The 57,671-nt window shown below is 69.6% G+C and carries 48 protein-coding genes and 4 pseudogenes; 23 read left to right on the top strand and 29 right to left on the bottom strand.

Annotated elements, in window-relative coordinates; translation table 11 throughout:
- Window positions 1-150: 150 nt before the first annotated feature.
- A complete protein-coding gene (locus EST92_RS07630) occupies window positions 151-1,119 on the bottom strand; it encodes a cyclase family protein (protein WP_129280167.1) in 969 nt (322 codons plus the stop codon).
- Window positions 1,120-1,157: 38 nt separating this feature from the next.
- Window positions 1,158-3,245: a SpoIIE family protein phosphatase gene (locus EST92_RS07625; RefSeq protein ID WP_129280166.1), complete on the bottom strand. Its 2,088-nt coding sequence runs from the start codon at window positions 3,243-3,245 to the stop codon at window positions 1,158-1,160.
- A gap of 566 nt (window positions 3,246-3,811) precedes the next feature.
- On the opposite strand from EST92_RS07625, the gene EST92_RS07620 reads away from it, so the two are divergent.
- From EST92_RS07620 to EST92_RS07595, 6 genes are all read left to right on the top strand, one after another.
- On the top strand, window positions 3,812-5,023 hold the full coding sequence (locus EST92_RS07620; RefSeq protein WP_129280165.1) for a WXG100 family type VII secretion target: 1,212 nt from the start codon (window positions 3,812-3,814) through the stop codon (window positions 5,021-5,023).
- A gap of 66 nt (window positions 5,024-5,089) precedes the next feature.
- Window positions 5,090-5,374 carry a hypothetical protein gene (locus EST92_RS07615; RefSeq protein ID WP_129280164.1) on the top strand — a complete coding sequence of 95 codons (285 nt, stop codon included), beginning with the start codon at window positions 5,090-5,092 and terminating at the stop codon, window positions 5,372-5,374.
- Complete coding sequence (locus EST92_RS07610) at window positions 5,371-5,970, top strand: hypothetical protein (RefSeq protein WP_129280163.1); 600 nt, start codon at window positions 5,371-5,373, stop codon at window positions 5,968-5,970. The genes EST92_RS07615 and EST92_RS07610 overlap by 4 nt, the downstream gene beginning before the upstream one ends.
- Window positions 5,971-6,092: 122 nt before the next feature.
- Window positions 6,093-6,809 (top strand): alpha/beta fold hydrolase, encoded by a 717-nt coding sequence (locus EST92_RS07605; RefSeq protein WP_129280162.1) that lies wholly within the window; start codon window positions 6,093-6,095, stop codon window positions 6,807-6,809.
- A gap of 623 nt (window positions 6,810-7,432) precedes the next feature.
- On the top strand, window positions 7,433-7,858 hold the full coding sequence (locus tag EST92_RS07600) for a universal stress protein (protein WP_254068609.1): 426 nt from the start codon (window positions 7,433-7,435) through the stop codon (window positions 7,856-7,858).
- A 64-nt stretch (window positions 7,859-7,922) separates the two neighbouring features.
- The gene (locus tag EST92_RS07595; RefSeq protein ID WP_129280160.1) at window positions 7,923-8,687 is read left to right on the top strand and encodes an MgtC/SapB family protein; all 765 of its coding nucleotides are present in this window, start codon (window positions 7,923-7,925) and stop codon (window positions 8,685-8,687) included.
- Between the two features lie 81 nt (window positions 8,688-8,768).
- Here EST92_RS07595 and EST92_RS07590 read toward each other — a convergent pair whose 3' ends face one another.
- Window positions 8,769-9,389 (bottom strand): DNA polymerase ligase N-terminal domain-containing protein, encoded by a 621-nt coding sequence (locus tag EST92_RS07590; protein ID WP_129280159.1) that lies wholly within the window; start codon window positions 9,387-9,389, stop codon window positions 8,769-8,771.
- 372 nt (window positions 9,390-9,761) lie between these two features.
- On the opposite strand from EST92_RS07590, the gene EST92_RS07585 reads away from it, so the two are divergent.
- A complete protein-coding gene (locus tag EST92_RS07585; RefSeq protein WP_129280184.1) occupies window positions 9,762-10,583 on the top strand; it encodes a Rieske 2Fe-2S domain-containing protein in 822 nt (273 codons plus the stop codon).
- Window positions 10,584-10,635: 52 nt separating this feature from the next.
- On the opposite strand, the gene EST92_RS07580 is transcribed toward EST92_RS07585, so the two are convergent.
- The 3 genes from EST92_RS07580 to EST92_RS07570 all read right to left on the bottom strand — a co-directional run bounded on the left by EST92_RS07580 (window position 10,636) and on the right by EST92_RS07570 (window position 13,550).
- Window positions 10,636-11,424 (bottom strand): DNA-formamidopyrimidine glycosylase family protein, encoded by a 789-nt coding sequence (locus tag EST92_RS07580; protein ID WP_129280158.1) that lies wholly within the window; start codon window positions 11,422-11,424, stop codon window positions 10,636-10,638.
- A 273-nt stretch (window positions 11,425-11,697) separates the two neighbouring features.
- Window positions 11,698-12,594, bottom strand: coding sequence for a serine hydrolase (locus EST92_RS07575; RefSeq protein WP_129280157.1), 897 nt, complete (start codon window positions 12,592-12,594; stop codon window positions 11,698-11,700).
- The gene (locus tag EST92_RS07570; protein WP_129280156.1) at window positions 12,591-13,550 is read right to left on the bottom strand and encodes a LysR family transcriptional regulator; all 960 of its coding nucleotides are present in this window, start codon (window positions 13,548-13,550) and stop codon (window positions 12,591-12,593) included. Before EST92_RS07570 ends, EST92_RS07575 begins: the two co-directional genes overlap by 4 nt.
- A 238-nt stretch (window positions 13,551-13,788) precedes the next feature.
- Here EST92_RS07570 and EST92_RS07565 point away from each other — a divergent pair, with 238 nt between their 5' ends.
- The 4 genes from EST92_RS07565 (at window position 13,789) to EST92_RS07545 (ending at window position 18,379) form a co-directional block, all read left to right on the top strand.
- Complete coding sequence (locus tag EST92_RS07565; RefSeq protein WP_129280155.1) at window positions 13,789-15,243, top strand: penicillin-binding protein 2; 1,455 nt, start codon at window positions 13,789-13,791, stop codon at window positions 15,241-15,243.
- A 173-nt stretch (window positions 15,244-15,416) separates the two neighbouring features.
- Window positions 15,417-16,334 (top strand): class A beta-lactamase, encoded by a 918-nt coding sequence (gene bla / locus EST92_RS07560; protein ID WP_174243952.1) that lies wholly within the window; start codon window positions 15,417-15,419, stop codon window positions 16,332-16,334.
- 305 nt (window positions 16,335-16,639) lie between these two features.
- Window positions 16,640-17,494: a dienelactone hydrolase family protein gene (locus EST92_RS07555; protein ID WP_129280153.1), complete on the top strand. Its 855-nt coding sequence runs from the start codon at window positions 16,640-16,642 to the stop codon at window positions 17,492-17,494.
- Between the two features lie 471 nt (window positions 17,495-17,965).
- A complete protein-coding gene (locus EST92_RS07545; RefSeq protein ID WP_129280152.1) occupies window positions 17,966-18,379 on the top strand; it encodes a cytidine deaminase in 414 nt (137 codons plus the stop codon).
- 158 nt (window positions 18,380-18,537) lie between these two features.
- Here the strand turns inward: EST92_RS07545 and EST92_RS07540 are convergent, their stop codons facing one another.
- The 5 genes from EST92_RS07540 to EST92_RS07515 form a co-directional block, all read right to left on the bottom strand.
- Window positions 18,538-19,179: an NUDIX domain-containing protein gene (locus EST92_RS07540; protein WP_129280151.1), complete on the bottom strand. Its 642-nt coding sequence runs from the start codon at window positions 19,177-19,179 to the stop codon at window positions 18,538-18,540.
- Between the two features lie 29 nt (window positions 19,180-19,208).
- Entirely contained in the window at window positions 19,209-20,558 is a 1,350-nt protein-coding gene (locus EST92_RS07535; RefSeq protein ID WP_254068607.1) for an MFS transporter, read from the bottom strand.
- A gap of 123 nt (window positions 20,559-20,681) precedes the next feature.
- Window positions 20,682-21,215 (bottom strand): GTP cyclohydrolase I, encoded by a 534-nt coding sequence (locus EST92_RS07530; RefSeq protein ID WP_129247534.1) that lies wholly within the window; start codon window positions 21,213-21,215, stop codon window positions 20,682-20,684.
- Window positions 21,216-22,501: 1,286 nt separating this feature from the next.
- Entirely contained in the window at window positions 22,502-23,224 is a 723-nt protein-coding gene (locus EST92_RS07520; protein ID WP_254068605.1) for a creatininase family protein, read from the bottom strand.
- A 58-nt stretch (window positions 23,225-23,282) separates the two neighbouring features.
- On the bottom strand, window positions 23,283-24,728 hold the full coding sequence (locus EST92_RS07515) for an MFS transporter (protein WP_161981713.1): 1,446 nt from the start codon (window positions 24,726-24,728) through the stop codon (window positions 23,283-23,285).
- Between the two features lie 248 nt (window positions 24,729-24,976).
- On the opposite strand from EST92_RS07515, the gene EST92_RS07510 reads away from it, so the two are divergent.
- Window positions 24,977-25,657, top strand: coding sequence for a TetR/AcrR family transcriptional regulator (locus EST92_RS07510; RefSeq protein WP_129280180.1), 681 nt, complete (start codon window positions 24,977-24,979; stop codon window positions 25,655-25,657).
- A gap of 144 nt (window positions 25,658-25,801) precedes the next feature.
- Here EST92_RS07510 and EST92_RS07505 read toward each other — a convergent pair whose 3' ends face one another.
- From EST92_RS07505 to EST92_RS32030, 5 genes and pseudogenes are all read right to left on the bottom strand, one after another.
- Window positions 25,802-25,945, bottom strand: coding sequence for a M4 family metallopeptidase (locus EST92_RS07505; RefSeq protein WP_254068603.1), 144 nt, complete (start codon window positions 25,943-25,945; stop codon window positions 25,802-25,804).
- Between the two features lie 135 nt (window positions 25,946-26,080).
- Complete coding sequence (locus EST92_RS07500; protein WP_254068601.1) at window positions 26,081-26,632, bottom strand: GNAT family N-acetyltransferase; 552 nt, start codon at window positions 26,630-26,632, stop codon at window positions 26,081-26,083.
- A 101-nt stretch (window positions 26,633-26,733) separates the two neighbouring features.
- Entirely contained in the window at window positions 26,734-28,332 is a 1,599-nt protein-coding gene (locus EST92_RS07495) for an ISL3 family transposase (protein WP_216849081.1), read from the bottom strand.
- 469 nt (window positions 28,333-28,801) lie between these two features.
- The gene (locus tag EST92_RS07490) at window positions 28,802-29,635 is read right to left on the bottom strand and encodes a PIG-L family deacetylase (RefSeq protein ID WP_129280148.1); all 834 of its coding nucleotides are present in this window, start codon (window positions 29,633-29,635) and stop codon (window positions 28,802-28,804) included.
- 530 nt (window positions 29,636-30,165) lie between these two features.
- Window positions 30,166-30,342 (bottom strand): annotated as a pseudogene (locus EST92_RS32030) (IS630 family transposase); the annotation flags it as partial.
- A gap of 186 nt (window positions 30,343-30,528) precedes the next feature.
- Here EST92_RS32030 and EST92_RS07480 point away from each other — a divergent pair.
- The 4 genes and pseudogenes from EST92_RS07480 to EST92_RS07465 form a co-directional block, all read left to right on the top strand.
- A complete protein-coding gene (locus EST92_RS07480; RefSeq protein ID WP_129280147.1) occupies window positions 30,529-31,038 on the top strand; it encodes a hypothetical protein in 510 nt (169 codons plus the stop codon).
- Between the two features lie 317 nt (window positions 31,039-31,355).
- Window positions 31,356-33,110 carry a histidine kinase gene (locus tag EST92_RS07475; RefSeq protein WP_129280146.1) on the top strand — a complete coding sequence of 585 codons (1,755 nt, stop codon included), beginning with the start codon at window positions 31,356-31,358 and terminating at the stop codon, window positions 33,108-33,110.
- A pseudogene (locus EST92_RS32025) lies at window positions 33,068-33,271 on the top strand (DNA-binding response regulator); the annotation flags it as partial. The gene EST92_RS07475 and the pseudogene EST92_RS32025, both read left to right, overlap by 43 nt.
- 14 nt (window positions 33,272-33,285) lie before the next feature.
- Window positions 33,286-33,438: pseudogene (locus EST92_RS07465) on the top strand (leucine zipper domain-containing protein); the annotation flags it as partial.
- Between the two features lie 75 nt (window positions 33,439-33,513).
- Here the strand turns inward: EST92_RS07465 and EST92_RS07460 are convergent.
- Window positions 33,514-34,779 carry a PLP-dependent transferase gene (locus EST92_RS07460; protein ID WP_254068599.1) on the bottom strand — a complete coding sequence of 422 codons (1,266 nt, stop codon included), beginning with the start codon at window positions 34,777-34,779 and terminating at the stop codon, window positions 33,514-33,516.
- A gap of 60 nt (window positions 34,780-34,839) precedes the next feature.
- Here EST92_RS07460 and EST92_RS07455 point away from each other — a divergent pair, with 60 nt between their 5' ends.
- Window positions 34,840-35,373, top strand: coding sequence for an Lrp/AsnC family transcriptional regulator (locus tag EST92_RS07455; RefSeq protein WP_129280145.1), 534 nt, complete (start codon window positions 34,840-34,842; stop codon window positions 35,371-35,373).
- A 283-nt stretch (window positions 35,374-35,656) separates the two neighbouring features.
- Here the strand turns inward: EST92_RS07455 and EST92_RS07445 are convergent.
- The 3 genes and pseudogenes from EST92_RS07445 to EST92_RS07435 form a co-directional block, all read right to left on the bottom strand.
- Window positions 35,657-35,842 (bottom strand): annotated as a pseudogene (locus tag EST92_RS07445) (transposase); the annotation flags it as partial.
- A gap of 3 nt (window positions 35,843-35,845) precedes the next feature.
- Entirely contained in the window at window positions 35,846-36,598 is a 753-nt protein-coding gene (locus EST92_RS07440) for a WecB/TagA/CpsF family glycosyltransferase (protein WP_129280144.1), read from the bottom strand.
- On the bottom strand, window positions 36,591-37,691 hold the full coding sequence (locus EST92_RS07435; RefSeq protein WP_161981712.1) for a glycosyltransferase: 1,101 nt from the start codon (window positions 37,689-37,691) through the stop codon (window positions 36,591-36,593). Before EST92_RS07435 ends, EST92_RS07440 begins: the two co-directional genes overlap by 8 nt.
- A 189-nt stretch (window positions 37,692-37,880) precedes the next feature.
- On the opposite strand from EST92_RS07435, the gene EST92_RS07430 reads away from it, so the two are divergent.
- Window positions 37,881-39,362: an O-antigen ligase family protein gene (locus EST92_RS07430; RefSeq protein ID WP_129280142.1), complete on the top strand. Its 1,482-nt coding sequence runs from the start codon at window positions 37,881-37,883 to the stop codon at window positions 39,360-39,362.
- A gap of 66 nt (window positions 39,363-39,428) precedes the next feature.
- On the opposite strand, the gene EST92_RS07425 is transcribed toward EST92_RS07430, so the two are convergent.
- The 4 genes from EST92_RS07425 to EST92_RS07410 all read right to left on the bottom strand — a co-directional run bounded on the left by EST92_RS07425 (window position 39,429) and on the right by EST92_RS07410 (window position 43,376).
- Entirely contained in the window at window positions 39,429-40,220 is a 792-nt protein-coding gene (locus EST92_RS07425) for a methyltransferase domain-containing protein (RefSeq protein WP_129280141.1), read from the bottom strand.
- Window positions 40,217-41,260: a GDP-mannose 4,6-dehydratase gene (gene gmd / locus EST92_RS07420; protein WP_129280140.1), complete on the bottom strand. Its 1,044-nt coding sequence runs from the start codon at window positions 41,258-41,260 to the stop codon at window positions 40,217-40,219. Before gmd (EST92_RS07420) ends, EST92_RS07425 begins: the two co-directional genes overlap by 4 nt.
- A 165-nt stretch (window positions 41,261-41,425) precedes the next feature.
- Complete coding sequence (locus tag EST92_RS07415; RefSeq protein WP_254068597.1) at window positions 41,426-42,238, bottom strand: class I SAM-dependent methyltransferase; 813 nt, start codon at window positions 42,236-42,238, stop codon at window positions 41,426-41,428.
- A gap of 97 nt (window positions 42,239-42,335) precedes the next feature.
- Window positions 42,336-43,376 carry a glycosyltransferase family 1 protein gene (locus tag EST92_RS07410; RefSeq protein ID WP_161981711.1) on the bottom strand — a complete coding sequence of 347 codons (1,041 nt, stop codon included), beginning with the start codon at window positions 43,374-43,376 and terminating at the stop codon, window positions 42,336-42,338.
- A gap of 214 nt (window positions 43,377-43,590) precedes the next feature.
- Between EST92_RS07410 and EST92_RS07405 the strand changes: the two genes are divergently transcribed.
- Window positions 43,591-44,880, top strand: coding sequence for an oligosaccharide flippase family protein (locus EST92_RS07405; protein ID WP_161981710.1), 1,290 nt, complete (start codon window positions 43,591-43,593; stop codon window positions 44,878-44,880).
- 23 nt (window positions 44,881-44,903) lie between these two features.
- On the opposite strand, the gene gmd (EST92_RS07400) is transcribed toward EST92_RS07405, so the two are convergent.
- Window positions 44,904-45,917: a GDP-mannose 4,6-dehydratase gene (gene gmd, locus EST92_RS07400; RefSeq protein ID WP_129280137.1), complete on the bottom strand. Its 1,014-nt coding sequence runs from the start codon at window positions 45,915-45,917 to the stop codon at window positions 44,904-44,906.
- Window positions 45,918-46,506: 589 nt separating this feature from the next.
- On the opposite strand from gmd (EST92_RS07400), the gene EST92_RS07395 reads away from it, so the two are divergent.
- Entirely contained in the window at window positions 46,507-47,433 is a 927-nt protein-coding gene (locus tag EST92_RS07395) for a hypothetical protein (RefSeq protein ID WP_129280136.1), read from the top strand.
- 67 nt (window positions 47,434-47,500) lie between these two features.
- Here EST92_RS07395 and EST92_RS07390 read toward each other — a convergent pair whose 3' ends face one another.
- Window positions 47,501-48,508: an FkbM family methyltransferase gene (locus EST92_RS07390; protein WP_129280135.1), complete on the bottom strand. Its 1,008-nt coding sequence runs from the start codon at window positions 48,506-48,508 to the stop codon at window positions 47,501-47,503.
- A 36-nt stretch (window positions 48,509-48,544) separates the two neighbouring features.
- A complete protein-coding gene (locus EST92_RS07385; protein WP_254068596.1) occupies window positions 48,545-49,345 on the bottom strand; it encodes a glycosyltransferase in 801 nt (266 codons plus the stop codon).
- 260 nt (window positions 49,346-49,605) lie between these two features.
- On the opposite strand from EST92_RS07385, the gene wecC reads away from it, so the two are divergent.
- Window positions 49,606-50,847 carry a UDP-N-acetyl-D-mannosamine dehydrogenase gene (gene wecC / locus EST92_RS07380; RefSeq protein ID WP_161981709.1) on the top strand — a complete coding sequence of 414 codons (1,242 nt, stop codon included), beginning with the start codon at window positions 49,606-49,608 and terminating at the stop codon, window positions 50,845-50,847.
- Here the strand turns inward: wecC and wecB are convergent.
- On the bottom strand, window positions 50,758-51,993 hold the full coding sequence (gene wecB, locus EST92_RS07375) for a UDP-N-acetylglucosamine 2-epimerase (non-hydrolyzing) (protein ID WP_275540847.1): 1,236 nt from the start codon (window positions 51,991-51,993) through the stop codon (window positions 50,758-50,760). The two genes, wecC and wecB, sit on opposite strands and share 90 nt — an antisense overlap.
- A gap of 200 nt (window positions 51,994-52,193) precedes the next feature.
- Between wecB and EST92_RS07370 the strand changes: the two genes are divergently transcribed.
- Together EST92_RS07370 and EST92_RS07365 are read left to right on the top strand one after the other, a co-directional pair.
- Entirely contained in the window at window positions 52,194-54,476 is a 2,283-nt protein-coding gene (locus EST92_RS07370; protein WP_129280133.1) for a bi-domain-containing oxidoreductase, read from the top strand.
- Window positions 54,476-56,383 (top strand): asparagine synthase-related protein, encoded by a 1,908-nt coding sequence (locus tag EST92_RS07365; RefSeq protein WP_129280132.1) that lies wholly within the window; start codon window positions 54,476-54,478, stop codon window positions 56,381-56,383. The genes EST92_RS07370 and EST92_RS07365 overlap by 1 nt, the downstream gene beginning before the upstream one ends.
- 119 nt (window positions 56,384-56,502) lie before the next feature.
- On the opposite strand, the gene EST92_RS07360 is transcribed toward EST92_RS07365, so the two are convergent.
- Window positions 56,503-57,671, bottom strand: a 1,169-nt coding sequence (locus tag EST92_RS07360; protein ID WP_216849080.1) for a hypothetical protein, incomplete at its 5' end; no start/stop codon positions are given.

Raw genomic sequence — 57,671 nt, 5'->3', positions numbered from 1 at the left:
CTTTGTACATATATCGGTAGCTAGTACGGACGGGGTGGACGGTGGGGGTGCAGGGGCCTGGGCCGGTCGGCTCACGGGTCGCGGCCCCGCTCCCGCCGACGGGGAGACCGGGCCGGCCCGCCGCCGCGATAACGACGACGACCTCGGCCGTCACAGGACCGCGACCGGCGTGACCGGCGAGCCCGTGCCGCCCGGGATGTGCAGCGGAGCCACCACGAGGAGGAACGTGTAACGGCCCTCCTCGGCGCCGGCGGCGGAGAGCGCTTCGAGGTCGAGGTTGTCCAGGAGCGGCACGCCCATCGCGGCGAGGGCGAGCGCGTGGACCGGCGAGTGCAGGCCCTCGACCGGCGAGGGCCGGACATCGCTGTCGCCGTCGCCGCCGAGCAGGGCGATACCCCGCCCGGCCAGCAGGGGCATGGCGTCCACGTGCAGCCCCGCGCTCGCCTCGCCGGGGTCCCAGGCGCCCTCCTCCTGGCGGCGACGGAGGCTGCCGGTCCGCAGCAGCACCGCGTCGCCCGCGCCGATGGTCACGCCGAGCGCCTGCTCCGCGGACACGATGTCGTCGGCGTGCACCGCCCGTCCGGGCGTCAGCCACCGGCAGCCCAGAACGGCCGGCAGGTCGAGGAGTACGCCCCTGGTCACGAGGGAGCCCAGCGCCGAGACGGCGCCGAAGCGGGCCCCTCCGGCGTCGACGCAGTCCCGCGCCGTGCGGCCGTCGTAGAGCTGCCCGCGGTAGGCCACGTGGGACAGCGCGTCCAGATGGCTGACGGCCTTGCCGTGGTAGTCGACGGCGATGAAGTCCTTGTGGGTGGACGGCTCGGCGGCTTCGAGGTCGCCGAGGTCGGACATGTAGTGCAGGGCGGGCCGGCTGTTGTCCGGTCCGGGGGAGGTGTCCCAGGGGCGGGCCATCGCGATGACCGTGCCGGAACGGACGAGGGCGGTGGCCCGCCGTACCAGGTCCGGGGTCACCCGGTTCCAGGCGCCGCGGTCGGCGGGGGTCCAGCGGCCCCATGCGCGGACCGTCGCGAACAGCGCGTCGAACTCCTGGCGGGAGACGGCGGGCCCGTTGTCCGTACCGGCCGGCGGCGGCGTCGGTGTATCGCTGGGGTGGTCGGTCATCTGCTCAGCGCTCCAAGGGGGACGGGCCGGGTGCCGCGCTACGAGCCGGGGCCGAAGGGTTGGGTGCGGGCGATGAGCAGCGCCACATCATCGGGATCGTCGGGACGCCGGAGCTCGGCCAGGAGCCGGTCGCAGGTCTCCTCCAGGGAGCGGTCGGGCGCGTCCAGCAGGCGGCGAAGGGTTTTGAGCCGCTCGTCGATGGGGTGGTGGCGGGTTTCGACCAGTCCGTCGGTGTACAGGACAAGTTGGTCGCCGGGGGCGAGGCCGAAGGTGACGGTTTCGAAGGGGACGCCGCCGACGCCGAGCGGGGTGCCGGTGGGCAGGTCGAGGAGTTCGGGGCGCTTGCCGCGACGTACCAGGACGGGGGGCAGATGACCGGCGGTGGCGAGGTGGCAGGTGGCGTCGTGGGGGTCGTAGGTCGCATAGACGCAGGTGGCGATGTAGTGCTCCAGCCCTGAGGTGATCTTGTCGAGGTGCTGGAGGACCTGGGCCGGATCGAGGTCGAGGTCGGCGAAGGCACTGGTGGCGGTGCGCAGCCGGCCCATGGTCGCGGCGGCGTCGATACCGCTGCCCATCACGTCGCCCACGACGAGCGCCGTCTTGTCGTCGTCGAGCGGGAGGACGTCGTACCAGTCGCCGCCGATCTCGTAGGTGGCCTGCGCGGGCCGGTACCGGGAGGCGATCTGCAGACCGGGGAGGTGCGGCGGATGGTCGGGGAGCAGGCTGCGTTGCAGCGTCTCGGCGGCGTTGCGCACGCTCTGGTGGGAGCGGGCGTTGTCGATGCACACGGCCGCGCGGGAGGCCAGCTCGACGGCGAGGGCGAGGTCGTCCTCGCCGAACGACTGCGGGTTGCGGGCCCGGGTGAGCCCCAGGCAGCCGAGGATGTGGCCGCGGGCGATGAGCGGGGCCAGCAGGTAGGAGTGCACTCCGGCGCGGGCCAGCAACGTGGCCGCGTGGTCGCTGCGGGCGATGCGTGCCAGGTCGTCGCGGTCCGCGTGGGAGACCAGGATCGGGCGCCCGGTACGCACGCACTGCGTGGCCAGGCGGTCGGCCTCGTAGGCGGCGGTCTGGCCGGGAGGGTCGGCGGCCTGGAGCGCCACGGTGGGGTAGGCGGCCTTCACGGCGAGCGCGCGGAAGACCGCGGGGCCCTCACCGCGGGCCCGGCGGTGCTCGTCCAGGACCGAGTCGAGCACATCGACCGTGACCAGGTCGGCGAGTTCGGGCACGGCGACCTCGGCCAGCTCCCGGGCGGTCTGCTCGACCTCCAGGGTGGTGCCGATGCGCGCCGAGCCGTCCGCGATCAGGGCCAGGCGCCGCCGGGCTTCGGTGGCCTCGATGGCCGCCTGATAACGGTCGGTGACGTCCACCACCAGGTCGGCCACTCCGAGCACGCGCCCCTGGGGGTCCTCCAGCCGGTACAGCGAGATCGACCAGGCGTGCTTGTGCTCGGGGTCGGAGGGCGTCCGGCCGACGACCGTGGCCTGGTCGACCATGGGGGCCCCGGTCTCCAGGACCTGCCGCATCGCGGCCTCGGGCACCTCGAACTTCGCGGCGGTCATGATCTCGCGGTAGTGCCGGCCGAGATGGTCCTTCGCGGGGATGCCGTGCATCCGTTCCAGAGCGGGGTTGACGGCCACGTAGCGCAGCTCGGTGTCGAGGATCGCCAGCCCGATGGGGGACTGCGAGATCAGCCGGGTGGACAGCGCGACATCGCGCTCCACCTCGCGCAGCGTCGGTGAGTCGGTGGCGAGCCCGAGCGCGTAGAACTCGCCGTGGTCGTCCGTCAGCCGCATGGTGCGCAGTTCCACCAGCCGTGCGGCACCGTCCTTGTGCCGGACGGGAAAGGTGCCGGCCCAGCTCGTGCCGGTCTCCATGACGTCGGCGAACTTCTTGATCACCAGGCTCCAGTGCTCCTGGTGGATGAGCAGCGGCGCCGCGTACTGCCCGAGGGCTTCCTCGGCGGAGTAGCCGTACAGCTCCTCGGCCTGCGGGCTCCAGAGCACGATCCGCCCTTCTTCGTCCACCAGCACCGCGGCGACCGCGAGCAGGTCCAGCAACCCGCTCGGCTGCGACGACCTTCCGTCCGGTTCACCGGCGTCAGCGGGACGCAGGTCGGCTGCGCTCACCCCGGCACTCCTTCCGTCTGCCGGACCGGGGCCCCTTCCCCTCGCTCCGCTCCGTGGCCTGCCCACCTGTCCGTCCGGTGGCCTGCCCTGCCCGGCGACTGCTCCGGCTTCCATGGTCCTCCTGGAGCGCCCGACCGCACCTCCGTCCGGGCGTGTACCGGCCGGCCCCGCCGCCGGGTGCCCAGCCGCTGCGCCCCCGCGGCGCGCGCGCTCGGAATGGACGCGACGCGCGGATTTCCCGGGACAACTGCCGTGTGAGTTCTGAAATGTTCCCCGTTCCCCTTGCCCGGAAATTCGAGTTTCTGGCGCAGGGCGGGCGGCGTGCGCAAAGCCCTCGGCGAGTCCGCCGTCCGTAAGGCAAATGAACGGCAAATTGTTAATTAAGCAACCTTTGGGGCCGCGGAAACTCCGACAAAAGAAACCCATGGTCAGACCGCAACTCGCGATACCTAACCTCCCTATGGGCCTCGCTCACGGGGCACACGAGTACGTCGCGTCACCGGGTGTGTGCGGATACCGCCGCACCCGATGCCTTTTCATGCAACGCCCAACGGGGAGGGTCCTTCATGTCGGGATTTCAGGCGCCATCGCAGGATGAATTTCATGAGTATGCCGGTCTTACGTCCAAGCAGGCCGGTCATCTCGCCGCCATCCAGAGCTACAGCGGTCACCATTGCCGCAAGGACGACGATCTGGACGGCCTGCTGCTGCCCCTGCGCCTGCTCGTGCCGGCGACCGCGGACTACTTCTCCGGCAAGCTCGCCCAGTGCCACCGTGGCATGGGTGTCATCGAGGACAAGATCCACCGGACCGGCAGCGACTACGCCACGGCCGATCACCAGGCAATGACGGACCTGCACTCCATATACCCGGGGGCGATCTCCCACTTTCCGAACATCGGCAGCCTTCCGGGCGCCTCCCGGGCCGCCAACTTCACCGATGAGGCGGTCTCCCTCAAGGAGCCGGCCAACGCGGCGGAGACCACCGCGAAGAACATCCACCACCAGCTCATGATGCTGGGTCTGAAGAGTGAACTGAAGACCGCTGACAAGGTGTTCAAGTTCTTCACCGGCCAGAGCCTGATCGAACTCCTCCTCAAGCCGCTGACCGGCGACTACGGTCGGCTGATGGCGCTGCACGACGCGTACGACAGCGTCGGCGAGGCCGTCTACACCGTCGCCGGAACCCTGCGCAAGGGCTCCTGGGCCCTCGGAAGCGAGTGGAAGGGGCAGACCGGTACGGCCTTCGACTCCTATCTGTTCCGCTGGACGATGGGCATCGGGGGCGTCGGGGACGCCGCCAAGACCGTGGCCACGGCGTACAAGGACGCCTACGACGTCGTCATCGTCCTCGTCCACCAGGCCCTGCGGAAGCTTGAGGACCTGATCCAGCAGGAGATCGAGCAACTGGCCAAGCAGGGCGCGGAGATGCTGGCCGGGGATGCCGCCATCGAGGCCGTCGGACTCGGCCCCGAGGACCCGCTGGCGGACGTCGGCGCCGGTCTGTACTCGGCCTACAAGCTCTACGAGATGTACAAGACCATCAGCAAGATCATCACCATCATCAATGTCATCGAGGGCATCTACAAGGCGATCGAGGCGGCGATCAAGGGGATCGAGTCCACGGTCAAGAAGGTCACCGAGGCGCTGAACTCCCCGATGCCGACCGTCGACAGCCTGATCGACGACGTGGAACGGCGGGGCTTCGAGTTCGAGAAGAGCGGTGGCTGGAGCGCCACCGCGGGCGCCGCCCGCATCGGCATGCTCCCCGCGGCCTGAATACCGGGCCGAAGGACCGGGATCACCGCCCGCCCCCTCTCACCCTCCCACTCCCAGGAGCGCACCATGTCCGCGTACCACTCCCTCAACTCCCCGTATCCCGGGACGCCCGAGCCGCCCCGGGACCCCGCCGCCGAAGAGCGGATCGCGGCCACGGACCGGCTCGGTGATGAGCTGCTGGAGCGAAAGACCGCCCGCCAGGACGAGGTCACCAGGGAAATCTACGATCAGCTCCGGGCCGGTTCCCAAGTGGACGACATCAAGCACCTCATCGCCAGGCTGAGCCGGGCGGGCACCGAGGACGCCGCCAACCGGCCGGACGCCGGGCGAGCCAGGGGCGGCCGGCCGTGATCGAGTCACTCAACTCCTTCACCGTCAGCGTCGAGTACGCCCGCGCCCACACCACCTTCCTGGTGCGGGCGGACGGGCAGCGGGAGCCGGCGGCCCGGGTACACAGGGAGGTGCACTACGAGGGCCTGCGCCCCTACACCGTCACCGCGGGACCTGGCCTGACCGAGTGCGTCGGCCACCTCAACGAGTGGAAGGCATGGCTGCCCGACCGCACCCTCGTGGGAACCGTGGAGCACAGCCGCCGCACGAACAGTGCGGACCGCTGGACGTTCGCCCAGCACGACCTCGGGGAACTGACCGGCGCACCGGTGGGCGCCGGCAGCCGGCTGCGCCATGCCTCCCCCTTGCGGATGGCCTTCGACGCCGTGCAGGTCAACAACGTCCTATCGCACCGCCTCCGGTTCCGCTCGCACGAGTCCGAGGGCTTCGAGCTCTCCCGGCCCGCCGGAGTCCGTTCCGGGTACGAGGTGACGGTGCACGATCCCCGCGTCAGCCGTCTCCTGGTGCTCGCCTGCCTCGTGCAGTTCAACCGGTATGTCGCGTCCGACCCGCGCAAGAACCTGGTCGACCTGGTCTCCAACCCCCTCAAGGAGTGAGCGCGGCCCGGCTCCCCTGCCGGTCCGTGAGCCAGCCGGTCATCGGTGCCACAATCGCCGAGGCCGCCCCGCGGGGTGCGCCCGGTGGTGTGGTCCGGCCGGTGAGGGAGAGGCTCTGAGCCATGGCGACGTTCGTCCTCGTCCACGGAGCGATGCACGGGGGATGGGCCTGGCGCGAGGTACGGGCGCGACTCCAGCGAGCCGGGCATCTGGTGTTCACCCCGACCCTCACCGGGCAGGGCGAACGCCGTCAGTCGCTCACGCCTGCCGTCGGCGTCGAGACGCACCTCGCCGATCTCACCGAGCTGCTCTGGTTCGAGGATCTGCGCGAGGTGCACCTGGTGCTGCACAGCTACGCGGGAATCCTCGCCGGGCCGTTGGCGCAGCGGGCCGGCGACCGACTGGCCGGCCTGGTCTTCCTCGGCGCCTTCCTCGCCGGTCCCGGGCAGTCCCTGCTGGACGTCGAACCGGCTGAGACCGCTGCCCGCTACCGCCGTACGGTGGCCGCCGGGGACGGGTGGCGGCTCCCGGCGAGCCCGGACTTCCTCGACCTGTGGGGTGTCACCGACCCCGACCTGCGCGCATGGGTCGCACCGCGGCTGACCGACTTCCCGCTCCGCTGCCAGACGGACCGGGTCGACCACGACCCCTCCGCCCTCGACCGGATCCGCAAGGTCTACGTGCGGCACACCGCCCCGCCCCTGCCGAGCCTGACGGGCTTTTACGAACAGGCCCTGGCCGCCGGCTGGGAGACGTACGACCTGCCGTGCGGACACGACATGATGCTCGCCGCGCCGGAGGCGACAGCGGATCTGCTCTCTCGCATCGCCGGGGACTGACCGGCCGGGCCCCGCTGTGCCGGCCCCGCCGTGTCCGCTGTGCCCGGGCCCCGGCCGCGCGGGACGTAGGGCCCGAGGGAGGTGCCGAAGGGCCCGACGGGGCGGGCACTTGGCCCCGCCCCGCAACCGGGACCGGTCGCCCCCCTGATCAGGCCGATCGGACGTGGTCCTGGGCGGCTGGGTGGGCTCTACTGAAAGTGACGAGGAACACAGGGCGAGGAGCACGAGCAACACAGGGAGTGCGGCGCAACGGAGACTCCGTGCACCGCACAGTCAGGGCCCGCGGGAAGCGGGCAGCCCTCCTCGCCACGTTTCAGGCCGTCGTTTCTCCATGTGAGGGTGGCGCGCCGTCCGTGCCTTCGGTACGGGCGGCGCGCGGGGCCGTACACACCCACTGGCCCGCCCACCCGCGGCACGTCCGAGGAGGGGAGAGGGACGACACGGCCGACCGAACCGGCGATGCCAGGAAAACCGTCCGGGCACGCCCAGTTGCGGAGGTGACCATGAACAGCCGGCCGAACGGACATGACATCCAGCCGAGCGGAAGCGGCACCCAGCCGAGTGGAAGCGACAATCAACCGAGCGGAAGTGACAGTCAGCCGGACGGACATGAGTGCATCGTCGTGGGGGTCGACGGCTCGGAGTCGTCCAAGAATGCCCTGCACTGGGCGGTACGCCAGGCGGAGTTGGACCACTGCACCGTCCACGCGGTGCTGGCCTGGGAGTACCCGCCGCAGTACGGCTCGATCGGCTGGATCAACGCACCACAGGAACTCGCGACCGACCTGGAGGTACAGGCGGATCAGACTCTGGACGGCGCCATCAGCGAGGTCGTCCGCGCGCATGACGCCCCGCGGGTCTCTGCCACCGTGGCGTACGGGAGACCCTCCGGTGTGCTCCACCACGCGGCGCGGGACGCTTCGTTGCTGGTCGTGGGCCGCCGCAGGCGCAGGGTCCTGGGCGCGCTCGGCGGATCCCTGAGCCGGCACGTCACCCGGCGCGCGCCGTGCCCGGTGGTCGTCGTCGGCGAACGGAGCCGGCGGGCCTAGGGGGTGCGAGTGGCCCACGCGCTGCGAGCGGCAAGGGATTGCACGCAGAGAGAGAATCGCCGATATGTCTTTCTCGTACCTCTCCGCCGCATTGTTCGACATCCACAATGGTCAGGGGCTGCGCCAGTTCACCGAGTTGGCGCTGGCCCTGCTGCTGTCCTCGCTGATCGGTCTGGAGCGTCAGGCGAGACAGCAGAGCGCCGGACTGCGCACCCATACGCTCGTCGGGGTGGGCAGCGCGCTGTTCATGGAGGTGTCGATACATGGCTTCAGTTCGGTACTGGGCACCACGGGCGTGACGCTCGACCCGTCCCGGGTCGCCGCACAGGTCGTCTCCGGCATCGGCTTCATCGGCGGCGGCCTGATCTTCGTCAGGAAGGACGCGGTCCGGGGGCTGACGACAGCCGCCACCGTCTGGCTGACCTGCGCCATCGGCATGGCCTGTGGAGGTGGCCTGCCGCTGCTGGCGATCGGCGCGACGGCCGTGCACTTCCTGGTCATCCGTGGCTTCCCGAAGCTGTCGGACCGGGTCTCCGCGTCCTCGCCCCCGTCCCTGGCCCGCATCGAGCTACGCGTCAGCTACCGCTCACGCCACGGGGTGCTCGGACACCTGCTGGAGACCTGTACCGGCAGCGGCTTCCGGGTCACCAACGTCCGGACGGAGACGGGTGCGGCGGAGGAAGGCGCACCGGTTGACGAAGGCACCCCGGCCGAGGTGGTGCTCCGCATGGAGGGGACGGCGTCCCCTTACGCGCTGGTCGAGAAGCTGTCCGAACTGACGGGGGTGTACGGGGTCACGCTGGGACGGCAGGGCGACAGTCCGGAATGAGCCCGTCCGTCGCCGGTTGCGGACGTGCGGGAGTCATGCGGGGTCATCCGGGGGCATCCGGGGGCATCCGGGGGCGCTCCGTCAGTCGGCGTCCTCGGCGTCCTCGGCGGCCACCTGCCGGAGGGTGCGGCCGCTGTGTACCGACCGGGCCCGCCAGGGGCCGGGGGTGCCGCCACGACCGGCCCGGTCGTCCTTCTCCTTCACCAGCAGCCAGGCCTCGCGTGCCCCGGAGTCCTTGCCGCCACGGAACCGGGTGAGGGCGTAGCCGCCGCGGAGCTTGCGGCCGTCCAACCAGAAGGAGGCGTGGCCGTCCTCCAGCGACTGGCCGAACGAGAGCGTGCGGCCCTTCTTCTTCCGGGCCAGCGGCCGGTAGGTGCCCTCGTCCCAGACGATCACGGTGCCCCCGCCGTATTCGCCCCGCGGGATGACGCCCTCGAACGTGCGGTACTCCAGCGGATGGTCCTCCGTCGGCATCGCGAGCCGTTTGTCCTGGGGGTCGGTGGAGGGGCCCTTGGGGACGGACCAGGATTTCAGCACGCCGTCGACCTCCAGCCGGAAGTCGAAGTGCAGCGTGCTCGCGTCATGGATCTGCACGACGAAGCAGGGGGCCTCGCCGGCGTCCGCCTGCTCGCCCCGCGGCTCGCGGGTGCGGTCGAAGTGCCGTTTGCCGCGGTACGCCGTCAGTCCGTCGTCGCCGCCCACGTGACCGCCTTCCCTTCCGTCCGAGGGCACGTCTCTCACTGTGGCGCGCGACGGGCGGGGCCGCATGCGCACACCCGGCGGCGATCATCCGGGCAGCCCCTTCGACGGGCGAGTGCGGCCCGGCTTGTGCATGCTTTTCTGGAGCCCTGGGGACACCGGCTCGCATGCGCCGAGACGTCCCAGGACGTCCCCCTCTCGGGCTTCCACGTGTTCCGCGTGTGCCGTGTTGTCTGTTCCGTGCTTTCTGTGTGTTCCGTGTTTTCCAGGTTTTCGTGCCCAAGCAGGTTTTCGTGCCCGTGAAGGAGGCAGCACGTGGAACGTGACAGGTCCGGCGAAGCCGCGTTCCTGAAGCCGCTCGACGCCCTGGGCGACATGCAGGTACTGGATCCGGTGATCAGCGTCCTCCAGCGGGCGGTACGGGCCGTGCCGTGGGGGCGGTACCGCGATGTGCTCCACGGCCGCCAGCTGGGACATCCGCTCCACCCGGCCCTCGTGCAGCTCCCGATGGGGGCCTGGCTGTCCGCCGCGCTGCTGGATGCCGTTCCCGGTACGCGCAGGAGCGCACGGCTTCTGGTGGGCGCGGGCCTGGTGGCAGCCGTGCCCGCCGCCGTGTCCGGCTCCGTCGACTGGGCGGAGCAGCAGCCGCGGCAGATGCGCACCGGGCTGGTGCACGCTGCCTCGAACGTGATGGCTGTCGGGCTCTACGCCGGCTCGTGGGTGGCGCGCGGCCGTCGTCGGTACGGCTGGGGCAGGGCCCTGGGGTACGCGGGGCTGGGCATGGCGAGCGCCGGCGCGATGCTGGGCGGCCACCTGGCATTTCGGCAGGCGGCCGGGCCCAACAAGACGGAGCCGGTGCCGTACCTCCTGGAGCCCGGGTGGCAGGCCGTGGGCGCGGTGGAGGACTTCCCCGTCGGTGAGGCGGTGCGCAGGGAGCTGGGGGAGGTGCCCGTGCTGGTGGTCCGGGAGAGCGGCGAGGACTTCTCGGTCCTTGCGGACAGGTGCAGCCATCTCTCGGGGCCGTTGTCCGAAGGCAGGATCGTGGACGGCTGTGTGGAGTGCCCCTGGCACGGCAGCGTTTTCCGGCTGAAGGACGGCTGGAACGTGCGCGGCCCGGCCACCGCCCCGCAGCCTTCCTTCGAAACCCGGGTGAGTGCGGGCGGCGTGGTCGAGGTGCGGCTGCCGGGCGCCGGCTGACCCCACGGCCCGGCCCGAAACGCCGGCTCGGACGGTCGGCGGCCCGGGCAGCTCAGACCGCGGTCGGCTGACACCGCGGGCACCACACCGTGCGTCGGCCGGCCGTACGCCCGCTGCGGAGCCGTTCGCCGCAGCGCGGGCAGACCGGATCGGCATCGTCACGGCGGCCGGTGAGCCACGCTCTGCGCGGCGGTACCCGGCCGGCCGCCACCGCCGACCGCAGCGTCCGGCGCATGCTCGCGTACAACCGGGCCAGCTCCTGGCCGCCGAGGGTGCCGACAGGCCGAGCGGGGTGCAGTCGCGCACGCCACAGGATCTCGTCGGCCAGCAGGTTGCCGAGGCCGGCCAGGACCGACTGGTCGAGGAGCGCCGACTTGATGCCGCCGCGTCGGCCGGCCAGCGCGTCCTCGAAGCCGGGGCGGTCGACCGACAGTGCGTCCGGTCCCTGACCCTTCATCATGTGGGCCACCGCGGATTCGTCCGCCAGCCAGAGACCCTTGAGCTTGCGCTGATCGCGGTAGCGGAGCTGCCGGTCGGGCCCGACCGTGAAGGTCACGCGGTCATGAGGGTGCAGCGCCTCGGTCGGGGTACAGCAGAGGAGCTGCCCGGTCATGCCGAAGTGCAGCATCAGGGTCGGGCCCTGCTCGGTGGGCGCCAGCAGCCACTTTCCCCGCCGCTGGGGCTCGGCGAACCGCCGCCCCTCCAGCGAGCGCCGCAGTCGGCGGGCGCTCACACCGTGGAGCACACCCTCGTCGTACACATCGATCCGCCGCAGCGGGGCGCCCCGCGCGCAGGAATCGAGAACCCTGCGGAAGGCCTCCACATCGGGCAGCTCAGGCATCCAGCCCTCCGTCGATGGTGCGCGGGAATCCTTCGGGCGAAGCATGCGGGCCCCAGTCGCGCTGCCCGGCGGCTCCCGCCGGCCACGTACCGGGAAAGCACCGCACGGATGTCACGAGTTCCCGGCCCTCCCCGGGGCTAACGAACCACCACGGGAATTGCTCCGGATGCACCCGCCGGCACCCGGGTGCGCAGTGCGGAGCGTTCTACAGGTGCCTGGCTTGCTCGGCCCGTCATCGCCGGACAGCGCGCGTCCTACCGCGGATCCCCGGGACTACGTGGCCGACCGGCGCCGTGTGCGGGGCGCCCGGAGGGCGTCGACGGCGATACGGGCGGCGGTGCCGATGACCGCGTCGGCCGCGGGGAGGGTGGCGGCGGTGTTGGCGGCCCGGGTGAAGACGGCGACGGCGTAGCGGCCGCCGTCGGGGTATTCGACGACGCCGACCTCGTTGCGCAGCGTGGGGAGGCTGCCGGTCTTGCCGGCGACGTGCACGTCGTCGAACGGGAAACCCGAGGCCAGGCGGTGCGGCCACACCTGGAGCCCGAGGAGCCGGCGGATGGCGGCGCCGTGGTCGGGGGTGCCGGCCTCGTCACGCCAGATGCAGGACAGCAGGCGGGTCATGTCCCGCGGGGTGCTGCGGTTGGTGCGGGCGGGGTCGAGAGCGGTGAGCCGGGTGATGGTGTGCGGATCGCTCAGCGCCTGTGTGCCGCTCGGTCCGGCGTCCTTCTTGATGGTGTCGAGGAGTTGACGGAAGGTGTGGACGGCGAGGGTGTGGGCGAGGCCGAGCTGCGTGGTGGTGCGATTGACGGCGTCGAGGCCGACCCGTTCCAGGAGGAGATCGGCGGCGATGTTGTCGCTGACGCTCATCATCAGGTAGGCGGCGTCGCGCAGTGACATCCGCGCGGGATCGAGCATGGCGCCCAGGCCCGTGCGCCCGAAGGTGCGGCCGGTGGGCGGCACCTCGATCTGGTCGGTGAGGTCGAAGTCGCCTTGTGCGGCGCGCTGGTGGAGGGCGACGAGCAGGCAGAGCTTGTGGACGCTGGCCGTGACGACCGGATGGTCGGGGTGGAGACCGACCTCCGCGCCGGTATCGATGTCGCAGGCGTGCAGCCAGCCCGTGACAGCCGCGTCCGCGAAGGCGGTTCGGATGTGGTCCTGGGTGCGGGTCATAGCCAGTACTCCGCTGTGGGGCGTAGGTGGAGAGGGGACAGGGGCTGGTCCATGCTCACTGTGTCAGTGCCCCACAGCGCCTCGGTGACCGCTTCGGCGAAGGCGTCGACCGCGGCGTCCCGGTGCCCCTGGCGCCAGGCGACCGAGTGACGCCAGGCCAGGGGAGTGCCGGCCAGGTGGCGCCAGATGATCTGCGGGTGTGGTGGCGCGGGCTGGGTGTCCCTGGGACTGAAGGCGACGGCCTGCGAGGAGAGGATCAGGCCGCGGATGAAGCTCGGGCTCTGGCCGTGGCGGACCGCGGTGGGCGTGTAGCCGTTGCGGGCGCAGGTGGTCAGCAGCTCGTCATGCAGCGCGGGGGCATCGGCCCGCGGGAAGAGGACAAGGTCATGGCCGGTCAGGGCGGCCAGTGGCACGTCGGTCAGCTGGGCGGCGGGATGGTCGTGCCGCAGGAGGACGCCGAGCTCGCGCCGCAGCAGGGGGCCGATCTCCAGCCCGGACACGTCGCAGGGATGGTGCACGAGCCCGACATCGAGGGCTCCCGCGCCGAACCGGTCGAGTTGCTGGGCGGTCGTCAGCTCGTGCAGCTCCAGCTCCGTGCCGGCCTGGCGGTCCGCGAAGTCCGCCAGGAGCGCGGCGATGGTCTCGCCGGAGACGTCGGGAGGGAGCGCGGCGCGCAGCAGTCCGCTCTCACCGTCGCGGATCCGGCGCGCGGTGGCCAGCAGCGCTTCGGACCGGGTGAGGATCTCGCGCGCCTCCGCCAGCAGCAGGGTGCCGCCGTGGGTGATCGTCACGTGTCGGCTGGAGCGCTCGAAGAGCCGGATGCCCAGTTCGCGCTCCAGGCGCTGGATGCGCTGCGACAGCGGCGGCTGGCCCATGCCCAGGCGCGCTGCCGCCCGGCCGAAATGTGACTCTTCAGCAACAGCCACAAAGCACCGGAGATGCCCCAATAGGTCCATGAGCAGCAAGAATATCAAAAGCATATGGATACGTGCACGATATGCATCTTGGACACGAACGGCTCCCTGATGCTCTTCTCGGGGCATGTCCGCATCTTCCGATTCGCATCGGCGCGGGGATCCCGTCACGGCGCGGTCCTCGCCGCCTCGACGGCCATGGCCCCGGCGTCGACGTGGCGCAGCCCGGCAGCGGTCCGCAGCCGGGCGCCCGCCCGCGGCAGGAAAGCCGCGCCACGGCATGAACAGACCACTGCGCCGGCTTGCGGTCTGCTTCCTGGTCATGGTTCTCGCCCTGATGGGGAGGGCCACCTGGATCCAGTTCTTCAAGGCGGACACGTACCGGTCCGACCCGCACAACCCGCGCCTGGCCATCGACCGGTACAGCCACCCGCTGGGCAACATCCTCGTCGACGGCGCCCCGGTGACCGGATCCGCGAAGACCGGCGGGACGCTGGCGTACAAGCGCACCTACACCGACGGGCCGCTCTACGCACCGATCACCGGCTTCTCCTCCCAGATCTACGGGAGCACTCAGCTGGAGGGCGTCTACCGCAAGGTCCTGGACGGCAGCGACTCCCGCCTTGCCCGGCCCTCGGACACCCTCCTGCGCAAGCAGCCCAAGGCGGGGGACGTCAGTACCACCGTCGACGCCCGCGTGCAGAAAGCCGGTTATGCGGCGCTGAAGGGGAAGAAGGGCGCCGCGGTGGCCCTCGACCCCGCCACCGGCAAGGTGCTCGGCATGGTGTCGACCCCTTCCTACGACCCCGGAGCCTTCGCCGGCTCGTCCGCTGCCGACCAAGCCGCCTGGGACAAGCTGGAGAAGGACAAGAACAAGCCCAACATCAACCGCGCCATGCGGCAGTCCCTGGCTCCCGGCTCACCGTTCAAGGTCGTCGTCGGTGCCGCCGCGCTGACCTACGCGCCCGGCACCTACCCCGACGTCGACAGCCGCACGGACGCCGACAGCCCCTACCCGCTACCCGGAACGAAGCGCTCGCTGCCGAACGAGGACCCCACGGCCCCGTGCAAGGACGCCACCCTCCGCGTGGCATTCCAGTACTCCTGCAACAACGTCTTCGCCAAGGTCGCCAACACCCTCGGCCAGGACAAGATCCAGCAGATGGCGGAGAAGTTCGGCTTCAACGACCCCAAGCTGGACATCCCCGTGCGCGCCGCGAAGAGCGTCTATCCGACCGGCATGGACAAGCCCTCCGAGGCCATGTCGGGCATCGGACAGTACAACGACATGGCCACCCCGCTGCAGATGGCCATGGTCGCCTCCGCCGTGGCCAATGACGGGACGCTGATGAAACCGATGATGGTCGACAAGCTGACCGACGGCAGCGGCACCAGCATCCAGAACTTCCAGCCCACGCAGTACAGCAAGCCCGTCACGCCCACCGTCGCCCGCTCGCTCCAGTCCGCCATGCAGACCGTCGCCACATCCGGAACGGGAACCGGTGCGCAGATTCCGGGACTTACGGTCGGTGCGAAGACGGGCACCGCACAAAACGGCGTGAACAACAGCGGCACCCCATACGCCTGGTTCCTCTCCTGGGCAAAGAACCCCGACGGTAAGAAGGTTGCCGTCGCCTCCATCGTCCAGCAGTCCGACGCCGCGCGCGCGGAAGTGTCCGGCGGCAGCCTGGCCGGCCCCGTGGCCAAAGCGATGATGAAGGCCGCACTCCAGTGAGTGGCCGCCGGTGACAGGCCACCGCGGCAGTCCCCCCGCCACTCGCACAGTGCGACTGAAGTCTTTTCCTTGACCGAAGTCTTTTCGCTGACCGAGGTCTTCCCCGACCGAGGCCCCTTCCCTGTCCTAACTCCCCAAGTCCCTAAGTTCCTTGATTTCAGAAGGAGATGACTGTGCACGCCACAGGAACGAACACCTCTCGGCGTACCGTGCTCGCGCTGGGTACCGGGGCCTTACTGGCCGTTGCCACGCCCCTGAGGGGCAGCGCGTACGCCGAAACGCCGCGTGCCGACGAGCTCTCGCGCCGGCTGACGGACCTTGAGCAGCAGCACTCCGCCCGCCTGGGGGTGTTCGCCCACAACACCGCCACCGGCCGGAGCGTGCTCCACCGCGCGGACGAGCGCTTCCCCATGTGCTCGCTCTTCAAGACACTCGCCGCCGCGGCCGTCCTGCGGGATCTCGATCACCACGGCGAGTTCCTGGCCAAGCGCATCCGGTACACCCAGAAGGACGTCAGGGACGCGGGCTACGCACCGGTCACCGGTACGCCCGAGAACCTCGCCCGCGGCATGACGGTCGCCGACCTGTGCGCCGCCGCGATCTCCGCCAGCGACAATGCTGCCGGCAACCTCCTGCTCCGTGAGCTGGGCGGACCGGCCGCGATCACCCGGTTCTGCCGCTCGATCGGGGACCGGACCACCCGGCTCGACCGATGCGAGCCCGACCTGAACTCGGCCGAACCGTGGCGTATCACCGACACCACCAGCCCCCGCGCCATCGGACAGACCTACACGCGCCTCACCCTCGGTACCGCGCTGACCCCCGAGGACCGCAAGCGGCTCACCGGATGGATGCGGGCCACCACCACCGGCGGCGAGAAGTTCCGGGCCGGCCTGCCGTCCGACTGGACCGTCGCGGACAAGACGGCGGGCGGCAAGTACGGGACCAATCACGACGCGGGCCTCACCTGGCCGCCCGGTCGCTCACCGATCGTCATGGCCGTCCTGACGACGAAACGCGAGCCCGATGCGGCGGCCGACAACCCCCTGATCGCCGAAACGGCCGCGTTGCTGGCCAAGGCCCTCACCTGACGCCCGGCGATCGCACCCTTACCAACTGCCGTTTAAGTCATGGCTGTTGGCGGAAGCCCCGACCTCTTCGGCTCCACCAAGACGGCCGATGGGCCCCCGGTCGGTGCGGCGAGTTGTCGGTGTGAACCCGGCGCGCCCGCGCAGCAAAAGCGCGGGCGCGCCGGGAGGCTCGCTGGGTAGTCTCACGTCGCACCCCATCGATGCACCCCATCGATGCACCCCATCGATGCACCCCATCGATGCACCCCATCGACGCACCACAGCGACTCGCCCCATCGCCCCCCCCGACCAGGACGGTGGCCTCCATGGCAGATCACGATCTCACCGGGTTCGACCGCGGCACCTTCACCCATGACGGGAGGACCCGCCGGATCCTGCGGCGCGGCACGGGACCCGCGGTGATCGTGATGGCGGAGATTCCGGGGATCACGCCCAAGGTGCTGGAGTTCGCGGAACGCGTGGCCGCCCTCGGCTGCACCGCCGTGCTCCCGGTGCTCTTCGGCAAGCCCGGCCGCGATGCCAACCCCGCGGCCCACGGCCGGCTGAACTCCGCGCTCTACACGGCCTCGTCGATGTGGCAGGTGTGCGTGAGCCGGGAATTCACGGTGCTGGCCACCGGGAAGACCTCCCCTGTGGTGACCTGGCTGCGAGCCCTGGCCGCGCACGAGCATCTGCGTTGCGGCGGCCCCGGCGTCGGAGCCGTCGGAATGTGTCTCACCGGCGGCTTCGCCCTCGCGATGGCGGCCGACGAGCGTCTGCTCGCCCCCGTCGTGTCCCAGCCGTCCCTGCCGCTGGCCGTCACCAGGAGCCGGGCCGGCACCATCGATGTCTCCCCCGAGGACCTCGCCGCCGTCCGGGGCCGCTGTGAGCGTGCGGGCCTGCGGGTCATGGGGCTGCGCTTCCGCGGCGACCGGTTGGTGCCGGGCGACCGGTTCGCCCATCTGCGCCGCGAACTCGGTGCGGCGTTCACCGCCGTCGAACTGGACGCTTCCGCCGCGAATCCCGACGCCGTGCTGCCGCCGCACTCCGTACTGACCGAGCACCTCATCGACGCACCCGGCCAGCCGACCCGCGCGGCGCTGGACGAGGTGCTCGACCTCCTCCGCACCCGCCTGCTCGATGAGCAGCGCCGCGACACGGCCGCGGTGCAGGGCACCTGACGCAGAACACCGGGTCGGGGCCGGTCAGGACGCCGTCGGACCGTCACCAGAACAGCGCGCACGGCAACCAGCACGGCGGCGGCAGGCGTCGCCGACCGGACCTCCGCCGTCAGCTGACGATCGCCAAAGGCCGGACTTCCAGGACTGCGTCCGTGGGCCGCCACCTTCGGACCTTTCCCAGACCTCTACTCGGCCTGGACAATCACGAGATCGCCGTCACCCTGGGCATCTCCCACCCCACCGTCTCCCTCCACGCCAGAAGAGCGCGGCAGAGGCTTCGCGACTCTCTGGGACTCTGAGTACGCGGAAGGCGACCCCGAAGCCGTCCTCTGCCTGGACGAGTTCGGCCCACTCACCATCGATCCCTGCCCCGCCGCTACCTCATCCGGCGGAATCACCCCTCCGATATTCGCTTGCGCTCCCGCGTCACTCGGGTTCAACGTCGCCTGACACCTGACGAAGGCAGAGAAGATGACCACGCAGACCCACCACGTCGACCACGAACTCATCCGGACCGCAGCACACGTCGCCCGCACTCGTTGCCGGGGCGACAACCACACCATGGCTGCCGCAGCCCGCGCCCAGGACGGCCGGATCGTCACCGCGGTGAACGCCTACCACTTCACCGGAGGACCCTGCGCCGAGCTGGTCCTCATCGGCGCGGCAGCCGCCCAGGGCGCCTACGAACTGGACACGATCGTCGCCGTCGGGGATCGCGACCGGGGGGTTGTCCCCCCGTGCGGCCGGTGCCGACAGGTCCTCCTCGACTACTTCCCCGCCCTCAAGGTCATCGTCGGCAAGGACGATCGCCTCCGAACCGTCCCCATTGCCGACTTGCTGCCCGAAAGCTACGTCTGGGCCGACCATCAGCTCGACACCGAGTAGACCGCGTCACTCAGCGCGAGTTGCCGCCGTCAGCCGACAACCGGGGAACGTTGTCTGATGCGCCACCGGTTCGCGGTACGGCCAGGTGGACCCCGGCCGGCGCGGCATCACCGGTCGGATTCCCGACGACGGGCTCCCGCTGCGTTGCGCTGCCCCACTCACCCACTACGCGGGACGGCTGAGAGGAGGCGTTCGGAGTGCTGCCCGATGATGCGTTCCACCGCGAACGTCGTCCGGGAGGAGCGTGCTTGGTCAAGAGTGAGCCAGACGGGGCATTCGCCTTCCTCGTTCACGGTCACCTCCCCATGGGCTCCCGCCTCCCCCTGCTCATCGACCTCCAGCAGATAGGCGTGCCAACGATGCGCGTCGGAGCCCCTTCTGCACTCGTCTCCCTTCAAGTACTCGTCCGCAACGGGCCGGAGGTCCCGGTTCGAGACGCGGATGCCCACCTCTTCCCATAGCTCCCGCGCGGCCGCGCCCTTGGGTTCCTCCCCGCGTTCGACGTGGCCTGCGGGGACGGTCAATGAGTAGGGAAAGGCAGTTCGCTGGAAGAAGAGAAACCTCGTTCGGCGGTCGCGTACGAATACACCGGCGCTCTCGTGCCAGTACTCGCCGTCCGCATCGGTCCACCAACAGATGCGGGGGTCGACGACGATGGCTCGTTCCGCCTCGCGGCCGCACGTCGCGCAGGTGCAGCGTTTCCTTCCGTCCACGACGATCCAGGTGACCGTCTCGGCGTGGCAGTACAGGCAGTACTCGCCATAGGCGTTGGCCCGCAACCGAAGGAAGTCGATTTTCATGCTGCCCTTTCCGAGGTGAAGGACTGCCGTCAGCAGCTACAGCAGCCGGGAGCGCCACATGTCGGTGGCTCGGTCACGGTCTCGTGCAGCGGGGACGTGCTGACGTCCGCCGCCTTCCCCAACGGTTCCGCTCCTTCCCTCATGTCCATACCCTCCGGTGCCTCGCGTGACGGGGACACGCCGGCCGCCGAACCAGTGGCGGACGGGCGCGCCGTCGTCAGCAGCAGAACCGAGCCCAGTCCACCGAAGACCAGGGTCGCGGCAGCGACGGCGCCCCATCCCGCGGCAGCGATGACCAGCCCGAAGAGCGGTGGTCCCAGCAGCGTCCCCACACTGCCGAGCTGGTTGAGGATGCCATTGGCGATATCGACCTGCTCAGGACGGCTCACCGAGGCGGGGACGGCAGCGAAGACAGCGGAGATGAGCAGTCCGTCGACGACAAGAACAAGCGTGGCCGCTCCGCCGCTGACCGCGAGGGGGAATTCGGCCGAGAACGCGGGGAGGCAGGCCACCGGCATCAATGCGCCGAGCGGGACCAGCGAGGAGAGGGCCGAGCCGCGCCGCAGCAGCCAGCTGGCGGCGAGCCCTCCGAACGCGCTCCCCAGGCAGACGACTGCCATCACGGTACCGGTCACCGTCGGCGTGGCCTGCCGGTGCTCGGTGAGGAACTGCGGAAGCACCATCACCACGGCGACGCTGACCAGCGCCAGGCTTCCGTACGCCACGCCGAGCCGCAGCACCCCGTTCCAGGCGCCGGCTTCGCGGGGAGCGCGCTGGACCGTCGTCCTCGGCAGCCGAGGCAGGACGGACGCCAGCACTCCGGCCATGATCAGCGGACCCACTGCTGTGAGGGCCAGCCATTGGCTCCACGTCCACCAGGGCGCCAGGGCTCCGCCCGTGACCGCGGCGATGGCGAGCCCCGTCGGGACGCACGTGCCCCACAGCGCGAGCGCTGCCGCTCGGATGCCGCCGTGAGTCACCTGGGTGAGAACGACCGGACCCGCCACGAACACCAGCAGGTAGCCGACTCCTTCAGCGACACGTGCCCCCAGCAGCAGCCCCCAGGACCGGGCGGCCGCGCTGCCGGCGGCTGCCACCGAAATCGTGAAGAGGCCCCAGGACAGGGCCCGTTGGGCGCCGAAGCGGCGGATCCACCATCCCGCCGGGATACTGAGGAGGGCTCCCACGGCAGTGATGCTCGAGGTGGCCCAGGCGAGCGCACCGGCGGACAGCCCCAGCGCCGAACGCAGGGCGGAACCCGCCGGTGAGACGGCACCCAGGCTGACCGCCGCCAGCACGCCGGCCAGCCATGTCGCCAGGGTGTACTTCCAGGGCGACGTCGAAACGCGGCGGTGGCTGCCTCTCTTCCTGTCGGGCACGGGTTCTCCTTGTGCCGGGCCGACGCGTGGTCCCGCGCGGTCGGCCGTCGAGGGACGGGATGACCGAGGGTCGCGTGGCGGGAGGGTCGACACTGAGCACACCTCCCGCCACGCGAGTCCGCATCAGTCGTCCAGGCCGAACTTGGCCATCAACTCCTGATCGCCTGCCACATAAGAGGTGTCGGTGGTCACGGTCTGGTCGGAAGGACCGCGGCTGCACATGCAGAGGTGGCGGCTACGGGAGGTGACTCTCACGGCCTGTGCGCCGCCGGAGGACATGATTTCTTCGGCGATGTCCTTGACGAGGTACTCCTGGATCTGGAAGCGCCGGCTGAACGCTTGAACCAGACGCGGGAATTTCCCGAGTCCGAGGATGCGGTCACCGGGCACGTACGAGATGTTCACCTTCCCGAAGAACGGCAGGAAGTGGTGCGCGCAGATCGAGAAGAAGTTGTTCTCCTGGATACGCACCACGCCGGTGTGCTCGCCGTTCACCGTGCAGGTGGTCTTGAGAATCTTCGACGTGTCGATCTCATAGCCACTCAGCAGCTCTCGATAGGCCCGGACGATGCGGTCCTCGCACTCCGGCCCGCTGTACCACCCGAGTGCTCTCGTGTCGGTGGTGACATTTGTTTTGAGCCATTCTTCAATGGTCACTTGCGGCCTCCATTCCTGCTCGCACCAAGGGATCCGAAACCCGGTGGAGGCTTTTCACTATCCACCCGCTCGCGTTCATTGAGAATATACATTCATTAGCCCGCACCCGATCAGAGCAATGTGCGGGTGATGTGCTAATGGCTAAGTATTCAAATCCACACGGAGAAATAACGTTTTCCTGGTGATTGAACCGAGTGGACGGCGGGAACATGGGGCGCGAATGGGAAGGAAAAAGGTGCCTTCCGGGCGCCGGAGCACACCGGCTCACTCGTCACCTCCTGCCGTGCGGGGGCCATGCGCCCCACTGGATCGGGCACTCGGCACACGTAGTTGACGGCCACGCCCAATTCTCAGCAAAGCCGAAAAACGCCGCCATTTCTCCTGGTTGGCCGGGGCAGATCCGGCTGAATGCGCCCGTCGCGCTGAACAGGACATTCAGGCCCAGTTCCGGTACTACGCCACGTTCCTGTCGGAGTGCAGAACCACACCAATTGCCTGATCGAAGACCCTATGAAGACTCCATGAAGACCCCAGGGGAAGGTGGGGCGGGTGCTCGGACGTCGTCGATGAAGGCTCAGTGGAATCTGACCCGGAAAATTCCTCGGAACGGTCGTGCAGATGTGGGAAACCGGTGGGAGGTATGGAGTGGATGGAGTGCAGTTATCTCCCCGTGTGAGGTCAAAAGTAACGGACTCTGAGCGGTCGTCGGCACCAGCAGCACGGGAATGGAAGTCATGCATGCCGAGCGCGCGGTGGGTGGTGAATTCGGCCTGGGCGCGGTTTCGATTCCGTCGGACGATTCAGTCGAGATGCCACTCGCCGTCGCCGCCAGGGCAAGGACGAGCGCGGGCAGCCTCGGATCAACGGGCCCCGGGCTCCCGTTCCGGGCGAGGGCGCACACCGCCACCGCGCTGGTGACCACCACGGCGAGCGAGGCGGGCACCTGCCGTGAGTGCGCGTACAACGTCAGCCATCTCACTCTCACTGGGAATCACCGCCGGACAGCACGTAGAACGGGTCTCTCGTGCAGGAGTGCCGCGGCGTGTGCGGCAATGATCCGTGAGCGCTGCTCGGCCCGCGGCAGCGCCTTGAGTTCCTTCCACACCGGTTCGGACCTCCAGTCCCTGTTCGGGGACGTCAGCGAGGTCGAAATGTCCACTGTCGCGGAGGGGGTGGACGGAGTCGCGGAACATCTGGCGGCGGCTTTCGTCCAAGTCGGAACTGGCCCCGTCCGCCCCAGCGGACTTGTCCGCCAGGTGCTGGCCGCCGGGCGCCGTACGCCGGGGTTACTTCATCAGCCATTCGGCGATGGCTTCGGCGCATGCGTCCAAAATGGCTTCGCCCTTTTCCGGGGTCGCCGAACGCGCGTCACCCGCCACGCCCGATGAAGTGACCTCGTGGAACGATCGTGGTACGTGGATCGTCTCGCCGGGGTCCGACTGCAGCGCGATCTCCGGGCCGGTCGCCTTGGCGAGCTGTGCCTCGTCGACGAGGTCCGGCGTGATCGCCATCGTCATGGACGTCTCGCCCTCGCAGGCGTGCATCAGCGTGTCCTGGTCCTCCAGGATCTCCGCGATCCGCGCCTGCCCAGCCAGGAAGTAGCTGGTGACGGCGATGGGCGTGGACAGTTCCCGGGAGATTTCACTGCTGATCGCGTTCAAGGCCGTGATATTGCCACCGTGGCCGTTGACGATGAGGATCTTGCGGAAGCCGGCCGTGAGGATGGAGCGGCACACATCGCGCAACAGCGCGTGGTACGTCGGCAGAGTGAGGGTGAAGGTGCCGCCGAACTCGACGTGATGGTCCGCCAGCCCGCACCACAGGGACGGAGCGACGACCACGGGCCTGCCCTGAGCGACCAAGAGGGCGGCTGCCCGGCGGCATGCCTCCGTGCTGAGGAAATCGTCGACACCGGTGGGCAGATGCGGGCCGTGCTGCTCGGTGGAGCCGACGGGAAGCAGCACGGGTGCGTCCTGGGCCGCCAGCTCCCGGAGAGCGCGAGCTGTCATACGGTTCCAGAAGATCTCTGGCATGGGGAATGTCCCTTTCATGGTGGGCAGGCGGAGGTCAGTGCGTCTGCTCGGGAAGGACGGGGGAGGTGGCCCGGACGGGGGCGGTCGGCCGGACGAGGGCGGCCGGGGCCGGACCTGAGATGGTTTCCAGCCTCAATCCTGTTGTCCGCACGCCGAAGACGAGCGAGAGCGCGGCCAGCAGCATCGCCGCGGCGACAACGCTGAAGGCGACTGTTGCTCCGTAGGCGTCCAGGAGAGGGAGCAGGTAGAAGGGCGCTGCCGCTGTCGAGAGCCGGCTCAGTGAGTACAGCCAGCCGGTGGCGGTGGTGCGCACACTCGTGGGGAACTGTTCCAGCTGGTAGATGTGGCCGGAGTTGGACATGACGTTAGCCACCATCGTGAAGCAGAAACCCGAGACGATGATCATCGTTGCCGAGCGGGCGCTTCCGTAGATGATGCCGAACACGGCCATGCCCACCAGAGACGCGGACAGGATCCACTTCCGTTCTGCCTTCTCCATGATGAGCATGGAGAAACAGGAGCCGAGCGGATAACCGATGAACGAGAAGGTCAGATAGGTCAGCGAGGTGCCGAGATCGAGTCCCTTGGCGGCGAGGACGAGCGTGGCGAGGCTGCCGAAGCCGTAGTAGCCGATGGGCCCGAGGATCCACAGGATCGCCATGATCACCGTGCGGCGGGCCAGGGGCCGGCGGAAGATGGCGCGGACGGGCACGGGCTCGACCGCGAGGTCCGGCTGCGCGGAGTCGTCGGGGACCGCGGGGGCTGTCCAGCCTTCGGCCTCGGCGGCTTTCTCGAAGCGGCTGGTGACGGCGTCGGCCTCCGCCGTGCGTCCGACCGACTCCAGCCAGCGAGGTGATTCGGGCAGACCTCTGCGCGTCAGGAACGTCAGCAAGGCTCCGAGGGACCCGATGGCGAACATCCAGCGCCATCCCGCGATGCCGAGCGGAGCGCTGCCCACCAGCCCCAGGCCCAGGAAGCCGACGACGGGTACGGCGAGATAGGCGCCCGTGAAGGCCCATGCCGCGTAGTAGCCGCGCCGGGCCGGCGGGAGGATGTCGCCCAGGAACGAGTCTGTCCCCGGCAGTTCGCCGCCCAGGCCGATGCCGGCCACGAAGCGGAAGACGACCAGCGTCCAGACGTTGGGGGCCAGGGCGCAGGCGAGCGTGGCTCCGGAGTACAGGGTCAGCGTGACCATGTAGGCGGTCCGCCGTCCGACCCGGTCCGCGAGCCGTCCGATGACCACGGCTCCGGCGAATGCTCCGACGAACGCCGACGCCAGAACAATCGACAGCTCGAAGCCGTCCAGTGCGAAGGTCGTCTTCAGCGTGGTCGCGAGGACCCCGGCCAGGAACAGCTCGTAGATCTCGAAAAAGTTGCCCAGCGCCATGACGCCGGTGAAGCGCTTGTGGAGCCTGGTGATCGGCAGCCGGTCGAGCCGTGCCGCGACGGAAGGGCCAGTCGACCCCGAGGAAGATCGCATTCTTCTCCTCTTAGGTTGAATCGCGCATTCAGCCCCCCATAAAGTAGACTGGACAGTACAGTCCAGTTTGAGGGATGGCAAGAGTCCCGACAGGCATCTGAAGGGAGGGCTGTCCTCAAGGGCTGAGCTGTCGCCATGCGGTCAAGCGCACCCGGTCGGCGCCGCCAGGCGCTCGTGATGGCCCCTGGCAAGATCAACGCATCGCAGGACTAGACTGGAGCGTCCAGTACAGAAAGAGGTGCTTGACGGTGGTCCCCGCGCCCTCCCAGTCCGCCCGGCAAGGCAAGGGCCGCCCCCGCAGCAGACTGAAGATCCTCGCGGCGGCGAAGGCGCTCTTCCTGCAGGACGGCTATGACGGTGTGAACCTCGACCGGGTCGCCGCACAAGCCGAGGTCGCCCGGCAGACGGTCTACAACCAGTTCGGAAGCAAGGAGGCGGTCTTCCGAGCCGTGATGGAGCACCACTGGTCCAGCCTGCCGCTCGGAGACCTTTTGACGCGCCTCGAACAGAGCCTGGGGACCGATGGTGACCCGGCCGGATTCCTGCGCCAGTTTTCTGAGATTCTTAGGACCTTCATCGAAGACACGGATCAGGTCGCCTTCACGCGGCTCGTGATCGCTGAGTCCCGCCGGAGCCCCTGGGTTTCCGAGGAGTTCTACCGGGTTGGCAAGGAGCCGTTGACCAAGGCGCTCGCCGACTGCCTGCAGCGGCTGCACGAGACGGGGCAGATCAACTGTCCGTCCCCGGAACTGGCAGCGCATCAATTCCTGGGACTCATCCAGGAATTCATCATCTGGCCGAAGGTCATGGCGATCGGACCGGACGTCATGAGTATCCCGCCGTTCGACGTCGTCGTCGAAGAGGGAATCGCCATGTTCCTCAATCGCTACGGTGTCCGCGACGGGGCGCGGACGGCCCGGCCCGTCTGAGATGGTGCCGTTGTCCGCCGCTGGGCCGAGGACCGGCACCTTCGACCGCATGCTCCGCCCATGGTCCTGACCGGCGGGATCATCAACGACTGCACCCAGTTCGGTGGAGTCACGGGTGACTCTTCCCTTTCCTGGCTGGTTACTTCACATTGGCCGGAGCCATGCCCTCTGGACAGCTGCATACCCGCGGCTGGACGTTCCGTACAGGTTGGTGGCGGCTTTGAGGGCGCCGGTCCGGGCCTGCTTGAATCCGGTGGCCGAGTGCTCTGGCAGGGTGGTTTTGTTCACGAGTTCTGGCAGCAGATGTTCACCGCTTCGGGAGGCGCACCGTCCGGGCCGTGGTTGATGTTCACGAGAACGGGTTCTGGATCAACTTTTGTGGTCGGCCTACGCTGAGTGACAGCTGGGTCTGGGAGCTGAAGGTCAAGCTGTCTCTGCGTTGAGGTGCATGCGTATGTAGCTGGAGCGGTCTGGTCCCTGGCGCCGGTGTCCAGTTGGGCGCCATCCATGCCGGAAGTAGAAGGCTTGCGCGCGGTGATTCCGGTCCCACGCCTCCACCTGCCCTATGGGCAGAGCTGCTTCGTGCAGGTACTGGATGAATGTCGCGTGTAGTTGGCTGCCGATTCCTTGTCCCCAATGCGTTGGCAGGACGTGGATCTGATAGAGCTCGCCGACAGTTGCCGTGTCCGCCTCCGCGATCGAGGACAGAGGCGGCCCCATGGCTACGATGCCCGCCACCTCGCTGGCGTGAAGGGCACAGAGCACCCTCTTGTTACTCGATTTAATGGAACGTGCCCATCCTCCTCGTCGATGCGCCGCTCCGTCGGCGGTATCGATGTCCGCCTCGTGCAGCCCTCCGGCTTGGTAGTAGGCGGTACGGGCTTGTGCGTGCACGTCAACGATCTCGTCCAGGTCGCTCAGTTCTGCTGGGCGTATCGAAATGTTCGCCATAACCATGTACGACGCGCTCACCATGATTCACGGTTCTGAGTTCTTGCAAGCTGACCGAGTTCCCTGCGACCGTCGGCGTGACAGCGATGGCTCCGCATCAGACATCCGCGACGCGGTAGTGGCCGTCAACCCAGGAGAACCCGCTTGCGAAGGAGCGCGAAACCGGCTCGGCCGTACATCTGACGTTTGATCATTTTGATCCGGTTGACATGACCTTCCACGATGCCCGAGTTCCAGGGGAGGGTGAGGCCCGCGATGACAGCGTCGATGTCACGTTCAAGGCCGTTGACGAAGGTATGCATGCTGGGCAAGTCGTCGGCGCGGACTGCGGCGATCCATTGAAGGAATCGGTCACCCTGAAGCTGGGTGAGAATCTGCGCGAAGTCACGGACGTGCCTGGTCAGAGCCTCCAGTTCAGGGCAGTGCGTGAGAACGGACTTGAGTTTGAGCCGGTCATTTTCCGGCAGGGCATCGGGGCGAGTCAGGATCCATCTGGTGACCGTCCGGGGAGTGGGTGGGCGTGCATCCGCCGGTACGGCTTTGCGGAAGGGGCGAAGATAGGCGCGTACCGTTCCGTATCCGCCGGCATATCCGTGAGCCTTGATCTCCTCCCAAAGGGTCCACGCGTTCGTGCACCCCTCGGCCCACCGTCCGTGCAGGTAGGGCTTGAAGTCGTCGAGCTTCGTAGGTCGGTTTTGCCACTGGCCTTGAAAGAGGTCTTCGGGGGCTGCGGAGTCAGCGAGACGTTTGACCGTCCGGTGGGTCATGTGGAGCTGGCGGCCGATGGCTCGCCTGCTGTGGCCTTGGCTCAGCAGCGCGTGGACGGTTGCGTGTTTCTCGCGGGTGCGGTCGGCAAATCGGTGCCCTGTTGGCCAGGGTGATGCGGGTACCCCGTCGCTTGGTTGAGGGGTCTTTGCGGCCTCCTGACGTGGCAGGGTGAACGGTGCTCGCAGGCAGATCCGATGCCGCGATACGCATCGCTCGGCGGCCTCACTGAGGTTGTGCCAGAGGTGGAATCGGTCGGCGACCTGGAGAGCCGTTGGCGCCCCGGTTCTGGCGCCTTCGGCGAAGAACGGGGCACGGTCTCGGCAGATCACTTCGATCCCCGGACGTTCGCTGAGCCAGGCTGCGAGCGTTCCCGCCTCGCGGTCCGGCAACAGGTCAACGGGCCGGCCGGTCTCGACGTCGACCAGCACGGTCCCGTAGACCCGGCCCTTGCGCATCGCGTATTCATCGACGCCAACCACCCGCGGGGCCCGTGGCCGTGGCTCTGGAAGGGCATCGACCAGTCGCAGCACCGTGCTGCGGCTGACCGCGATCCCGAATACGTCCGCGATGCGGGCGCCGGCCCGGCCGGCGAGCGCAAGGCCGACCTCGGCCAGTGCCGACCGCAGCCGTTCGGTCCATCGGCTGTATCGGCGGGTCAGCCCCGGTATCTGTTCAGCGAACGTACGCCGTTCGCACGAGGGATCCGCGCAGACGAAACGCCGGACGTGCAGGCACAGCACCACGTTCCGTCCCGCGCTGGGCAGATCAGCAGGGAACCGCAGGTACGAGCCGTGCACCCGACTCGACCAGACTCCACAACCCGGACATAGGGCGCCGGCTGTCCGGCATCTGATCCCAAGACGAATCGCCTCACCGTGTTCTTCTGCCGACACCACCGCGATCTCTGGGGCCGAGAGGAACAGCAGCTCCTCCAGGCCGAGCATGACCTCGTTCACAGCTGAGAACTGTCAGCCACGGCATGGTCATGGACGGCTGTTTTCGGGCGACCTCCTCAGAGCCATCACCGAGATCAACGGTCACGCAGAGTCCACGCTCCACAGAAATTGAGCCAGAACCGAAACTCGTGAACATTCCGGCCAGCCCGCGACCGCTTACCGTCTCCCGAATCGGTGTCGAAGTGCTGCCCGTTCTTGTGAACAGAGCCAGGCAGGGTTCTTGCTGACCCGATCCTGACTTTCCTGATGGTCATCAGCTTTCGCCAGGTGCGGGGAGCAGGCGTTGCCGTCCGTGGACGAGATGGGGAGCAGGGACCAATCCCGCAGGCGCGGGTACGCGTCGACGCGGCCGGCGAGTGCCTGGACGGGCTGCTGGAGCGGAAACGCGCGTGGACAAGCCTCCGAGTGTGTCCGCTCGATTGCGCCGTGCGGCCGATGAGCTTTTCCGGGCCTCGGTCGGACGGGTGGATTAGCGCAGTCCGGCGAAGAGATCGTTCTCGGGTACGGCCGCGCCGGTGGGATCCTTGACACGTACGAAGGTCTCCATGCCCATCAACTCGCCGAACCTCTCCTTGCCCATCTTGAGGAAGAAGATGTTCTCGCCCTGACTGGCGTGCGCGGCCAGCGCGTCGAATTTCTGACTGCTGAATGCGGTGGTGTCCACCCACGTGGTGATCTCATCGTCGGGGAGGCCGATTTCGGCTATCGCGGCGGCCTCGGCAGGGTCCGGCTCCGGCATGTCCTCATGAAACTCGCGCATGGTCTCGCCGAACCGCTGCATCATCGAGCGGGGCATCGTCGTCCAGTACACCTTTGGTGTCAGTGCGGTCATCTCCAGCGCCGCCATTGTGATGCGGTGGGCCTGGATGTGGTCGGGGTGGCCGTAGAAGCCGTTTTCGTCGTAGGTGACGACCACATCGGGTCGGTAGTGCCGCATGAGTTCCGCAAGTCGAGCGGCGCCTTCCTCCACGGGGGCCTGCCAGAAGGAGCCGGGGGCGTCGTTGCTCGGCCAGCCCATCATCCCGGAGTCGGCATAGTCCAGCATCTCCAGATCGCTGACCTTCAGGACGTCACAGCTCGCCTCAAGTTCTTGACGGCGCATCAAGGCGACGGCCGCCCGATCGTGCCCGGGATCGCTCGGCTTGACACCTCCCGGCCCGTCACCGCAACCGCCGTCGGTACACGTCACGAGAACCGTGCGGATGCCCTCCGCCGCATACCGCGCGAGGACCCCTCCGGTTCCGGTGGCCTCGTCGTCGGGGTGGGCGTGTACTGCCATGAGGGTCAAGGGCCGGTCAGTCATGAAAAGTCCTCCTGCAGAAATACGTCTTGCTCCGAGTGCGCGGCGGGCGTGCCGCGATCCTTGGGGCCCGGATCCTGGTGGGGCGGACGACCTTGTGGTCTCCGTGCTCCCCGCCCGTGCGGCGCCGGTCCCTCGGTCGATGCAACCGTGCCGACCGGCCCGGCTGTTCCCGGCGCGGCCGTAGCCTTCCAGGCGTCAGCGTTTTAACGCGCACGCGATACAGGCGTGACCTCCCCGTCCTGTGGCACCGCAGTCTGGCGTGTGGTGGGTTGCTGACCAGCGCGGTTGCCAAATCGTTTGAGACCGACTGTGGCCAGCGTTCTCAAACGATCTGGTTTTCGCGGAAGTCTCGTTCGCGATGGATGACTGGAGCGCCGCCAATGAGCGCGAACACGGCTACCGCAACCACACCACTGTGGCAGTTCCGGCTCGACCAGACGGCCGCCGATCCCGGCAATGCGGCTCCACCCGCTTGATGGGAAGTCGCGGCAGCACGCTGAGCTGCGACCGTGGCGTCCGACGCGGTGGTATCAGGCCGCGGTACCCAGTACGCGTCCGCCCCAGCGGGTGCCCTTCTCGCTGCGGATGCGGACGTGTTTGCAACGTTGAGCGGCAAGGACGTCGGGGGCGGACATCCGCGTTGCGCCACCGCAGGTAGCGGTGAAGGGCAGGGCTCGGGTCTGCACGGTGGGGTTGGGGTGCTCGCTCGTGGTCGGGCTGATGTCCTCGCCGCAGGCGTGGGGGCCGGCCGCCGCGGTGGGCTATGGCTGCGCCGCCGTCATGGCGCGGAGATCGTCCACTGCTTGGGCCCGCACGCCCGCGTTGATCGCGGTCACCGGCGCCCTCACCGCACCGCTGTCGGCTGCGGGAACCCCTGGGGTTACCCGACGGGGTTGGAGCAGGACGACCAGGGCAACGTCAAGGTCATCAACTCGGAGGACGCGAGGAGCGCGTACGCCTCCAAAAAGGACGACGGCACCTACGAGACCGCCCAGGAGAGCGCCGAACATGCCGTCAAGGACGCCCAGGATCAGGCGAAGAACCAGGCCGGTGATGCGAGCCACGACTCGGCACTGCGGGAGAGCGCCCAACATCTGGTCGACGGCTGGTCCGGTACGACCAAGCCCGCCGGCACCGAACTCCGGCAGAACACCAACGACGACGAGCTGACCGGCGGGCAGCACGCCAAGGACCACTGCATCATGACCAGCCAAGACTCACTGAGCTCTGCCGACGAGGCGCCGCCGTGCATGTTCGTCGGGTATGCCACTGAAAAGTACCCGCAGCGGGGTGCCGGCCAGGGCACCATGGGCGAGGGCAAGCTCACCCCCAACGGCGCCACCTACACCGGCTACCTCGTCGTCCGCTACATCGCACCAGCAACAGCCAGGAGCACCTCGTAACCATTCCCGCGCGGGCCTACGTCCAGGCCCCGGGCAGCAGCAGCCCGGTCACCTGGGTCAAGCGACTCGAGGACGCGTCGTAGCGGAGCCCTCGGCCGGTGCGGGGTGCAGGCGGCCCCAGCCGGCGGGACAGGGCCGTAGGCCGGTCGACCGCGGTCGACCGGCCTACGGCAGCTTCGGGTCCGTGCCCGCCCGCGGACGGCTTACCCACCCGGCGCCCCGGCCTGGCCTGTGCCACCGGCGTCTGCCTTCCTGCAGAGGGGCGGTCCTCCGCAAGTCGCAGGAACCCGGCACAGGTGGAACCGATAATCGACGGTATGTCTCCCAAGGCGCCGCCCGCTGTCACAGACCATCCCCCCGCCGGGAGCCCGTTCGCCGGTCCCGGCGAGCGGGGGTGGCAGCTGTGGCGGGCGGTGGGTGAGGCCGCCTTCGCCGGGCTGCTCGTGCTGCTCACGTACCTGGCGCTGGACTGGTACCGGGGGTATCCGTCGCTGCTCGGCATGACGCTCGACGGCGGGGTCATGGTGGTGCTGGCGCTCGCCGGGATCGGGCTGGTGCTGGTACGGCGCAGGTTCCCGACGTGGAGTGTGCTGGGGCTGTCGGTGCTGATGGGCCTGATCCCCGTCACGGGGCTGCTGACCGCGGTGGCCGCGTACACCGCGGCCCGGCAGACAGAGGAGCGGCGGCGGCGCGCCGCGCTGCTGCTGGCAGGGCTTGCGCTGGCCCCGCTGGCCTGCTTCGCGTCGGCTCCGGTCACCGGCCTGGGCAGCAGGCCGTACGGGCTTGTGTTCGGTGCGGTGCTGGCTGCGACCACCGTCCTGGTGCCGGGTCTGGTGGGCACCGCGGGCGGGCAGCAGGACCGGCTGTTGTGGGCGTTGCGGGAGCGTACGGCCGCCGCTGAGGAGGCGCGGCGGCTGGCCGACAGTGAGGCGCGTCTGCACGAGCGGTCGCGGATCGCCGCGGAGATGCACGACCTGGTCGGGCACCGGCTCAGTCTGATCTCGCTGCATGCAGGCGGTTTGGAGATGGCGCTGCAGAAGCAGGCCCCCGAGCTGCGGGAGGAGGCCGCGCTGGTGCGCGATGCCACCCGCGACGCGATGCGGGAGTTGCGCGAGGCGCTGGGAGTCCTGGGTCCGCTGGGGCGGGACACCGGCACCGATGCACTGACGGACGCGACCGGCACCCGTGCGGACATCGAGGCGCTGGCGGCGGAGTCGCGTCGCGTGGGCGTTCCGGTCGAGTTTTCGTGGGACGGGGAGGATCTGGAGGCGCGGCCGGCGCGGGTGCGGCGGGCGGTGCACCGGGTGGTGCGCGAGTCGCTCACCAACGTCCACCGGTATGCGGCCGGGGCCCATGTAACCGTAGCCGTCGCCCACACCGGGGAGCGGGTGGAGGTCCGGGTGAGCAACGGCGTTCCATCCGTGCCGCCCGCCGTCAGCACCGGGCTGGGCTCCGGGCGCGGGCTGACCGGGCTGCGGGAGCGGGTGACGCTGCTCGGCGGCACCTTGGAAGCGGGTGCAACGCCGGGCGGTGGGTTCAGCGTGACGGCGGACATCCCCGCAGACCCGGCTTCCGGGGCGCCGGCGGAGGAAGCACGGGACGCAGCGCCGTACGAGGAAGGGTCGCACGACGCGGTCGACGAGCCCGGCCGGCGGCTCCGGCGCCTCCAGCGAGGCCCGACGAGTGCGGCCACCGGGCTGCTCGGCCTTGCGGGCGTGGCGGCGATGATGCTGTTCGGGGTCACCCTCGTGGACAAGGCGAAGCCCAGCCACCCTTACCCCGCCTTCGAGCCCCGGGTGGGGATGATGCGGGAGCAGCTCCAGCGTGAGGGGATCTCCGACGACCACGACGCGGTGCGTGCGGCCGCCTTCGGTCGGGAGCCGTGGCGACCCCGGTCCGCCCAGGACTGCATGTACCCGTGGGTGGACGCCAAGGCCAAGGGCGGGCGGCTACAGATCGTCCGCTACTGTTTCCGCTCCGACATCCTGATCTCGATCGACCGTTTCACGGTGCCTGTGGTGACCGAACCGCAACTGGCTTCCTGCTCAAGGACGAGGGGCCGCAGGAGCTGATCAGCGCGGTACGGGCGGCGGCCAACGGGGACGCGGTCCTCTCCCCGGCAGTCACCGGGAGTGTCATTCAGCGGATGGTGCGCGGCGGCGTTCCCACTGCCGGGAACAGCGCACCGGACCAGCGGTTGGCGGGACTGACGAACCGTGAGCGCGAGGTGCTGGCGTTCACGACCGGCGTCCGGTGGCGCATCTGGCCAAGGAGCCGGGAGTCCCGCGGCAGTGCGCGCACCGGTGGGTGGACCGTTTCCGGGCCGAGGGCTGGACCGGTCTGCATGACCGCTCCAGCCGGCCTCGTACCTGCCCGAGTCGTACTCCCGGGCATATCGAAGCCTCGGTGCTTAGCCGCATCGAGCGCGTCATCACCGACAATGCCTGCCCACCGGCCCGGTCGTCGTCCGCGGTTCTACCTGTTCGCGACCGCCGCTTCCCGGAGGACCCGGCCCGGGCCCGGCGCCGTCCCCAACGCCCGGTCGAGGTCGGCCCACAGGTCCTCCACGTCCTCCAACCCCACCGAGAGCCGCAGCAGCCGGTCGCTGACTCCCGCGCCGCGGCGGTCGTCGGCGTCCACGATGCGGTGGCTGATGGACGCGGGGTGCTGGATGAGGGTGTCGACGCTGCCGAGGCTCACGGCCGGGGTGAGCAGGCGGACGCCCGCGATGACGTCGTGGGGGTCGCCGGCTACCTCGAAGGCGACCATGGCGCCTCCGATGCGCGGGTAGTGGACGCGGGTGACGCGGGGGTCGTCGGCGAGTCGGCCGGCCAGCTCCGCCGCGTTCGAGGACGCGGCTCGGACCCGTACGGGCAGCGTCGACAGACCACGGAGCAGCAGATAGCCCGCGAGCGGATGCAGCACTCCGCCCGTGGCGAACCGCACCTGGCGTAGCCGCCCGGCGAACTCCTCGTCGCAGGCCACCACGCCGCCCATGACGTCTCCGTGGCCGCCCAGGTACTTGGTGGCGCTGTGCAGGACGAGACGGGCTCCCTGCTCGACGGGGCGTTGCAGCACGGGGGTGGCGAAGGTGTTGTCGGCGAGTAGCGGGACGGAACCGCAGGCGTGCGCGACGGCTCTCAGATCGAGTTCGGCGAGGGTCGGGTTGGCCGGGCTTTCGACCATCACCAGGCCGGTGTCGGGGCGCAGCGCGTCCGCGATGCCCGCCGGGTCGACCCAGGTCACCTCGGAGCCCAGCAGCCCTGCGGTGAGCAGGTGATCACTGCATCCGTACAGCGGCCGTACGGCGACGACATGGCGCAGGCCCATCGCGCTGCGTACGAGCAGCATGGCGCTCAGCGCGGCCATCCCGGTGGCGAACGCAACCGCGCTCTCGGTGCCCTCAAGACGCGCGAGGGCGGTCTCGAAGCGGGCGACGGTCGGGTTGCCGAGGCGGCCGTAGACGGGCGGGCCCTCCGGTTCGGTACCGTCGTCCGCGAAGGCGTCTATCCGGGCGGCCTCGCCCCGGCTGTCGTACGAGGGGTAGGTCGTGGACAGGTCGATCGGCGGGGCGTGCACCCCCTGCCGCGCGAGGTCGTCCCGCCCGGCGTGCACCGCCTCGGTGGCGAGCGCCCGGGGTGCGGGCACGCCCGGGACACGACGACCGGTGCCGTCGGGAGATTGGCCGGTTCCCTGCGGGTCGGCCGGTACGTCATATGCGTCAAAGCTGCCGGAGTCCATGCCCAGGAGTCTGAACACCGAGCGGGGTCGGATGGCCGGGCCCCGTGTTACGTTCGGCACATGGCTGAATCTGTCGTACTTGATTCGGTGGATCTCCATCTGCTACGGCTGCTGCAGAACGACGCACGGATGACGTACCGCGATCTCGCCGCGCAGGTCGGTGTCGCGCCTTCGACCTGTCTGGACCGGGTGACCAGGCTGCGCCGCTCGGGGGTGATTCTCGGCCATCAGCTGCGGCTGGACCCGGCGAAGTTGGGCCGGAGCCTGGAGGCACTGCTGTCCGTGCAGGTCAGGCCGCATCGGCGGGAGTTGGTGGGGCCGTTCGTGGAGCGGATCCGGGCGTTGCCGGAGTCCATTACTGTTTTCCATCTGACCGGGCCCGACGACTATCTCGTCCATGTCGCGGTCGCGGACATGGGGGATCTTCAGCGCCTGGTCCTCGACGGGTTCACCTCACGGCCCGAAGTGGCGCGCGTCGAGACCCGGTTGATCTTCCAGCAGTGGGACTGCGGCCCGCTGCTGCCCCGGCCCGGCGGCTCTTCCGCCCCCACGACCACCGTCGACCGTCAGACCCCCGGGAACCCCGGGGCCTGACGTGTATACCGGTCCAAGCCGGAGCCACGGCACGAGACCGCCTACTACATCGCCTACTACATCGCCTACGCCCCCGACGAGACCCCACTCACCGAGCTCATCGCCGTCGTCGGCCCGCGCTGGACCATCGAGGATCATGAGCGACGGGCGGCGGGCCGACCCGACCCGCCGCCGAGCGGCCCTACGACCTGCGGTACGTCGGGATGTCGTGCTGGTTGTACTCCGCTGTGGACCCGGCCGAATGCGCTCGTCGCGCGGGCCGGAGCATCGAGGTCCTCTTCCGCACTCGCGGCCCCGGCACACGTTCCAGCGACGGGTGGATCTGCGTCAGCAGACCCCGCAGCCGGTTGCTGATGCGGGTGGCTTCACCGGCCAGGTCGTCGTCGAAGCCCACGAGCATCTCCAGCTCGGCGACCGCCTCGTCGGCAAGCTCGACGGCCCGCAGTGTGTGCGGCATCGAGCGGGCGGCGACTCACCGTCCGGCTCGGCGCGCCCAGTGGGCGGCGGTGAGCGCGATGAACCGGGCGTTTCCCGCGGCGTAGCGCAGGAACATTCGGCGCGGCTCCTGGACCATCCGGTGGAACCATTCCAGACCGGCCCTGCGCATCCACCGCGGTGCCCTGCTGCGCAGCCCCGCCACCACGTCGAAGGAGCCGCCGACGCCGACCACCAGGGCGCAGCCCAGGTCGTTCTGCCGGCGTGCGAGGAAGTACTCCTTGCGCGGACTCGGCACGGCGAGGAACAGGATGTCCGGGCGGGTCGCGCGGACGGCCGCCACCACGTCCTCCTCCGCAGTCTCGTCCCAGTAGCCATCCCGGTGCCCGACGACCTCGACCCCTCGCGCGGCGGCGATGCGCGCGGTCTGCGCGACCACCTCCGGCTCGGCGCCCAGCAGGTAGACGCGGTACCCGTTGCGCGCGGCGCTGCGCCACAGCGCCAGCATGAAGTCGATGCCCGCCACCCGCTCCGGCAGGGGATTGCCGAGAAGGCTCGCAGCCCACACGATCGACTGCCCGTCCGCGTTGACGAGCGAGCACGACCGGATGATCCGCGCCAGCTCCGGGTCGTCGTGCGCTTTGACGACCTTGGCCGCGTTCAGCGCGACGTGCTGGTGGGGGCCGCCAGTCGAGATCAGCGCCTCGGCGGCCGCCACCGACGCCTCCAGGGTGAGCGGGTGGACGGGCAGCCCGCACACCGTGACCTGCCGGCCCGGGCCCTCAGTCATGCCGTCCCAGTCCCAGGTTCTGCCAGAACCGCACGAACTCCTCCTCGATGCGCCCGGGCTCGTACCACGGCCCCAGCTCTTGCCAGGCCTTCTGCTGGCGCCGCCGGATCCCCTCCAGGTCCTCCCGGCAAGCCGTGAGGAACCGGGCCACGGACTCCACCGAGGCTTCCACGGGTTCCACGCAGCCCCGGTCGAAAAGCTCGGCGCTTCCCGGCGAGGGCGTCGCGGCCACGGCGCAGCCCGCCCGGAGTCCTTCGAGCAGTACGAAGGGAAGGCCTTCGACCCAGCGGGCCGGAAGGACGAACGCGTCGACGGTCGTCCAGAACGACAGGGCGTTCGACAGATCCAGGACCCCCAGGTCCTGGTCGACGCACGCCATTTCCGCGACGGTTACGTCATGGCGTATGCCGGCGACACGGAACTCGACCTCGAGCCCCTGCGCTCGCGCCTTCGCCACCCCGCCGCAGACCAGGTCGAACCCCTTGAGGCGGGTCATCGTGCCGAGCCAGCCGACGCGCAGGACGCGGGACGGGCGGCCTCCCTCGGTCCGCGGCACCGCTGGAGGGGTGGGATTGCGCAGCACCGTGACGGACGCCACCGGGCAGCCACTGGCCAGCAGTTGGCCCGCGACCCTCTCACTCAGGACGAGCCAGTGGGACCCGCTCAGTAACGCCCGCAGCAACTGGTTCGCGGCGAGCCTCGCGGGAAGCTGGGCGCCGTGGAGATGCAGGACCACGGTGCAGCGGACCGCCCTGGCCAGACCGATCAGGACGGCGTCACGGAGCAGCTGCGGACCCCCTTGCGAGACCGGCAGGTAGACGGCTGTCTGGGTGCGCCGGATCAGCAGGTACGCGCTCTTGCCGAGGGCCGCCGCGGTGGCGAGGGCTTTGGCGTGCCAGGAGGCCGCGAACCTCTCCGATCCTTTCCGGTCCGCCGAGAGCGAGATGACCGCCGACACGTGGCACCGGCTCGTCAGCAGGGGCGTGAAGAACTCGGCTGCGCGGCCCATGCCGCCCAGACGCGCGCTGTGCCGGAAGACCAGGACGGCCGGCCGGACGGGTCGCCGCAGGAATCTTGGGCGGATGAGAAACATTCCCAATTCCTCGGGGTATGTGATCCGGGATTCTGAAGTCCGGGTGGAATTATGGGAAGGCAACCACTTGGCCGGTATGGAAGGCCACTGCAACACGTCTCGGTCTGCGCTATTCATACGATATTTACGGCCAGGTCGCTGGGTATTTCCAGCTTCGGGATCCAATCGTCGAAAGGAAGCACTGTCGGCGTGACTGCTGATATTCCATTGTTCTTCTTAGCCTGTGCAGCGGTATGCGTTGCTTCTGGCGTTCTGCTCGCTTTTTTTCTTCGCGGGGCGGGATGGCTGCTCTGGGCGTCCTGCCTCGCGCCGCTTTTTCTGCTGGGCAGGGAATACGCGACGGTGGGCGTTTCCTCCGTCTATCTCATGGATGTCCTCGCTGTCTCCGCGCTGCTCGTGACCGTGCACATGTGGGGGCCCTGGGCGTTCTCCGAGTCCCGGCTGCGCTGGTTCCGGGCAGTCGCCATGGGCCTCGCGCTCGCGTCGGCCCAGGCGGTGTACCGCGGGATCGAAGCGGGGTATCCCGATGCCCTCAAGGGCGGAATCCTGGGCCTCTATCCGCTCTTCGGGTGGTGTGCCGCAACCTGGTTTCTCACCCGGCCCGCCGAAGAGCCTCTGCGCTGGAGATGGGTGTTGTACGTGCCGACCCTGGGTGTCCTTCTGGCATGGGTCGCGCACACGCCGATGATTGCCGCGGCCTCGGGCCTCTACCTGGCGATCGCCGCCGCATTCGGGGTCCAGATGCGGTATGCGGGAAACAGCCGCCTGCTCCTGTGGACACTGACGGGGGCCGCCCTGCTGACCGCTCTGGCGAGCAAGCGGGGCCCTATCCTGGCCGTCGCCGCGGCCATTTTCGCGACCGCCCTCGTCGGCCGGCCGAGTCGCCGACGTGTCATCCGCCGGCCTGTCATCTCATGGACTCTCGCGACTCTCGGGGTTGTTGCCCTGCTGTCTTTCTCCCTTTCTGGCTGGGCCCTGTCCGACATGCCCGTGGTCGGGGGCCTCATGACACGGCTGTCGATTTCGACGGATGTGCACACCGAAGCCGGCGCGAACGTGGCACTGCGTCTGGAGATGTGGCGGGAGGCCCTTCACACGGCGTGGCAGGAGCCGCTTTTCGGTGCCGGGGCGGGACACCCCATCGAGGTGATCCGATCCGGTATGCAACCGAGCGCCGGGAATTCCGGGCCGCACAACTCCTTCGTCGGATACATCTACTATCTCGGCTGGCCGGCCGGCCTTGGCTTCATCCTGCTCGTTGCCGCGACCCTGTGCCGGACCTGGCGGGCGCGGCGGTATCCGGTCGCTGCCTCCTGGTTCGGGGCGACCGTCGGAGTCTGCGTCACCGCCTTCACCAACGTCGCCTTCGAGACCACGTTCATCGGGCTTCCGTCCTGGTTGGTCCTCTCCTGCGCGTACGCCTTGGTGGGAGTGGATCGGGGCGGCGCGGGCGAGAACCGGGTCGGCGCCGCGGACACCGGGGGGCGCAAGCGGCTCATCGCCCAGCGGCCCCCCGGCCCGGGGGGCGCGACAGGCCGGCACACCGCCCGCAGCCCCGGTGCGCCGACACCCCGCCCTCCGCGTGACATCCCGCTCCGCTCGAGAAGTTCTGCACGCGGTACGACATGGCCGGCGAACGGCTCCTGGGCCGGCACCTGTGGGTGCATCTGATCCCCAGGTGCCATCAGCGGCGGGTCCGACCGAGCATGTGACGCTGCGTCAGGACACCTGCTCGGGTCAACCGGTGCAGCAGGACCGGGAGGTGAGGAGCCGGTGGTCGGCAATGACAAGCGAACGCAGCCGGCGCCTGAGCAACGGGTAGGACAGACGGTGCAGTCGTACGGAACGCGCGAAGGCCCCTTGGCGGAAGTTCTGCTTCGTCAACAGATGCAGCGTGCCGGCCGCGTGGTAGGTCATCCCCAGGCGCTCGGCGAGGACACGCATCGTCCGGGGGGCGTAGAAGGAGATGTGCTGGCCGGCTTCCGGAGCCAGGTACCACCAGGACGGATCGGCGCTGAGATCGTGCAGGTGCTGCGTGAAGACGAACGAGTGCGCTCCGGTCTCCCGCAGGCAGGTGTCGACGAAGGTGATCGGATCGATCACGTGCTCCATCACCTCCACGGCGGTGACCGCGGCGGCCGCTTCGCTCCGGCTGCCGTCCCACTCGAATCCCCGGGCGAACAGGTTCTCGCAGTGGGCGTCCTGCCAGTAGACGTCCAGGCCGACGTCGCGCAGCAACCGGACGAGCAGCCCGTATCCGGCGCCGTAGTCGACGTACACGCCGGTGGGGCCGAACATGCGGACCAACACCGACGCCAGCCGTGGATACAGGTGCAGGTTCCGCTGTACGACGCCGGTGTCGATGGCCGCCACGGCCTCCGAATAGGCCTCGTCCAGCCAGTGGGGCCCGTCGACGAACCAGTAGGCGCACGTGTCGCACATACGGTACGTGGCCTCGTGGCGTCCGAGCACGGTGCCACGGTGCGTGACGCGCGTGGTGCCGCCGCAGATCCCGCAGGAGGCGCTCATTCGGTCACCTTGCCGCCGACGGCCACCGACGCCCGGTGCGGCGGCTCGGGGATGGAGGAATGCAGGATCGTGCCGAGTTCGGCGTCGACCATGAGGCGGGCCAGTTCGGGGGCGTGGGTGGAGGGTTTCCAGCCGAGGACGCGCTGGGCCTTGGAGGCGTCTCCGACGAGGTCGTCGACCTCGGAGGGGCGCAGGTGGCGTTCGTCGAGGCGGATGTGGTCGCGGTAGTCGAGGCCGACATGGGTGAAGCAGTGTTCGGCGAAGTCGCGGACGCTGTGGCTGGTGCCGGTGGCGATGACGTAGTCGTCGGGTTGGTTCTGTTGGAGCATGAGCCACATGGCGTGGACGTATTCGGCGGCGTAGCCCCAGTCGCGGCGGGCGTCGAGGTTGCCGAGGTGGACGGTGTTTTGGAGGCCGGCTTTGATGCGGGCGGCGGCGGTGGCGATCTTGCGGGTGACGAAGGTGGGGCCGCGGCGTGGGGATTCGTGGTTGAAGAGGATGCCGTTGACGGCGTACATGCCGTAGGCCTCGCGGTAGTTGCGGGTGGCCCAGTAGGCGTAGACCTTGGCGACGCCGTAGGGGGAGCGGGGGTGGAAGGGGGTGTTCTCGTGCTGGGGGGCGGGTGCGGTGCCGAACATCTCGGAGCTGGAGGCCTGGTAGAAGCGGCAGTTGAGGCCGGCGTTGCGGATGGCTTCGAGCAGGCGGATGGTGCCCAGTCCGGTGGTGTTGCCGGTGAACTCCGGCTCGTCGAAGGAGACGCGTACGTGAGACTGGGCGGCCAGGTGGTAGACCTCGTCAGGCCGCACCTGTTCCAACAGACCCACCAACCGGGTGCCGTCGGTGAGATCCCCGTAGTGCAGGAACAACCGCACCCCGGGTGTGTGCGGGTCCTGGTAGAGGTGGTCGATCCGCCGGGTGTTGAAAGTCGACGCCCGACGGACCAGACCGTGGACCTCGTACCCCTTCTCCAGCAGCAACTCGGTGAGATAGGAGCCGTCCTGGCCGGTGATACCGGTGATGAACGCCTTCTTGACTGTCACCACGCACTCCCTGCTGAGCGTAGACCTCGAAATCCGGTGCCGAGACCGTCTGTGGAGAGGGGGCGGCTTCCAGGGCACCGTCAGCGTAGGGCAGTAAACCCACATTTTCCGGCATTATGCTGATATATCCGTTCTCAATCGGACGCTCCGCGGAACGCAGCCTCTTCAGCGGCGCTTTCGCGCGAGAATGCCGAACGTGGTGGGAGGGGCGAAGCGTTCCCCCCATGCCTGCAGCACTCCCGACTGCGTCGACCAGTAGCGTTGCAGCCTCACTTCCTGGAAGGCCGGCGCCAGCATCTTCTGAAGGGCCACCTCGTCCACTCCCTGACGCACGACGTGGTACTCCGACATGTCCGCCTCGTTCGACTCGTCGTAGTGGCCGCGCAGTCGGCGCACCCTGGTGGCCAGACCGCGGCGCAGCTGTCCCTGACCGAGCCGCCACAGGAGATAGGCTCCGCGGTCCACACTCATGGACAGGTGCGACCGGCGCGGATACCAGAGGGGATCCTGCATGCTGAGGAAGGCACCGCCGGGAGCGGTACGTCCGATGAGATGCTCCACGGCCGCCAGGTAGTCCGGGATGTGGTGCAGTACGGAGACGCACACCACGGCATCGACCGGCTCGGAGCGGAAGATCTCCTTCCCCTCGGGGTCATGGGCGACGGTGACGTGCCGGGAGTCGCGGAAACGACGCCGGAGGACAGCCACGCTGGGGGCGCTCATCTCCGTCACCTCGACCCGCGCCCCGGCCGCCACCAGATGGTCGGTGAAGGTTCCGTGTCCGGCGCCGATCTCCAGGACCCGGCACTGGCCGTTGCGTTCGACGATCTCGCCCACCAGCGTGTGCACAGCGGAGATCACACGCTCGCGGACGCTGTGATGCCGGATGTGCGGAGAGCCTTTCGCATAATCGTGCCCCACGCCGTGTGCGCGTTCCTGAAGTTCCCCGATCGTCGGCCGGCTCAGCATTTCTGTCATGCGGGGATACTATTGGGGTGATCGCCTGCACGGCCCCGGCTCCGGTGTGCGCGTGCGCGGTTCACACGTCCGGCCGCGTAGAACGCGTGGCGGTTCCTCACCGAAGCGAGCGGTAGACGTCGGCCGTCTTCCGGGCGGTGCTTTCCCAGGAGAACATGCGCGCCCGTTCCGGGCCGCGTTTTTGCAACCCCTCCCGGATGGAGGCGTCGAGCAGCCGGCGCAGTGCCTGAACGAGGTCGTCGACTTCCCGAGGGTCGAAAAGCAGGGCGGCATCACCCACCACTTCCGGAATGGAGGCGGCCCGCGCGGCCACCACCGGAACTCCTTCGGCCATCGCCTCCAGCGGCGGGAGTCCGAAACCCTCGTAGAGCGACGGGTAGACGAGGCCCAGGGCACCCCTGTAGTAGCGGGAGAGGGCGACGTCGTCCGCGGCGACGAACGTGACGCGGGCCGCCATGCGACGACTTTCCAGAAGGGCCTGTTCCTCCCGGGTCGCAGGTCCTCCTCCGGAGCACACCAGTCGCAGATCTCTCAGCTGCGGATCCCGAAGGGCCTCCACGACGATCCGCCAGTTCTTGTAACCGCCGCGGTTGCCGACGTACAACACGTAGTCGTCCGCCTGCCGTTGCGTCCGGGGCCGGGGAACACGCACGCCTAGGTGGATGACCGAGATCGTTTTCTCCGGCACGCCGAGCATGCACACCAGGTCCCGTGCCGTCGCGTGGGAGATCGCGATGATCCGGTCGGCTCGCCTGGCCCAGAGGCGCTGGCGCTCGGCCGTCGTGTCGTTCGCGAACTGACCGGGGTACTTGTGATGGATCAGGTCGTAGAACGTGCAGACATGAGGTCCCCGGCCGAATGCCTCGGCCGAATAGTACGTGGGGTGCAGAATGTGCGCGGCACGCTGAGCGGCGGCGTAGCACCTGAACGCCTGACCGCTCAAGAACAGCCGTGGTCGCAGGGGAAGTTTGCCCAGAAGCGTGCGCCCGCCGCGAAGGTGGGCATTGTCATGCAGCCCGGAAAAGAGGCGTGCGTCGACGCCCAGTTTGACGAGTTCGGTGTGGAGTTCTGCGAAATACCGGCTGACGCCGCCGAACCGCTGCGTGACGAATACATCCGGAGAGAACAGGACGCGCATCTGACGTGATTCCTCCCGGGCCGCGGGCATCCGACGTCCGGTCACTGTATGCGCGACACGACGGGCGAACAGCGACGACACAGCGCTCAGGTGCCGACACTGAACGGGATGGCCGTCATCGTGGCTGCCGTGTCCTGCCCGTCCTACCTCAGGATGTGCCGTGAACCAGATTCCCGGTCGCTGGCGGAGAATTCTCGCCGTTGGTGCCACGACGGTGGGCGCTCGGGGTATTTCCCTCCTCGTCACCCTGCTGGCGCTGCCGATTGTCGGCCGTTGCCTCGAAAAGGAGGAGTTCGGACTCTGGCTGAACCTCACCAGCACCTTCGCCATGCTGTCCGTACTCGACTTCGGGGTCGGGTTGGCGGTGATGGGGCAGGTGTCCGAAGCCCGTGGAACCGATGACGTGGCCTCGACCCGCCGAGTGGTGACCACGGCCCTCGTCCTGCTGACCGGTGTGGCCGTGCTGCTTCTCGCCCTCTGCGGCCTGCTCGCGTTCACCCTCGACTGGAGCGATCTCCTGGGAGCGGACCGGGTGCCCCCCGCCGTCGTCGGACAGCTGGTCTTCGCGGTGGGTGCCACGGCCGCACTCAGCCTGCCCCTGACGGTGGCGGGCCGGGTGTACTACGCCCTTGGCCGAGGCCATGTGACGGCACTGTCCACGTCGGCCGGTGTCCTGGCGCAAGCGGCGGGTCAGCTGGCCGTGGCGGCCCTCGCCCCGGACCTCCGCTCGTTCACGGCCGTGCATCTCGCCACGTCCCTGCTCGCCGGTCTCGTCCCGACCCTCCTGCTGGCCAGGCACATCCGCGATGCCCGGCCCCGGCTGCGCCATGTGGACCGGGACACCTGCGGCCGGCTGGGCCGCGAGGGCGCGCAGCTCTTCCTGCTGACGCTGATGGGAATCGTGTCCTTCAAGTCGGACTCCTTCGTCATCGGGCACTACCTCGGCGCCGACCAGGTCGCGGCGTATGTGCTGCCGTTCACCGTGTACGCCACCGTGCCCACGGTCGCCGGAGCGTTTCTCACACCCTTGTGGGCGAGCTACCGGGAGGCCTGGGCGCGCGGCGACCAGGCCTGGGTGCGCGGTGCTTACCTGCGGTCGGTGGGGCTGTTGACGGCCGCCGGTGCGGTGACGGCGAGTGTCCTCGTCCCGGTCACCCCGTGGCTGCTGCGTCTGTGGGTCGGTGACGACGCGGCCGTTCCGCCCCCTGGGCTGCTGGCGGCACTGGGGGGCTACGTCGTCATCATGTGCGCGACCACCGCGGTCGCCGTGTTCCTCAACGGCGCCGGGGAGTTGAGGCCGCAGCTCGCCGTCGGGGCCGTCATGACCGTGGCGAACGTGGTGGCGTCGGTCTGGTCCGTGCACCGGCTCGGCCTGGCCGGGCCGCTGTGGTCCACGGTCGTCACTCAGACGCTGATCGTCCTCGTGCCGTCCATGCTGGTCGCGCACCGACGGCTGGCGCGTTCTCGTTCCGCCTCCCGGGAAGTGCTGCGGACCGCCGGCTGAGTCCTGCCGTCCTGTGCCGCGGGTCAGCTCGGAACGGGCGAGCCGGCCGCCGTCCCCAGGGCGGCGCCCGGCACGGCGTTCAGAGCCCTGAGTTCGGCGTCGACCATGAGGCGGGCCAGTTCGGGGGCGTGGGTGGAGGGTTTCCAGCCGAGGACGCGCTGGGCCTTGGAGGCGTCTCCGACGAGGTCGTCGACCTCGGAGGGGCGCAGGTGGCGTTCGTCGAGGCGGATGTGGTCGCGGTAGTCGAGGCCGACATGGGTGAAGCAGTGTTCGGCGAAGTCGCGGACGCTGTGGCTGGTGCCGGTGGCGATGACGTAGTCGTCGGGTTGGTTCTGTTGGAGCATGAGCCACATGGCGTGGACGTATTCGGCGGCGTAGCCCCAGTCGCGGCGGGCGTCGAGGTTGCCGAGGTGGACGGTGTTTTGGAGGCCGGCTTTGATGCGGGCGGCGGCGGTGGCGATCTTGCGGGTGACGAAGGTGGGGCCGCGGCGTGGGGATTCGTGGTTGAAGAGGATGCCGTTGACGGCGTACATGCCGTAGGCCTCGCGGTAGTTGCGGGTGGCCCAGTAGGCGTAGACCTTGGCGACGCCGTAGGGGGAGCGGGGGTGGAAGGGGGTGTTCTCGTGCTGGGGGGCGGGTGCGGTGCCGAACATCTCGGAGCTGGAGGCCTGGTAGAAGCGGCAGTTGAGGCCGGCGTTGCGGATGGCTTCGAGCAGGCGGATGGTGCCCAGTCCGGTGGTGTTGCCGGTGAACTCCGGCTCGTCGAAGGAGACGCGTACGTGAGACTGGGCGGCCAGGTGGTAGACCTCGTCCGGCCGCACCTGTTCCAACAGACCCACCAACCGGGTGCCGTCGGTGAGATCCCCGTAGTGCAGGAACAACCGGTCCGTCCACTGGCGGTTGTCCTGCCAGTGAACGAAGTCCGGTTCCCGACGGGCGGTGCCGTGGACCTCGTACCCCTTCTCCAGCAGCAGTTCGGCGAGATAGGACCCGTCCTGGCCGCCGATGCCGGTGATGAACGCCTTCTTGACCGTCACCACGCACTCCCTACTGAGCGTAGACCTCGAAATCCGGTGCCGCCGAGTGCGCCTTCCGGAAAAGGGGCCCCTGACGGCATGCCAGGTTAGGGCAGATCAGCGATTGTTCAGGGGAAATATTGCATTGTGTCCTATTCGCTGCAATGCATACGAGGTTGGGGAGACGTGACCCGCCACCCGACGCGGCCCTTCGGCTTGCCCGAACGGTTGCCAGGAGTGCCTGTTCATGAACACGACCGTCGCCGGGGCACCGGACCGCCGCACCCCACCGTCGGCTGGAGCGCTCGGACCGGATCTTCGTCGCCGGACGCCGGGGGCTCGTGGGCTCGGTGTGGAGACGGCTGAGCGCCGCGGGATTCGGCGCGCTCCTCGGACCCGACTCGACGGAGCTGGACTGAGGAACCGCCCGGCGGTCTTCGACCGGTTCTCGCAGCACCGGCCGCACGCGGTCGCCCTGGCCGCCGCACGGGTCGGAGGGGTCAGAGCCAACACGCCCCCGGCCCACCGAACGGGCGAAGCCCGGGGCCGGTGAAATGCCGCGGTATTTGTTGAGGCATGCGTCGCCCGGCCTCCTTGATACGGTTCCCGGGTGCTGAAAAAGGCTGTCATGGGTCTGGCGCAAAGGGCCGTCGATCGAGGAGTCCAAGCCCGGATCGACGAACTGCGCTTCTCGGTGGGAGCCGTGGAGTGCCGGCTGGCGAGCCTGCTGCCGGAACCACGGCGCCTTCGCGACGCGGAGTTCAAGGTGTTCTCACAATGGGGCGAGGACGGCATCCTGCAGTTCCTCGTTTCCCGACTCTCCCCGCCCGATGTCTTCATCGAGATCGGAGTCGGTGACTACTCCGAGGCGAACACGCGGTTCCTGGCCATGAAGGACAACTGGCGCGGTGCGATCTTCAACGGCGGAACCGCGCACATCGACTTCCTGAGACAGAGCGGAATGGCATGGCGGTGGAGCATCTCACCGGTATCGGCGTTCGTCACCGCGGAAAACATCAACGAGCTGATCCTGCAGACCGGGATCAAAGGTGAAATCGGCGTTCTCTCGATCGACATCGATGGAATCGACTACTGGGTGTGGCGGGAGATCTCCGCTGTCTCCCCGTGGATCGTGGTCGTCGAGCACAACAGTGTCTTCGGCTCCGAAAGCGCGGTGACCGTTCCTTACCGCCCGGATTTCACGGCGTCAGCAGCGCACCACACCGGCTCGTACTTCGGTGCGTCCCTGGCGGCCTTCCATCATCTCGGGGCTGAGCTGGGCTACCGCCTCGTGGGCGTCGGCGGCAATGGCGTCAACGCATTCTTCGTACGCGAGGACGTCGCCGGAGACCTATGGAACATGACCCCGGCGGCCGCCTTCGTGCGTTCCCGTGTCCGGACCGTTCGCGGTCCCGACGGTGGGCTGACGTACACGGGCGACGATCACGTGCAGGTGCTGCGGTCGATGCGCGACCTCACCGTACACGTGGTGGACGAGCGCAGGGACCTGCCGATCGCCGAGGCCTTCGGGGTCTGACGGGCACGGCTGCGGTCGTCCGCGTGGTGACCGCGGCGCGGTCCCGCGGGCATCGTCCCGTCGCGGATCAGCGGGATGCGGCGGCCATGCCGTCGAAGAAGGCCCGCTCCGCCGCACCGGCCTGCTCGAAGAGGTCCGCGTCGTCGGCGTGGAAGGTCGCGACGTCGTAGTAGGAGCCGTTGCCGTGGGCGAGCGTGTAGCGACCGAGGTCCTTCCACACGTGCGGCTCGGTGACCCGCGTGACGAGCAGGAGTTCGCCGGTGTTGGCGTAGACGAGTGCCCCTTGGTACCCGGCCTCGGCGAGCGCCGTGGCGGCCTGGTAGGGGTTTTCGTCCCCTGTTCCGGCGGCCCACAGGGGAGCGAACTCGAAGAAGACGACAGGACGCGCACGAGCGAGGAGTTCCCTGTTCGCCACGATGATGCGCGGATCCGCACCGTCCGTGTCGATCTTCACCAGGCCCGGCGACAAGAAGCGCGCGTGGGAACCGAGGATGGCCGGCAGAGACCGAAAGGGGCGGGCAGGCTTCGGACCCGACGTCGGCGGGACCAGGGCGGCGGTACCTGCTTGCCGTACGACGGTGCGAGCGCGGTCGGTGTCGTCGGCGGTGGCCACATAGGCCTCCTCGATCTCGACGTCACGCAGGCGTTCCACGTTCCGGCGAAGGAGGGCCAGGAAGAGATCGTCGCCCTCCACGCAGAGGATCGGCGCCGTCGCCGCCGCCCGCATGAGAACAGCGGTGTCGCCGATGTTCGCACCGATGTCCACAATCGTGAGGTCCGGACGGGCCGCCGCCGACATGGCCGTCAGGCGGGCCAGGTTCTGCGAATAGTGCGGCGCTGCGGAGAGAATGACGGGCAGATCATGTGACAGCGGCATCACGATATCCTGTCCCGCGATTCGGCATGTGACGAGCGGGTCGCCGTGCTCCGCCCAGAAGCGACGAGTGAACCGGGCCGAGGACCTGATGATTCGACGACCAATGGAGCCGTTGTGCGCCGCGGTCGCGCATTTCAGCAACGCCTGGGCAACACTGTTCGGCGCTGTTTTCCCCGGCACTGTTGCAGAATTGGTCATGCGGGGAACGTAGCAGAGGCCATATTGCGACGAGGATTACCGCCGGCTTCCGATTTTCGTGAAGGTGGCCCACCCCCGGCTGACGCAGCGTGCGAGGGGCCACCAACACTCCTCCGAGCGGCGGGCCTTCGGGCCGAGGTAACGGCGCATCACGCGCCGTCCCTCGTCCTGCGGGTCCGGATTGCTCGCCGTCAGCGACGTGGGGTGCACGCGGAAGCACCCGAGCTGCCGCGGCAGGTAGGCCATCCGTCCGCTGCGCCGCAGGCGCAGATGGAGATCGAAGTCCATCGCGTACCGCAGTGTGGGATCGAGCGCGCCCACCTGTCGCACCGCCTCGCGGCGGTAGAGGCATCCGGGCTGGCCCACCCAGTTCTGGCCGTACTGGAAGAACCAGGAGGCGAACGCACCCGGACGCATCGTGTAGAGGGTGCGGCCGGCCGAGTCGATGACTCCGACCTGGCCGTACACCATGCTGGCGGCAGGGGTTCGGTCGAGTTTCCCCAGGGCTGCGGCCAGGCTGCCCCCGGTGAGCAGGTCGTCGTCACCGAGCCAGGCCACGTACTCCGCGGTGGCTCCCCGCCAGCCCTGGTTGATCGCATTGCTGAGCCCCTGGCGCTCCTCGACGAGGAAGCGGCAGCCGTGCCGCTCGGCCGCCGCGCGCAGCAGGGAAGCGGCTCCGGCGGGCCCGACGATCACCAGGTCCACGGGCTCGTCCTGCCGCCTGATCGAGGTCAGGCACTCTTCGAGGTAACCGGGGCGTTCGCCGTTGGTCGGCAGCACCATCCGCACGCGCGGAAAGGCAGGGGAGCCCACTGCATCGCCTCCGATTTCCGTCATCGAGGTGTGCATCCGTGCCGTAGTGCTACACCGAACAAGGAGATGGGCGGATGGTGACACGGCATTCCCCTGGAAAATTCTTCGCCGGGAACCGGACAGGGTGCCGACCACCATTCAGAGGAATCGGTGAGTTTACCGTCCGCGCGGCGCGCTTGTCGGCCGATACGTTCCGTGCCGGTCCAGTCTGTGCATGCCGCCCTGCTTTCCATCACACCATCGGCCCGGTTCATCCGCGGTACATCCGGAAAGGAATTCGCCCGGTGTTCTCCACCGTCTGCGTCATCGGTCTCGGCTACATCGGCCTGCCCACCGCCGCCGCCCTCGCCGCCAACGGGATCGACGTCATCGGTGTCGACGTCGACCCCGCCACCGTCGACCTCATCAACGCCGGCCGTGCCCCCTTCGTCGAGCCCGACCTGGCTGTGGCGGTGAGCGGGGCCGTCGCCATGGGACGGTTGCGGGCGACCACGACGCCCGAGCCCGCCGACGCCTTCGTCATCGCCGTGCCCACCCCGCTCCAGGACGACCGCGCGGCGGACCTGTCGTACGTGCGCGCCGCCGCCGCCTCGGTGGGCCAGGTGCTCAAGGCGGGTGACCTCGTCATCCTGGAGTCCACCTCGCCGCCAGGGACCACCGTGGAGCTGTCCCGGTGGCTCGGCAAGCACCGGCCCGATCTCACGTTTCCGCACGAGAGCGCGGACGTGCCCGACGTGCGGCTCGCGTACTGTCCCGAACGCGTGCTGCCGGGCCGGACGATGATCGAGATCGTGACCAACGACCGGATCGTCGGCGGGGTCGGCGAGGGCTGCGCCGAGCGGGCACGCGCCCTGTACCAGGTGTTCACCAAGGGGGAGTGCCTGCTCACCGACGCCACGACCGCCGAGATGGCCAAGCTCGGCGAGAACGCCTTCCGGGACGTCAACATCGCCTTCGCCAACGAGCTGTCCACGGTCTGCGACCAGCTCGGCGTCGACGCGGGGGACGTCATCGACCTGGCCAACCGGCACCCTCGCGTCGACATCCTGCGCCCCGGGCCGGGCGTCGGCGGGCACTGCATCGCCGTGGACCCCTGGTTCATCGTCTCCGCCGCGCCCCGGCAGGCGCGGCTCGTCCGGCTCGCCCGCGAGGTCAACGACGGACGGCCCGACTACGTGCTCGGCGAGGTGGTCGATACGGCCGGACGGTTCAAGGACCCGGTGATCGCCTGCCTGGGCCTGGCCTTCAAGGCGAACATCGACGACCTGCGCGAGAGCCCCGCCCTGCAGATCGTCACCCGGCTGGCTGAGCGGCAGGTCGGCCGGCTGCTGGTGGCGGAGCCCCACATTCGGGAACTGCCGGAGTCACTGGCACGTACGGGCGTGGCCCAACTCGTCGACGTCGCCACCGCCGTGCGCGACGCGGACGTCGTCGTCCTACTCGTGGACCACGACGCCTTCCGGGGCGTGAAACGCACCACGCTGCGGGGCAAGGCCGTGTTCGACACCCGCGGGTTCTGGCGCTGAGCCGGTGCCGTCGAACTCCGCGGGGCGCTCGCACAGTCCCAGCCAATGGCCGATCGCGCGCACGGTACGGTCCGCCGCGCGCCCGTCGCCGAACGGGTTGACGGCCCTGGCCATCGAGGCGTAGGCCGCCCGGTCGTGCAGCAGCCGTCGCACCTCCTTCACGATGCGCTCCCGGTCGGTGCCCACCAGCCGGGACGTGCCCGCCAGCAGGGCCTCGGGCCGTTCCGTGGTGTCCCGCATGATCAGCACCGGCTTACCGAGGCCCGGCGCCTCCTCTTGGATGCCGCCGCTGTCGGTGAGGACCAGGTACGCGCGGTCCATCAGCGCAGCGAAGGCGCCGTAACCGAGCGGCTTGGTCAGCCGTACGTTCTCCAAGTGCTCCACGTGCGGCAGGAGCGCCGCGCCTACCACGGGGTTGGGGTGCAGTGGCAGCACGATGAGCAGGCCGGGCTCGCTTCGGGCCAGGTCGGCGAGGGCGCCGCCGATGGCCTCCATACCGCGTCCCCACGACTCCCGGCGGTGGGCCGTCACCAGCAAGACCCGGCGGCCGGTGTCGTCGAGGTCGGCCAGGTCCGGGTCGCCGGAGTGCGTCATGCGCCCGACGGCCCCGCGCAGGGCGTCGATGACCGTGTTGCCGGTGACCACGACGGACGACCGGGCGACGCCCTCCCGGAGCAGGTTGTCGCGTGCGTGAGGGGTGGGCGCCAGGTGCAGGGACGCCAGCTGGGTGGTGATCCTGCGATTGATCTCCTCGGGGAAGGGCGCATACCGGTCGTCGGTCCGCAGTCCCGCCTCCAGGTGGGCCACCGGGATGCGGTGGTAGAAGGCGGCCAGGGCCCCGGCGAAGGCGGTCGTGGCGTCGCCCTGCACCAGCACCGCGTCCGGGCCCTCCTGCCGCAGCAGCGGACACAGCCCGTCCAGGACGCGGTGGGTGATGTCGGCAAGGCACTGGCGGGGGGCGAAGATGTCCAGGTCGTGATCGACGTGGATGCCGAACACCGCGTGCACCTGGTCGAGCAGCCCGCGGTGCTGCGCGGTCACCGTCACCGTCGGCCGGAACATCGCGGACCGGTCCAGTGCCTCGATGACGGGGGCCATTTTGATGGCCTCCGGTCTCGTTCCGTACACGACCATCAGTCGTTTCACCCGAGTCTCCTTAACCGAGGGCACCGGACGGCGGCGGCTCCAGCGAATCGGCAGTGCGCGACCGTGCCTGTAACTCCCGAGGCGTGTTCACCCGGCTGTATGGGTATATTGCTCCGTCTAGCCTATTTCGTGGGTTATTTCATTGCCTTGCGCCTTATGTTCCGCCCTGGCCGTGACTCCCTCCCCGTAAAGGCAGGAAAGTGAAGACAGTGCTCCTGTCGCCGCGTACCGGTTCCATCACGGTGGCGGACGTTCCCGCCCCCGAGGTGGCCGCCGGGACAGTGGTCATCCGCAACCACTGGTCGCTCATCAGCGCGGGTACGGAGCGGGCCACCGTCGCCACCGGCGCCAAGGGCCTGATCGGCAAGGCACGGCAGCGGCCCGACCAGGTCGCCCAGCTGATCGACAGCGTGAAGCGGACGGGACTCGCGGACACCTACCGGACCGTCAGGGACCGTCTGGACCGGCCGGTGCAGCTCGGCTACTCCTGCGCGGGGACGGTGCTGCGGACGGGGGAGGGCGTCGACGACATCCGTCCGGGGACGCGGGTGGCCGCCGCCGGGGCCCGTTACGCGTCGCACGCGGAGATCGTCGCGGTGCCCCGCAACCTCGTGGTGCCGGTGCCGGACGGGGTGGACACCCGGTGGGCCGCCTTCACCACGGTCGGCGCCATCGCGCTCCAGGGCATCCACCAGGCCGAGGTGGTGCCCGGCTCCCGGATCGCCGTCATCGGGCTCGGCCTCCTCGGCCAGATCACGCTCCGGCTGCTGCGTGCCTACGGCTACGACGCGGTGGGCATCGACCCGGACCCGGCCATGGTGGCGCTCGCCGAGTCCGCCGGGCTCGCCGCCCTCCCGCGGGACGCGGACGCCCTGCCCGGCCTGGTCCAGGGGCGCTGGGCGGGCGCCGGCGCGGACGCCGTGCTCATCACCGCGGCCACGCCCAGCCCCGACCCCGTCGAGTTCGCCGGCCGTCTCGCCCGTGACCGAGCCACCGTGGTCGTCGTCGGGGACGTGGGCGTCGCGCCGCCCCGGTCGTCGTACTACCACAAGGAACTGACGATCCGTTATGCGAGGTCCTACGGCCCCGGCCGCTACGACCCCCGCTTCGAAGAGGGCGGCCACCCCTATCCCGAGGGCTATGTGCCGTGGACGGAACGGCGCAACCTCGCCGAGGTGCTGCGGCTCCTGGAGACGGGCGCTGTGGACTTGGCCGACCTCAAGCCGCGGGTCTTCGCCGTGACGGATGCGGCCGACGCGTACGAGGCGCTCAAGCCGTCCTCCGGCCCACGCGACGTCGCCCTGCTGCTGCGCTACCCCGACACCGCGCGGCTGCCGTCGCCGCCGGCCCCGGGGAGCGCGCCCCGCACCTGGACCGCGCCGCGCGGCACGCCGCGGATCGCGGCCATCGGCGCGGGCAACTTCGCGACGAGGACGCTCTTTCCCGAGCTGAAGAGGGAAGGCGGCGTCGCGTTCTCCTGGGTCGCCGGCGGACGCGGGCCGTCCGCCGCGCACCAGGGCCGGCGGTGGGGGTTCGACCAGGTCGCGGAGAGCGTCGACGCCGGCCTGGCCTCGGGCGAGGCGGACTGCGTGATGGTGCTCAGCCGCCACGACAGCCACGGCCGGTACGCGGCCCGGGTGCTGCGCGGCGGCAGCGCCCTGTACTGCGAGAAGCCGGTGGCCCTGACGGAGGCGGAACTGGAGGACGTCGCCCAGGCGTGGTCGGCCTCCGGCGCCCCGGCGATGGCCGGGTTCAACCGCAGGTTCGCGCCCGCGGTCGCGGACCTGCGGGCCGCGCTGCCCGCCCGAGCGCCGCTCCAGGTCGTCTACCGGGTGTTCGCGGGCCGGCTCCCGGCCGACCACTGGTACTTCCACCCCGGACAGGGCGGCCGGCTGCTCGGCGAGGTGTGCCACTTCGTCGACACCGCCGCCTTCCTGGCGCCCGGGCGGCCGGTGCGGGTGCGGGCGGTCGGCGTGGACGCCGCAGACCCCGCCGTCGCGCAGAGCGTCACCCTCCAGATCGCGTACGACGACGGCTCGTCCGCGTCCGTCGTGTACGGGGGGCTCACACCGCCCGGCGCGCCCAAGGAACTCCTGGAGGTGGCCGGCGACGGGGTGGCGGCCAGGGTCGACGACTTCCGCACGCTCACCGTGTGGAGGGGAGGCCGGGCGAAGACGACCACGTACCGGGGCGCGCCCAAGGGGCACGCGGCGGAGATGCGCACCCTCGTCCGCCTGGTACGCGGGGAATCGCTCGACACCGGGACCGCTGCCGCCGCCGGCTTCGCCTCGGCGCTGGAGAGTTCCCTCGTCACCTGCCGTGCGGCCCGCTCGCTCACGGAGGACCGGCCGGTCGACTGCGCCCCTGCCACCCCGGCCCTGGCCAAGGCTCTCGGGCGCCCTCAGCTTCCTGCCGCCGCTGACGCCGGGCCCGACCCGGACGGGCGGGCGGACAGCCTCCCTTCGGCCGCGGAGGTGCGGTGATGTGCGGCTTCCTCGTTCTGCTGAACGAGGCCGCGCGGAACCGGTCGCCGTCGCTGCCGGACCCGTGCACGGCCCTCGCACACCGCGGCCCCGACGCGAGCGGCCACCTCGCCCTCGCCGGCCCCGGCCGGCGGGCGGCGCTGCACTTCCGCCGCCTGGCCGTCGTGGACCTCGACCCGAGGAGCGGCCAGCCCTTCGGCTCGCCCGAGCGGGGCGTGCTGGTCTACAACGGCGAGGTCTACAACGCACCCCACCTGCGCGAGGTGCTGCGCAAGCGGCGCGTGAGGTTCACGACCGAGGGCGACACCGAGGTCCTCTACGAACTCCTGCTGCAGCCGGACGCGCGGCGGCTGCTCGACCAGGTGGACGGCATGTTCGCCTTCGCTCTCGTCCTGCCCGACGGCAGGGTGCGCTACGGACGTGACCGGCTGGGCGTCAAGCCGCTGTACGCGGCGGCGGACGCGGCGGGGCACCTGGTCGCGCTCGCCAGCGAGATCGAACCACTGCGGGCCGCTGGGCTGACCGGAGGCGCCGACCCGGTCGCGGTGGCGCAGGGTGCCATGTTCCTGTGGACGCCGCCGCCGCGGACCGGTTGGCAGCGTGTGAGTGCCGTACCGGCCGGGACGGTGCTGTCCCGGCGCCCTCCCGCGTACGACGAGGCGCTGACCTGGTGGCGCGCTCCCGTCCTCGCACCCGCCACGGACATCGCGGCCGCCGTCCGTGCGTCGGTCGCCCGCCAGATGCGGGCGGACGTGATGGTAGGGCTGCTGCTGAGCGGAGGCCTGGACAGCACCTGGCTGGCCGTGGAACTCCTCAGGGAGGGCTTCACCGGTCCCGCCTTCACCGCCAGGCCGCGCACGGTGGTGAGCGGCACGGAACCGTTCGAGGACGATGCCCCCTACGCCGCCCGCGTCGCCCACCGGCTGGGCCTGCCGCTGGCCTGGGTCGACCTCGACGTCGACGTGCTGCGCCGGATCCCTGAGCTGGTGACCACCATGGAGCTGCCGTTCGGGGACCCCGCCGCCGTGGCCCTCATACAGCTGTCCGGCGCTGCCCGCGGCCAGGCGACCGTGCTGTTGTCCGGGCTGGGCGTCGAGGAACTGTTCCTGGGCTACGAGCGCTACCAGGCCGTACTGCTGCTGCAACAGCTTCCCGCCTGGACGCGCCCGACTCTCTGCGCCGCCACCCTGGTTCCCGCGCCCCGGCGCTACCGGGGCCGCGCGGAGAAGTTCGGGCGGCTGCTCCAGCTCGGTGCCCGCGACTGGTCGTGGGCGACGCAGGCGTACTACTCCGGGCGGGAGTGGGCGGCGCTGTCACCGCTCGTGGGGCTGGACGCGATCACCGAGCGGCACCGTGAGGTGGCGGGCGCCGTGCTGGACGCGGGTGGCACGCCCCTCGCGGCGCTGGCGGAGTGCGACCGTCGGCTGTTCCTGCCGGGCCTGAACCTGCTGTACGGCGACCGCGCCTCGATGCGCGCGAGCGTCGAACTGCGGGTCCCGTTCCTGGGGGAGCAGGTGGTGGCCGCCGCTCTCGGCGCCGCCGCGGAGGAACAGCTGCGGCTGGGGGACGGCAAGGCGCGCTTCCGCGCGGCCTCGGTGGCGTCCGGCGTGCCGCAGTTCGTCGCCCGGCGCCCCAAGACGGGGTTCGGGGCGCCGGTGCGGTCGTTGCTGCGCGAGCACGGTGACCGGCTGTGGACCGAGGTACGGCGCTCACCGCTGTTCGACGACCTCTTCGACCGGCGCACGGCGGACCGTCTCGTCGCCGAGCACGTGCACGGTAGGCGTGACCGGGGGCTCGCCGTGTTCGGGCTGCTGTGTGCGGCCGTGTGGTGGGAGCGGAACGCGGCGGGCGGTGCCGGGCGGACGGCGGAGGTCCTTTCGGGTTACGAGACGGCCGGGGCCGGCTGACCGGGCCAGGGGCCGGCGTGGTCCGCTCGGCGGGACTGCGTGCGGGAGCGTCAGGGCGCTCCCGGCGGGAGCAGTCGCCTCGACCGTGCCGGCCGGAACCGGCAGGTGACCGCACGCGATCAGCCCGGCAGTACGTCGTGCAGGGCGGTCAGCGCGTCCAGCAGGGGGGCGGAGCTCCAGCGGGGTGACTCCCACAGGGCCCGGTTCCTCCTGGAGGTCCCGGTGCCGGTGCCGAGGCCGGGATAGCGGTCCATGACCGCCACCAGCGTCTCGCGGGCGAAGTCGGTGCCGGTGAAGCCGCGTTCGGCCGCCCAGGCCGCCATCCGTACCGCCGTGGCGTCGTTGTTCGGATCCCGTCGGGTCCGGGTGTCCGCGAAGTAGCGGGGCAGCGGACCGTCGAAGAGGTGCCGTAGATAGTGGCCCACCCCGTGTTCGAGCGGGGTCCGCACGTCCATGCCGAGAAGCGTCGCGGCCTGGTCGAGGCGCAGCAGCACGTATCCGGTGTGGAAGCCGTCCACCCAGTCCAGGCGCGGCCCTGGGCCGTACGGCCACGAGCCGTCGGGGCGCTGGCCCGCCAGGCTCACCTCGACCGCTCGGCGGGCCGCGCCGGCCAGCCGGTCCGCCAGGCCGGCGGGCAGGGGCGTGGTACGGGCCAGGCGGGCGGCGAGCGCGGCGCCCATGAGGTTGGCGTTGTGGACCAGGACGCCGCTGGTCGGGGTGTAGGTGAAGAACGCGCCGTTGTGCAGGTGTTCCAGCAGCCCGCGGGCGAGCGCCCCTACGGCCTCGTCGCCGAGGGTCCCGGCATCCAGGCAGCCGTCGGCGCAGAAGGTGGTGGCCACCAGGTTGGGGACGGAGGCCGGGTAGTACGACCAGCGGGTCTGCACGTCGAACTCGTAGCGCCACAGCCCGGCGTAGCGCCCGGACAGCTGCTCGGCGGCGGTCCACCGGCCGAGGCGCAGGGCACGCTCGTGCCACCGCGGGAACGCGGAGAGCCGGGCGCAGGCACCGGCGGCGAAACCGGTGGCCGTGGCGGTGCGCAGCGGGCGGATGCCGAGGGCCGGCCGTAGGTCGGCCGGGCTGCGTTTGACGGCTTGCAGGAGCCCCTGGCGGAGCACACGGTGCACGGCCAGCCGCCCCAGCGGTCCGGTGAGCCCGTCGTACGGATCGGGGCCCGCCCAGGTGCGGGCGTCGGCCCACAGGAAGAGCCGGTCGGCCAAGGCGAGCACATCGGCAGCGGACCCGACGGGATGGTCCGGTGCGGGGAGGCCCGGGGGCGAAGGGGCGGCGG

It is taken from the genome of Streptomyces sp. TM32, assembly GCF_004122755.1.
Classification (GTDB): domain Bacteria; phylum Actinomycetota; class Actinomycetes; order Streptomycetales; family Streptomycetaceae; genus Streptomyces; species Streptomyces sioyaensis.
This window is presented reverse-complemented; position numbering and strand designations above follow the sequence as displayed.

What these genes read in the sequence shown, in the direction of transcription:
- EST92_RS07490 (WP_129280148.1), bottom strand. Translation starts at nt 29,635, where the DNA reads ATGACTGACCGGCCCTTGACCCTCATGGCAGTACACGCCCACCCCGAC.
- EST92_RS07605 (WP_129280162.1), top strand. Translation starts at nt 6,093, where the DNA reads ATGGCGACGTTCGTCCTCGTCCACGGAGCGATGCACGGGGGATGGGCC.
- EST92_RS07455 (WP_129280145.1), top strand. Translation starts at nt 34,840, where the DNA reads ATGGCTGAATCTGTCGTACTTGATTCGGTGGATCTCCATCTGCTACGG.
- EST92_RS07425 (WP_129280141.1), bottom strand. Translation starts at nt 40,220, where the DNA reads ATGAGCGCCTCCTGCGGGATCTGCGGCGGCACCACGCGCGTCACGCAC.
- EST92_RS07520 (WP_254068605.1), bottom strand. Translation starts at nt 23,224, where the DNA reads ATGACAGCTCGCGCTCTCCGGGAGCTGGCGGCCCAGGACGCACCCGTG.
- EST92_RS07390 (WP_129280135.1), bottom strand. Translation starts at nt 48,508, where the DNA reads ATGACCAATTCTGCAACAGTGCCGGGGAAAACAGCGCCGAACAGTGTT.
- EST92_RS07500 (WP_254068601.1), bottom strand. Translation starts at nt 26,632, where the DNA reads ATGGTGAGCGCGTCGTACATGGTTATGGCGAACATTTCGATACGCCCA.
- EST92_RS07595 (WP_129280160.1), top strand. Translation starts at nt 7,923, where the DNA reads ATGTCTTTCTCGTACCTCTCCGCCGCATTGTTCGACATCCACAATGGT.
- EST92_RS07385 (WP_254068596.1), bottom strand. Translation starts at nt 49,345, where the DNA reads ATGACGGAAATCGGAGGCGATGCAGTGGGCTCCCCTGCCTTTCCGCGC.
- EST92_RS07440 (WP_129280144.1), bottom strand. Translation starts at nt 36,598, where the DNA reads ATGACTGAGGGCCCGGGCCGGCAGGTCACGGTGTGCGGGCTGCCCGTC.
- EST92_RS07630 (WP_129280167.1), bottom strand. Translation starts at nt 1,119, where the DNA reads ATGACCGACCACCCCAGCGATACACCGACGCCGCCGCCGGCCGGTACG.
- EST92_RS07475 (WP_129280146.1), top strand. Translation starts at nt 31,356, where the DNA reads ATGTCTCCCAAGGCGCCGCCCGCTGTCACAGACCATCCCCCCGCCGGG.
- EST92_RS07545 (WP_129280152.1), top strand. Translation starts at nt 17,966, where the DNA reads ATGACCACGCAGACCCACCACGTCGACCACGAACTCATCCGGACCGCA.
- EST92_RS07365 (WP_129280132.1), top strand. Translation starts at nt 54,476, where the DNA reads ATGTGCGGCTTCCTCGTTCTGCTGAACGAGGCCGCGCGGAACCGGTCG.
- EST92_RS07460 (WP_254068599.1), bottom strand. Translation starts at nt 34,779, where the DNA reads ATGGACTCCGGCAGCTTTGACGCATATGACGTACCGGCCGACCCGCAG.
- EST92_RS07565 (WP_129280155.1), top strand. Translation starts at nt 13,789, where the DNA reads ATGAACAGACCACTGCGCCGGCTTGCGGTCTGCTTCCTGGTCATGGTT.
- EST92_RS07555 (WP_129280153.1), top strand. Translation starts at nt 16,640, where the DNA reads ATGGCAGATCACGATCTCACCGGGTTCGACCGCGGCACCTTCACCCAT.
- EST92_RS07410 (WP_161981711.1), bottom strand. Translation starts at nt 43,376, where the DNA reads ATGCGCGTCCTGTTCTCTCCGGATGTATTCGTCACGCAGCGGTTCGGC.
- EST92_RS07585 (WP_129280184.1), top strand. Translation starts at nt 9,762, where the DNA reads ATGCAGGTACTGGATCCGGTGATCAGCGTCCTCCAGCGGGCGGTACGG.
- EST92_RS07415 (WP_254068597.1), bottom strand. Translation starts at nt 42,238, where the DNA reads ATGACAGAAATGCTGAGCCGGCCGACGATCGGGGAACTTCAGGAACGC.
- EST92_RS07575 (WP_129280157.1), bottom strand. Translation starts at nt 12,594, where the DNA reads ATGACCCGCACCCAGGACCACATCCGAACCGCCTTCGCGGACGCGGCT.
- EST92_RS07435 (WP_161981712.1), bottom strand. Translation starts at nt 37,691, where the DNA reads ATGTTTCTCATCCGCCCAAGATTCCTGCGGCGACCCGTCCGGCCGGCC.
- EST92_RS07515 (WP_161981713.1), bottom strand. Translation starts at nt 24,728, where the DNA reads ATGCGATCTTCCTCGGGGTCGACTGGCCCTTCCGTCGCGGCACGGCTC.
- EST92_RS07570 (WP_129280156.1), bottom strand. Translation starts at nt 13,550, where the DNA reads ATGGACCTATTGGGGCATCTCCGGTGCTTTGTGGCTGTTGCTGAAGAG.
- EST92_RS07540 (WP_129280151.1), bottom strand. Translation starts at nt 19,179, where the DNA reads ATGAAAATCGACTTCCTTCGGTTGCGGGCCAACGCCTATGGCGAGTAC.
- EST92_RS07620 (WP_129280165.1), top strand. Translation starts at nt 3,812, where the DNA reads ATGTCGGGATTTCAGGCGCCATCGCAGGATGAATTTCATGAGTATGCC.
- EST92_RS07580 (WP_129280158.1), bottom strand. Translation starts at nt 11,424, where the DNA reads ATGCCTGAGCTGCCCGATGTGGAGGCCTTCCGCAGGGTTCTCGATTCC.
- EST92_RS07615 (WP_129280164.1), top strand. Translation starts at nt 5,090, where the DNA reads ATGTCCGCGTACCACTCCCTCAACTCCCCGTATCCCGGGACGCCCGAG.